Raw genomic sequence first — 55,228 nt, 5'->3', positions numbered from 1 at the left:
CAGTCCGAGTTCGACGAAGAACGCCACGGCGGCCGCGAGGTCGTCGACGACGACGGCGACGTTGTCCAACCGCTGGACCGTTCCCCGTCGAGCGCCCTGCGGTTCGGTGCCGGTCATGGTGATCCCTCCTCCGGGACGCGTGTGCGTGTTCGGCTGACGTCCGGCTCAGCCTCTCGCGCGGCCACCCGTTCGTCCAATGACAATGGTGGTGGGTGGGGGGAGTCGATCGGCCCACCGGTGAGGTTCCGGCAACGACGGGAACCGCACGGGCCGACGGTCGTGCTGATCGGCCTACCCCGCGGCCGTGTGGTCGGCGACGAGGTCCGCGATCCGCTCGGGCAGTCCTGGTGAGAACAGGTTGTGGCCCATGCCCTCGATGACGTGCAGCCGCGCACCGGGCACCTGTGCGGCCAGCGCCTCGGCGTGCGCGGTGGCGAAGATGGGGTCCTCGGTGCCGTGGATCACCAGCGTGGGCGCCGTGATGGTGGACAGCGGTACGAGTCGCTCGGCGGTGAACCGGCGGCCCGCGAGGTCGTGGTTGGCCGCCGCGGCGGGATCGTGGGCCCGCTGGTGCGAGCGTTCGACGAACCGCCGCACCGCGGGCTCGTCGAACGGCAGGACCTCGCCGTTGAGCACCCGCCAGGTCCGCAGTTCCGCGTCGAGGCGCTGTTCCGGGGTCGTGCGGGGCGCTCGCGCGGATTCCGCCAGGTGGTGGAGGAACCGGGGCGTCGGCGGCGGCAGCTCGTCCGGCGAGGCGGGTTGACCGGCCATGGCCCGTGCCCAGGCCGGTCCGGGGTTGTTGCCCATGGGGGAGGTCATGATCGTGGTCAGGGTCCGGACCCGTGCCCCGTGGTGCACCGCCAGCCACTGGCCGATCGCGCCGCCCAGGGAGAGGCCGACCACGTGCGCCCGGTCGATGCCGTGCCCGTCGAGCACGGCCAGCGCGTCGGCGACCATGTCCGCCAGCGTGTACGGGTTCGCGCTGAAGTCGACGCGGTCCGAACGACCGGTGTCGCGGTGGTCGAAGCGGATGACCTGGCGGCCGGCGCGGACGAGGCGCGCGACCAGTTCGTCCGGCCAGCCGATGCCCTGGGTCGAGGTGCCCATGACGAGCAGGACACCGGGATCTCCGCGGTCGCCGAACCGCTCGGTCCACAGCCGCGGACCGCTGGACGTCACGTACTTCTCCTCGCCGCTCACCACGCGTCGAACGATAGGCAGCCGGTGCCGCCGAACTCGCGGCCACCACCTCTGCTCTCCCCGGCACGGCCTGGGACAATGACACGGTCGCCGCGGACGAGCCGGTCGGGCTCGACGCGGGCCCGCCTGCCGGACGACCGCCGCCCGCCGTAACGTGCGTCGCCCCTGGGCCGACAACGAGAGGTGAGCACGTCGGTGCCGGACGACCGGCCGGTCAAGCTGGTGAACGTCGGCACGGGGCAGGTCCTGGAGGCCGGTCCGGGTGGCACGCTGGCCGACACCTGGCGCCGGTCCGCGAACGACGCGTCCCAGCGGTGGCGGTTCAGCCGGGTCGACGGCCGCGAACACCTGTGGGAACTGACGAACGTCGACACCCGTGCGAGCCTGACCGAGGACCTGACGCTGGCCGCCGACGGGGTGACCGGCCGGTGGCGCGTGATCCCGGTGGGGGAGCAGGAGTTCGCCGTCGTCTCGGCCGCGAGCGGTCGAGCGTTGAGCAGCGCCGTCGACGACTCGTCGTACTACCACGACCCCCGGCAGCGCTGGAGGATCACGGCCGGCAACGCCGAACGCCCGACGCGCGCGGTGTTCACGCTGGTGCGCGACGAAGAGGTCTTCCTGCCGATCTGGTTGCGCTACTACAGCCGGTTCTTCGCACCGGGGGACATCCACGTGCTCGACCACGGCGGCGCCGACCGGTTCGCCGACGAGTACGGGTTCACCCGGATCGCGGTCGACCAGCCCGTGTTCGGCGCGGAGTGGCAGCGGGAGACCGTCCAGCGCCACCAGCACGACCTGCTCGACCGCTACGACGTCGTGCTGTTCGCCGACGCCGACGAGATCATCGCTCCGGAGCCCTACACCGGCGACCTGGGCGACTACCTCGACAACGTCGACGAGGACTTCGTGACCTGCCAGGGGTACGAAGTCCTGCACCTCACCGACGGCGAACCGGCGTTCGACCCCGAGCGGCCCGTGCTGGCGCAGCGGACGCACTGGTACCGCAACGAGATGTACTCGAAGTCGCTGATCGCGCGAGCCCCGTCGTTGTGGAACCCCGGATTCCACCAGCGACTCGACCAGCGCACGAACGTCGACCCGCTGCTGCACCTGCTGCACCTGCACCGGATGGACTACGACATCTGCCTGGACCGCCACAAGAACCGCGCGGCCTTCCCCCGCGCGGAGAAGGACCGCGCGCGGGGCTGGGGCTACCAGAACCGGATCACCGACCCGGACGGCTTCCGCGAGTGGTTCTACCAGGACAGCAGCGGCGGAGGCGCCATCCGGCCCGAGGAGATCCCGTCCCGCTGGCGCACCGTCGTCTGAGCACGGCTGGTCGGATGAGCACGGCTGGTCGGACGAGGACGGTGACGGCGTCGCCCGGCGGCACGGGCGGAGGTCACCGGTCAGCCCGTCGACGCGATGGCGTCCTTGATGGCTAGCGCGTCGCCGTCGAGGAGGACCCTCTCGCGCTCCGACGACTCGGCGTTGAGCGTCCAGCCGTCTCCCGCGTAGCGGGGGATGACGTGGAGGTGGAAGTGGAAGACCGTCTGGAAGGCGACCTCGCCGTCGCAGAGGAGCATGTTGATCCCCTCGCAGCCCATGCTCGAACGTCGCAGGGCTCGTGCCATGTCACGACCGACCGACCAGACGTGCGCGCTCGTGGCTCCGTCGAGGTCTTCGAGGCCCGCCGCGTGCTCGCGGGGCACGACGAGGAGGTGGCCGGGCGTGACGGGGTTCAGGTCCATGAAGACGACCACGGTGTCGTCTTCGTGCACCACACTGGCCTCGGCCCGTCGCGCCGCGATGGCGCAGAAGACGCACTCCCGCGCTGCCGGTGTTCCGTTCCGCGTCATGCGCGCAATGGTCCCCGGTGAACGAGACGGGCGCGATCCGGTTGTTGCCTGCCTGGTGTGCGAGCGGCTGGGTACGCTGCCGGCACCATGCGACGGCCTTTGCTGTTCCTCGATGTCGACGGGCCGTTGATCCCGTTCGGCGGAAGTGCGCGGGAGTACCCGGTATCCAGTGGTGTCGAGTCGTCCAACCCGTTGCTCGCTCGGGTCAACCCGGCGCTCGGGCCGCGACTGCTGGCGCTCGGTTGCCACCTCGTCTGGGCCACCACCTGGATGGACGAGGCCAACGAGTGCGTCAGCCCGCTGCTGGGCCTGCCCGCGCTGCCGGTGGTCACGTGGCCGGACTTCCCCGAGGACGGTCACGACGCCAGGACCGGGCTGCACTGGAAGACCAGGGGAATCGTCGTGCGCGCGGCCGGTCTTCCCTTCGTGTGGATCGACGACGAAACCACTGACGTCGACCGGACATGGGTGGCGCACCACCACTCCGGGCCCGCGCTGCTCCACACCGTCAGTCCCGGCGACGGTCTCACGAACGACGACGTCGACACCATCGCCAACTGGCTCGAAGCGAACTGACCGAGCGCGCCTGCACGGAGACCGCGCACCGCCGGGGACGGCCGTCCCCGGCGGTGCTGGGACTCAGCGGCCGCCTAGGGCTGGACGCGTTCGAACCGCACCCTGCTCATGGCTCCGGGGAGGTCGCTGAGCACGTACAGCTCACCGTGCACGTCGGTGTCGATCGCGGACGGCTGGGTGGGGAAGTTGCCGATCGTGGCGGTGTCGTAGCCGCCGCCCGCCTTGGGGCGCACGGCGAACACGCGGGTCGAGCAGTAGTCGCTCGCGACGTAGGTCCCCCGCGCCTCCGGGGTGCGGGAGCCCCGGTACACGACGCCGCCGGTCACCGAGCAGTTGTCGTTGTAGTGGTCGTACTCGAAGACCGGGTCGGTGTACTTCACGCCCGGCCTGCACTGCTGCGGGTCGAACACGGGGGTGCCCTCCCGGCAGGACCAGCCCAGGTTCGCGCCGCCCTGCGACGGGCGGATGTGGTTGATCTCCTCGACCAGGCCCTGGCCGACGTCGCCGATCCACAGCGAGCCGTCGACCGGGTCGATGGAGAACCGCCACGGGTTGCGCAGACCGTAGAGCCAGATCTCCGGTCGGGCGCCCGGCACGCGGACGAACGGGTTGCCGGAGGGCACGCAGTAGAGCTTCGTCCCGCAGGTGCGGTTGACGTCGATCCGCACGATCTTGCCGAGCAGGGTGCCGAGGTCCTGGCCGGACTTGTACGGGTCGTTCGCGTGGCCGCCGTCGCCGGTCGACCAGTAGAGGTAGCCGTCGCGGCCGAACGCCACCTGCCCGCCGTTGTGGTTGCCGTACTCGGCGTGCTCCTGGGTGAGCAGCACCTGCGTCCGGTCAGCGGCGCCGATGGGCACGCGCGCCAGGGTCAGCGCGCCCGCGGGCAGGCTCGTGTAGGCCACGTAGAGGATTCCGGTCCTGGCGAAGTTCGGCGCGGGCGTGATGCCGAGGAGGCCGCGCTCGTTGTCCGAGGTGTCGATGCGGTCGCTCAGGTCGAGCACCGGTTCGGCCGCCAGGCCGGTGTCGGGGTGGTAGGAGCGGACGGTGCCGTCCTTCTCCGCGATCAGCATCCGGCCGTCCGGCAGTCCGGTGATCGCGATCGGACGCCGCAGGCCGGACGCCACCTGCTCGGACACGACGGTCAGTTCGGTCAGCGGCACCGCGGGTGGTGTGCCTGCCGCGGCGGTGCCGCCCACCGCCAACGAGGGCGACAGGAACGCGGACAGGGAGAGAACGAGCAGGCAGGCCAGCAGGGTGGCCGGGCGACAACGCCGTCGCAGCATGGGTGGGCTCCTCGAGCAGGGGTGACGGGCACGTTCTGGGAGCGCTCCCAACGTAGCGCGACTCGCCGGCCGCAGCCAGCCGCCGTCTTGGCTCCGCGGCCGGGGTCCGCCGGCGCGTTCGACTATCGTGGCGGTGCGGACCGCCGGGTCGAGGTCCCTCCCGGCAGCCCGTTCGCGTGTCGGACCGTTCCGCGTGATCCGGGGAGCAAGCTCGTGCCGCAGCGTTTCCACCCGTCGCACCAGGAGCCTCCTCCCGACGCCGCCCGCGGTGCCGAACTCCTCCTGATGGTCGGGCTCCCCGGCGCCGGGAAGACCACCCGTGCCGGGGAACTCGCCGCCGCGCACCGCGCGCTGCGGCTGACCCCGGACGAGTGGATGATCCCCCTGTTCGACGGGTCGCAGCCCGACGGCAAGCGCGACCTGCTCGAAGGACGGCTCATCTCGCTGGCGTTGCAGGCGTTGAGGGTGGGGACCGGCGTCGTGCTCGACTTCGGGCTCTGGGGCCGCGACGAGCGGTCGGCGCTGCGCTGGCTGGCGACGTCGGTCGGAGCGTCCTGCCGAGTGGTCTACCTGCCCGTGGACGAGGACGTCCAACGCGCCCGGATCGCACACCGCCGGGAAACCGCTCCGCACAGCACGTTCCCGATGGCCGACGCCGACGTCGACGCGTGGCGACAGCGGTTCCAGGCCCCGGACGCCGGGGAACTGCGCGGCGACCGACCGGTTCCGGCGCCTCCACCGGGGTGGACCGGTTGGCCGGAGTGGGCCGTCGACCGCTGGCCGTCGCTCGACCTGGCACCCGCGTTCCCACCCCGCCCCCCGTAGCCGCTGCCCGGCGTGGCCGCGGGGCGCTACCCGTCGAGGAGCTGTTCGCGCAGGATGTCCGCGTGTCCGCAGTGCTGGGCCAGCTCGCGCAGCACGTGGAGGTACACCCAGCGCAGCGGGAGCGGGCCGCGGCGGTTGCCGTGGACCAGGTCGTCCAGCGCCAACGACGAGGTCGCGCGGCGGGACGCCTCGCACGCGGCCCGGTGCGCCTCCCGGACGGTGGCGATGGTGTCCTCGTCGTCGAGGACGAACGACTCGTCCGGCGTCGCGGGGATGCCGATCTCGGCGCGCGACCGGCGGGTGACGGCCTCGTCGAACCACACCTTCTCGACGAAGGTCGCGTGCTTCACCAGGCCCAGCAGCGTGGTCCGGGACGCCACCAGCGACCGGCGGGCCTGCTCCTCGGTCAGCCCGTCCAGGCAGCGGTCGAGTGCCTCGCGGTGCTCGTCCAGGAAGGCGTCGAACTGGATGCGGACCTGCTGGTCCACCACGTCTTCGGTGGACGTCGCCGGGTGGGGGGACATGCGCGGAGCATCCCAGACCGGCGCCGGCCGCCCGGACGGCCCCCGACGCGGCGGGCTTTTAGACCGTGGTCGAAACGCGTCACCGACCCGGCTCCCCGGTGGGACAGTTCGCGGACCGCGGTCGATCCGCACCTGCGAGGAGGACGTACGAGCAGGCCGCTCGTACCGCGGTGTGCTGCCGCGGTCGCACAGGTGGGTGCGGTCCGGGCGGAGCTGTCGATCGGCAACGGCCGTCTTTCCAGGGGAGGAAGACCAATGCGCAAGGCATCGATCCTGCTGCCGGCACTGCTGGTGGCGCTGACCGGGATCAGCGGGACCGCGAGCGCGACCGCACCCGAGCAGGACCGGGGAACCGACTACCGCCCGGTGGCCGCGGAGGAGGTGACCGTCCAGGCCTGGTCGTGCGCGGCGGGCGACCTCTGCGTGTGGGACGGCTACGACGGCACGGGCAACAGGTGCAGCTGGACGAACGCGGACAACGACTGGTGGAGCACCCCCGTCGTCTGCTCCTGGGCGGACGACCGACCGGTCAAGTCGATCTACAACCGCGGCACGAGCACCAACTACCTCGGCGTGAACCTCTACTCGGCCGCGAACCACGCGGCCTCCAGCCTCGTGCTGTGCGCCTGGCAGGGCACCCAGTGGGAGGCGAGCGGCACCGGCGTGAGGATGCGGTCGCACCGCTGGACCTCGGGCTCCTGCTGACCGGGGGCGCGGCGGGCGAGCAGCGGGGCTGTCAGACGGGTGTCGACGCGTCCCCCCGGTGGGCGGCGGTCTCCACGTCGTCGGCGACCGCCAGCGCGAGTTCGCAGAACATCGAGTCCGCCCAGGAGAACCACGGCCTGGAGAACGACGTCGGGTCGGAGGGGTCGAAGCTCTCGTGGACGTGGCCGGTGCCCGCGTCGGTGTCGGCGATCAGGTGCAGGAGGCGCTCGCGGTCCGCCGCCGTTCCCGTCAGGCCCTCGACGGCCAGCGCGATCGGCCACACCCACCCCGGCCTCGTGTGCGGGCTGCCGATGCCGCTCGCCACGCTGCCGCTGGAGTAGTACGGGTTGTCGGGGCTCAGGACGAACCCGCGGGTCGCCCGCCACACCTCGGCGTCGAGGAGGTCGGGCGCGTGCAGGGGCAGGGAGAGCAGCGAGGGTGTGTTGGCGTCGTCCATGAGGAGCACGCCGCCGAGCCCGTCGACCTCGTAGGCGTAGACGCGCGTGCCGCCGCGGTCGACGATGCCGTGCGCCTCGACGCCGTCGACGAGTGCGCGCGACAGCGCGCGGGCGTCGGCGGCCAGGTCCGCGTCGCGGTAGACCTCGTCCGCGATGTCGGCGATCGCCAGGAGCGCCTGTGCGGCGAACAGGTTGGCCGGGATGTTGTACCCGTGGGTGCAGGCGTCGTCCGACGGGCGGAACCCGCTCCACGTCATGCCCGTGACGGCGACCGGGGTGCCGCGGCCTCCGCGGGCGAGCGTCTCGGTGGGGATCGTGGTCGTCCGCTCGAAGCGGTACGGGGACTCGTCGTGCCGTTGTTCGCGGCGCAGCTGGCCGACGACCGTGCGCAGGACGCGGTGCGCGCGGGCGTCGAACGGTGCGGTGGAGCCGGTCGTCCGCCACAGCCGGTGGGCGAGGGTGATCGGGTGGGCGAGGCTGTCGACCTCGTACTTCTGCTCCCAGACGTGCGGGTCGCCGCACACGTCGTCCGGCTCGTAGTGGGCTCCTGTCGGCCCGTCGTTGAACGCGTTGGCGTAGGGGTCGTGGTCCAGGCACGCGAACTGCCTGCGCACGACGGCCGTGACGAGCGCGGCGAGCGGCGGGCACTCGGCGAGGAACCGCAGGTAGGGCGTGAGCTGCGTGGTGGAGTCGCGCATCCACATGGCCGGGATGTCGCCGGTGATGACGAAGGCGGTGCCGTCCTCGCCGATCGTGGTGGTGTCGCGCAGGGTGCGCAGCAGCGCGGCCTCGACCAGATCACCGATCCGGTCGCCGGTCGCGGCGCGCACGCGGGCCGCGGCGGCCTCGATGGTCCGGACGATCCACGGGTCGATCACCGTTGCCACGGCGTTGTCCCCTCCTCGTCGGTCACGCGCACGCGCGGCGCGTGGTCGGGTTCGTCGGTGTGCTCGGAACTCCAGACGCCGATCTCCACGGGGACCGCGACCGGCCGTCCGGTCGCCCACGAGCCCAGTTCGTCCAGGCCCAGCTCGAACTCGACGGTCCGCGTGCCGGGCGGGCACGTCGTGCGGCGCACGGCGAGCAGGGTCCGGCGGCGCGGGCGCACGCCGAGTTCGTGCCTGCGGCCGTAGAGCGGCACGGCGACGGGCAGCGGGGTCGTGCCGTTGTTGGTGACGTCCACCGCGACCCGCACGGAGCCGCCGGTGCCGAGCGCGTCGGCGGGGATGCTCCACCCCGCCGCGCGCACCCCGGTCACGACGGAGGGGTGTGCTCCGCTGCCGAAGGGGAGACCGACGGGCCGTTCGTGCCCCAGGTAGCCGCGGGCCGTTTCCAGGCGTTCGTCGTGGGCGACCGGGAAGACGCCGTCGGCGACGGGGAACGAGGCGGGCAGCCTGCCCGAGGCGGTGCCGTCGAACAGCGCGCTGGTGATGGCGGCCCCGCCGCTCGGACCGGGGAACGGGACGACGAGCAGCGCGTCCGCGAGGTCCGCCAGCGCGGTGAGCGCGCGGGGCCTGCCGTCGACGACGACGGCGACGACGGGTCTGCCGCTCGCCCGAGCCGTGCGGGCGAGGTCGAGCTGGGCCTCGGGCAGCGCGATCGAGGCGAGGTCGACGCCCTCCCCGTTGGTCGTGTCGTCGGCGGGGCCCTCGACCGCGCCGTTGTCGGCGAACTCGTCGTCGTAGCTCCGGCGGCTCGTGCCGCCGAGCACGAGCACGCAGACGTCGGCGCGCTGCACCGCCTCCTCGACCGCCGCGAGCGCGTCCGGGCCGAGGCCTCCGCGCACGCGGGAACCGGGGGCGTGCGGCACGCGGTCCGCGCCGATCCGCGCCACGAGCGCCGATCGCACGGTCGACGCGGCGGGGTCGTCCGCGGGCCGGGGCGGTGTGTAGTCGCCGAGCTGCGCGTCCAGGTCGTCGGCGTTGGGGCCGATGAGCGCGACCGTGGCCGCGGGGTCCAGCGGCAGCACGCCGTGGTCGTGCACCAGCACCACGGCCTGCCGGGCGGCTCGGTCGACGAGCGCCACGACGTCCCGAGCGGGCACCCGTTCCACCACCGCGGGCTCGCCGATCAGCCCGACCCGGCGTTTGAGCGCGAGCACGCGGTCGACGGCGCGGTCCAGGTCGCTCTCCCGCACCAGCCCGCGGTCCAGGGCCTCCCCGAGGTGGGTGAACGCCTCGTCCCACAGGCTCAGGTCGACGCCCGCGCGCAGGGCGAGCGCCGCCGCGGCGGCGGGATCGGGGGAGCTGTCGCGGAGGCGGTCGATCGCGGTGCCGTCGGCCATGACGACACCGTCCCACCCCCAGTCGCCGCGGATCGTGTCCGTCAGCAGCGCCCGGTTCGCGCTGCACGGCACACCGTCGACGTCGTTGTAGGCGGCCATGAACCCGGCGACACCGCCGCGCGCCGCGGCGTGGGCGGGGCGCAGGTGGACCTCGCCGAGTTCACGGGCACCGATGGGCGCCCCCGACCCGTTGCGGCCCCCGATGCCCGCGCCCTGCGCCGCGAGGTGCTTGGCGACGACGGCGACGTGCCCCGTGCCGATCGGCTCGGCACCGGTCGAGCCGCCCTGCATGCCGCGCACGGTCGCCGCCACCAGCGCGGCGGCGAGAGCGGGGTCCTCGCCGAAGCACTCCTCCGCGCGCCCCCAGCGGGGATCCCGCAGCACGTCGAGACCCGACACGAGGGCGACGTGCGTCCCCCGTGCCCGCGCCTCGGCGGCGACCACGGCCGCGAGCTCCTCGGTCAGCTCCACGTCCATGCCCGCGCCGAGCGCCAGGTTGACCGGCAGCGTCGTCCCGCCGAGCGCCTGGACGCCGTGCGGGGCCTCCTCGACGAACAGCACGGGCACGCCGTCCCCGTGGCGCGTCACGTGGTCCTGCACGGCCGCGTACGCCTCGGCGCTGCGCTCGGGCGGGACGCCGTTGTGCCAGTGGACGGCCGACCACGGGTCGGCGCGCAGCACCCCGTAGAGGGCGCCGAGGCCGCCGAAGCGGTCGACCTCGCGCCGCAGCACGTCGGTCACGCGGGGTGCGCCGTCGATCCAGCGCAGCGCCTCCCAGCCCTTGAGGCGCTGGTTGACCTGGCCGATCCGGCTCTGGAGGGAGAGCGAGGACGCCGAGAGGTGCGGGGTCATCCCTTGACCGCTCCGGAGATCAGGGCGCGCTGCATCTGGCGCTGGAGGACGGTGTAGACGAGGTACACGGGCAGCAGGGTGAAGAGCGTCCCGGCCATGAGCACCCCGTAGTCGGTGCCCGCGTCGACCTTGAGGGTCGGCAGCGCGACCTGGATCGTGCGCTGCGCGGTGTCGGGGCCGATGAGGATCAGCGGGTAGAGGTAGGCGTTCCAGAACGACAGGAAGTTCAGCAGCAGCACGGTCGCGATGCCGGGGACGCAGATCGGCAGGTAGACCTGCCGCAGCACCTGGAGCGCCGACGCGCCGTCCATCGAGGCCGCCTCCTCCAGCTCGCGGGGGATCGCCCGCATGAACGACGTGAGGATCACGATCGACAGCGGCAGCGCGGTCGCGGGCAGCAGGAACACCACGAACGTGCGGCTGTGGAACAGGCCCAGCGACGCCGCGAGCAGGAACGTCGGGAAGAGCGCCGCGAACGACGGGATGAGGAAGCCGAGCGCGAAGACGTTCTCGACGAAGCGACCGAGCCTGCCGTTCGAGCGTGCGAGCGCGAACGAGGCAGGCAGGGCCAGCAGCAGGGTCAGGACGAGCGCGGCGACGGTCGTGATCACGGAGTTCGCCACCGCGAGGACGAGTTCGGCCTGGTCGATCGCCGTGCCGAAGTTCGAGAGGTCCCACGTGCCGGGCAGCGCCAGCGGTGACTCGAAGATCTGCTCGTTGTCCTTGAACGAGGACACGACGAAGTAGTAGAGCGGCACGACCAGCAGGGCGCAGTAGATCCAGGCGAGCGCCCCGCTGGTGATCGAGCCGACGCGGTCGCGCCGGGGACGGAGGGCGGTCCGGGCCATGGTGGACTCCTTCGGTACTGGTCAGTGGGAGGCGCGGAGCACCCGGCGGATGGCTCCCATGCCCAGCAGCCCGAGCACGAAGAGGATGAGGCCCACCGCCTGGCTGTAGCCCAGGTCGGTTTCGACGAAGGCCTTGCGGTAGACGAGGTACGACAGCGTCGTGGTCGACGTGCCGGGGCCGCCCTGGGTCAGCAGCAGCACGGTCTGGGCCGAGTTGAACAGCATCGACAGGAACTGGAGCATCGTCACGACGCCGATGAAGTCGCGGGCGATGGGCCAGTACATGCCCCACGCGATGCGCCAGTCGCCCGCCCCGTCGATGCGCGCGGCCTGCACGATCTCGGGGGCCACGCCGTCGAGCCGCGCGGCGATGAGCACCGCGGAGTAGCCGATCCCGCTCCAGAGCTCGACGGCGATGATCGCGCCGAGCGCGGTCGAGGGGTTGGCCAGCCAGGCGGTGCCGTCGAGGCCGAACGGGCGCAGCACACCGTTGAGCAGGCCGTCGGGGTTGAGGATGGCGTAGAAGACCATCGCGGTCGCCGGCGCGGAGATGAGCGCGGGGATGAAGAGCAGGTAGCGCATCACCCTGTGGCCGCGCGGTTTCTGCACGACGTAGAACGCGAGCAGGAACGCGAGCACGATCATCACCGGCAGGCCCACGACGATCTGGACCGCCGAGTTCCCCGCCGCGGCCCAGAACTTCTCGTCGGCGAGGACGCGGCCGAAGTTCGACAGGCCCGCGAACCCCGGCTCGACGAGCATCCCCGGCCAGGAGAGGAAGCCGATGACGACCATCGCCACGACCGGGCCGATCATGAAGACCGCGTACCAGACGAGCGCGGGCAGGGCGAAGCCGGGGAAGCGCTCCCGCAACGGGGTGCGCGCCCCGCGCGCGGGCGGCGGGGAGGGCTCGGGGGTGGTCGCGGCGCTGGAGGCCACGTCGGTCAGAGCGGTCACGGTGGATCCCTTCCTGAGGCCTGCCCTCACGCCGTGGCGTAGGCCTTCTCGAAGACGTCGACGATGCGCTCGACGGACACCGGGCCGTAGGCCGTCGCGGTGGCCTGGATCATCGGCTCGAACGCGGACTGGGGGATGATCAGGTCGGGCAGCATGACCGGCGACACCTGCGCCGAGGTGAGCCGCGACGCCTGGGCGACGAGCGGGAAGTCGGTGCTGAGCGTGTCGGTGACGCGGCTCATGTCCCGGCCGGAGCCGAGGATCATCGCGTCGGTGACCTCGTCGCTGTAGAGGTACTGGACGAACGGCTGGACGAGGTCGAGCTTCTTCGCGCCGTTCTCGCTGATCCAGATGCCGTGGCCGTTGTAGCTCCGGATCACGCTGGGGTGGTCGAGCACGCCGCCGCGCGACGGCTTGGGCCAGCCGCCGACGACGACCTCCCGCGCGCGGTCGGCGGGCACCTTGGCCAGCGCCGAGGACATCGCCGGGACGATCGCCGCCTTGCCGGTGTTGAACTGCGTCAGCTCGGAGTCGGAGGTGTAGCCCTGCACGTTGTCGATGAAGACGCCCGCGTCGCGCAGTTCGACGAAGTGCTCGACGCCCGCCAGCGCACCGGCGCTCTCGGAGAGCTTGCCGCTGGCGAACACCCGCTTCGACTCCTCGGCGGTGAGGAAGCCCTGGATGATCTGGAGGAACAGCTTCTGGCCGCTCCAGTCGGAGCCGCCGACCGTCACCGGGCCGATCCCCTTGGCGCGCAACGCCTCCGCGGCGACGATGAGGTCGTCGGAGGTCGTCGGGATCCCGACGCCCGCCTGCTCCAGCAGCCTGGTGTTGAACGAGACGGGCCAGTTCGTGCGGGTGAACGGGAAGGCGCGGACGTTGCCGCTCCCGTCGGTCCACTCGGCGACGGCCTCGGGGATGATCTGCTCGCGCAGCCCCCAGTCGTCGAGCAGCCCGGTGACGGGGATCGTGGCCCCGAGGCCGGTCCACGACAGCGTGCGGCCCTGGAGGTTGACCAGCGCGACGTCGGCCTCCGCGCCCGCGAGCGAACTGGTCTCGAACACGATGGGCAGGTCGGAGCCGTTCTTCAGCAGCGCCACCGTGCGGGAGGTGCGCCGCTCGTAGGCGGCGACGGCGTCGGCGAAGACCCGTGCGCCCGCGACCGCGCCGCTGAGCTGGGTGTGCACCGAGAGGGCGCCCGGTTTGCCCGACGCGGGCGTCAACGCCCCGCACCCCGCGAGCAGTGGTGAGGCGATGCCTGCGCCGAGCGCGGCGCGCAACACGGCTCGCCTGCTGATGCCGTGGGTCACGAGTTCCTCCTCGGGCTGCCTTGTAAAGCGATACACATCAAGTGGCGGGCAAGGTATACCGCTTTACATCGCGCGGTCAATTACCTACTCTCGGCCTGGCCATGACTGAACCCACCACCAAGCGCGTGACGATCGCCGCGGTCGCCCGGCTCGCGGGCGTCTCGCCCTCCGCGGTGTCGCACGTCTTCAACGGGCGACCCAACGTCTCCGAGGCCACGGCGATCCGGATCCGCGCCGCCGCCGACGAGCTCAACTGGCGCCCGAACTTCGCCAGCCGCAAGGTTTCCGGGCAGGGCGGCCGGAGCCTCGGGCTCGTCATCGCGCGGTCGCGCGAGACGTTCGGCCGCGACCCCTTCTTCATGCGGCTGCTCGCCGGGCTGACCGAACCGCTCAGCCGGATCGGGTGGGCGCTGTCGCTGACCCTCGTGCAGGCCGACGAGGAGGAGCAGGTCTACCGGCAGTGGTGGGGCGAGCAGCGCGTCGACGCGTTCCTGCTCGTCGACGTGCGCGACGACGACCCGCGGCTGGCGCTGGTCGAGCAGCTCGGCGCGCCCGCGGCGCTGCTCGGCGCCCCCGTCCCCGGCCCCGTCGTCTCGGTCACCGTGCGCGACGGCTCGGCCTTCGCGGAGGCGGTCGAGCACCTGACCGGACTCGGCCACCGCGCCATCACGAGGGTCACCGACGCCCCCGGCCTCGCCCACACCCGCGCCCGCGACCGCGGCTTCCGCCGTGCCGCACGGGACCGCGGTGTCGTGGCGGGCCTGGCCGTGTGGCACCCGGACGCCGAGGACCCCGTCGCAGACCTGCTCGGCAGGCTCGGCGGGGCGACGGCGATCATCGTCGACAGCGAGACGATCGCCGCCGAGATCGTCGCCCACGCCCCCGAGATCGGCGTGCGGGTGCCCGAACAGCTGTCGGTCATCGCCTGGGAGGACTCCTGGGTGTCGTCGATCGCCCGCCCGCGCCTCACGGCCTTCGACGCCCCCGTCGAGGAGAGCGCCCGCACCGCCGTAGCCCTGCTCGAACGCCTCGTCCGCGGCGAAGCCGTCGAGGCGCAGACCGTCAGCGGACGCCGCCTGCTCGTGCGCGAGTCCACGGCGCCCGCCCCGCACACCCACGACCGCGAGGACCGCTCTTGACCACGACCGCGCCCAGGTTCGGCGTCAACTACACCCCGTCGCAGGACTGGATGTTCCAGTGGATGGCCGTCGATCCCGACGCCGTGCGCGCGGACTTCGAGGCCATCGCCGGGCTCGGCGTCGACCACGTGCGGGTCTTCCCGCTGTGGCCCGTGCTCCAGCCCAACCGCACCCTCGTCCGCCAGCGGGCGCTCGACGACGTCGCCCTCGTGGCCGACGTCGCCGCCGAGTTCGACCTCGACATCGCGGTCGACGTCATCCAGGGCCACATGTCCGGGTTCGACTTCGTGCCCGCCTGGCTCGTCAACTGGCACGACGGCAACATGTTCACCGACCGGCTCGCCGTCGAGGCCCAGGCCGCGCTCGTCGCCGCCGTCTACGACGCGGTGCGGGACCGGCCCAACTTCCTGGGGCTGACGCTCGGCAACGAGCTCAACCAGTTCCAGCCCCCCAACCCCGCGGCGATGCCCGCCACGACCGAGCAGGTGCGGCACTGGCTGACCTCGCTGCTCGACGCGCCGCGCGACCGCGACCCGCGCCACGTCCTGGCCCACAGCGAGAACGACCACCTCTGGTACCGCGACGATCACCCGTTCGTGCCCGTGCACGCCTCCCGCCTCGGCGACCTGACGACCGTGCACTCCTGGATCTTCAACGGGACGGCCGCGCGCTACGGCGCGCTCTCGCCGCAGTCGGTGCGCCACGCGGAGTGGATGGTGGAGCTGTCGAAGGCGTTCGCGACCGACCCCGCGCGGAAGGTGTGGCTCCAGGAGGTCGGCGCGCCGTCGATGAACCTCGCCGAGGCGGAGATGCCCGAGTTCTGCGCGCGCACGGTCGAGGCCGCGCTCACGACGACCGACCTCTTCGCGATCACCTGGTGGTGCTCGCACGACGTCTCGCGCTCGCTCGCGGACTACAAGGACCTGGAGTACTCCCTCGGTCTCCTCGACACCGAGAACCGGGTGAAGCCCCTCGGCCGCCGCTTCGCCGACCTCGTCGCCGAGGCGAAGCGCGGCACGCCACCCCCGCCCCGCACGGTCGGTGTCGTCGTCGACGTCGACGACCACGACCTGCCGCTGTCGCGCGCCGCGCTCGGCCCCGGCGGCCCGGTCTTCGAACGCTGGCACGAGCTGCGCGAGCGGGGCGTGGACGTCGCGGTCGTCACGAGCACCGCGGCGGGCTCCCCGGCGGCGCTGCGCGCGCGGGGCATCCGCGAACTGGACCGCGTCGCGGTGCGCTGAGCCACCACCCCGGCGGTCGGGGCCCGTCGTCCGCGCGTCGGACGGCCGGTGGTCAGGGGGTGCCGCCGAGCGCACCGAGGACGGTGCTGACCAGGAGGTCGGACCTGGCGCCGACCTCCTCGGTCGGGTCGGTCGCCGCGCCCAGCTCCGGCGAGCCGGTGGGCAGCGCGTCCACCTCGTGCAGGAGGGCCAGGTAGACCTGCCTGCACCAGCTCGGGCTGCCCGCGGTGATGGCGCCCGCGGCGTGCAGGCGGGTGAAGAGCAGGTCGAGGCCGTCGAGGACCTCCCGGCTGAGCAGGGGCTTGCGGTTGGCGGGGTCGGCGGCCAGCTCGATGGCGAAGCGGTGGCTGATCTTGAGTTCGAACACCCGCTCCGTCAGGCGGTGCAGGGCGACCACGGGTGGTGCCGTCTCCACCCGTGCCTGCTTCATGCTGAGCAGGTAGCGCTCGTTGAGCTGGTCGGTCATGGCCTCCAGCAGCGCCCTGCGGGACGAGAACCGGCGGTGGACGGTGGCGCGGGCCAGCCCCGCCGCGTCGGCGATCCGCTCCAGCGTCGCGTTCGGGTCGACCGCGAGCACGGCCACGGCGGCCTCCAGGATCCGGGCGGTGCTGCGTTCAGCGTCCGCCCGCACCCGGCGCGGACGAGTTGCCTCGGTCATCCCACCTCCAGTGTCGTGCCCAACCCTACCCAGCAGTTAACTGAGACAGATGTGTCGCAGATATTGACAGGGGTTGGACGCCCATGATGCAGTTGCGGCGTCACGTCACCCAGTGGGACAGGGAATCAGCCATGGATCTGCAACTCGCGGGCAAGCGCGTCCTCGTGACCGGTGCGAGCAAGGGCATCGGCCTCGCGATCGTCCGGGCCTACCTCGCCGAGGGCGCCTCGGTCACCGCCGTCTCCCGGCGGCGCACCGGGGAGCTCGACGCCACCGGCGCCACCTTCGTGTCCGCCGACCTGTCCGTGCCCGACGGTCCGAGGCGCGCGGTCGAGACCGTCCTCGCCGCCGACCCGCGCCTGGACGTCCTGGTCAACAACGCGGGCGGCGGCACCGTGCCCGACGGGGCGCTCGAGGACTCCCTGGACGGCGCGGACGTCGACTGGGCGGCCACGTTCGCCCTGAACCTCGGCGCGGCCGTCGAGACCACCCGCGCCGCGCTGCCCGCCCTGGTCGAGGCCCGCGGCGCCATCGTCAACATCAGCTCCGACACCGCCCGCCGCCCGCTCGGCGTGCCGCTCCACTACGCCGCGGCCAAGGCGGCCCTGAACGCGTTCTCCCGCGGGCTGGCGGAGAAGGTCGCGGGTGTCGGGGTCAGGGTCAACGTCGTCACGCCGTCCGGCACGCGCACGGACCTCATGGAGGGCGCGGACGGGTACGTCGCGCAGGTGGCGGCGCACCTGGGGATCGGCCACGCGGACCTGCTGGCGGCCTTGCCCGCGCAGAGCGGCATGGTGACCGGGAGGCTCATCGAGCCGGACGAGATCGCGCGCGCGGTGCTCCTGCTGTCGTCGCCGACGATGCCCAGTGCGATCGGGTCGAACTGGGCGGTGGACGCGGGCGCCCTGAAGACCGCCTGAGGCGGTTCGCCGCCAAGGAGGCCGTCAGGCGGCCGGATCGGGGAGGGCGGTCGGCTCGACGACGGCCAGGCAGCCGGTGGCCGGTGCCGCGCCGCCGGGCGGGTTCCACGTTCCCAGCACCACCCCGGCGACGTCCGGGCCCGACGGGGGAGGGCCGGGGGTGAGCACGCGGAGCAGCCTCACCCGTGCGACGTCGGGCGTCAGCGGGTCCGAGGTGCGCGCCTCGCCGCGCGCCTCGGCGAACCTCGCGGTGCCCCTGCCGCTCGGGTCGGAGGCACCGCCGGTGCGGACCAGGTGGAGCACGCGGTCGTGCCACAGGGGATCCGCCTGGCCGTCGTAGATCCACCGGCGCCCCAGCACGCCGTGCTCCGCCGTCGCGATCAACGCGTTCTCCCCGATCTCCCGCGCCGGGGCGCCCCGGTAGGTCATCGGGATCTGGTACACGGTCTCCCCGTCGGTGAGGAGGTGCGTTTCGAGGCCGACCTCACCGGCCGGGTCCTCGAAGCGGAAGAAGCCGACCGGCGCCAGCACGGGAACGCCGGAACCCCGGTACCACGGCTGGAGCGCCACCCACGGCGGCAGGAAGTCGCTGAACCGCGGCGTCATCGTCGCACCGCCCTGGATCTTCGCCACGGCCCGCCACGCTACCCCGGCACGACGTGCGCGCGGCCGTGGACCGGTGTCGCTCCACCGTCCGCCCCGCGGGGCGTCACGGCTCCAGCGCGGCCAGTTCACCGCGCAGGCGGTCCGCGTCGGCCACGCCCAGCGCGTCGTACAGGTCGAGCGCCCTCAGCCAGTGCCTGCGGGCGGTGTCGAGGCGGTCGGTGGCCCGGGCCACGCGGCCCAGGCCGTGCAGGGCGTTCGCCTCCTCCAGGCGGTCGCCGCGTTCGCGGGCGAGCGCGAGGGCGTCGTGGTGCGCGTCGCGGGCTCCGGGGTGGTCGCCGGTGGCGCACCTGGCTCGGCCCAGCCGGTTCAGCACCTCGGTGCGCAGGGTGGGCTGGGACAGTTCGGCGGTGATCTCCAGCGCCTCGGCGTAGCGGGGGAGGGCGGCGGCGTGGTCGCCGCAGGCCGCCAGCGCCGACCCGAGCCCCTTGAGGGCGAACGCCTCGCCCAGCCTGCTGCCCAGCGCGCGGTACGCGGTGAGGGCCTCCTCCAGCAGGGGCGTGGCCCGGTCGGGTTCGCCGCGCAGGTTGAGCGCGACGCCGGTGTTGGTCAGGGCGTGGGCCTCGCCCAGCGCGTCCCCCGCCTCGCGGAACGCCTCCAGCGCCTCGCGGTGGTTGGCCAGGGCACCGTCCACGTCCCCGCGTCGTTGCAGGACCACACCCAGGTTGAGCAGCGCCATCGCGGCGCGGTGCGGGTCGCCCAGCTCCCGGTTGAGCGCGATGGCCTCCTGGTAGGAGGCGGTGGCCTCGTCGAACCGGCTCAGCGCGTCGAGCATGACCCCGATGCTGCTCAGCGCCGCCGCGGTGCCGGGGCCGTCGCCCAGCTCCCGGCGGAGGGCGGCGCAGCGGCGGAGCCACTCCAACGCCTGCACGCGCTCGCCGAGCTCGCCCGCGGCGATGCTCATGTCGCGCAGCGCGGTGGCCTCGGCGGCGACGTCACCCGCGCCGCGCGCCGCGTCGAGCGCCGCGCGGTGCATCCGCAGCGCTTCCGGCCACTGGGCGGTGGTGTCGAGGTGCCGGGCGGCGAGCGCCGCCAGCCGGGCCGCCACGTCTCCGGCCCCGGTGGCGGCGGCCAGTTCCACGACGGCGACGAGGTTGTCGGCCTCCGCGGTGAGCCAGGCCCGCGCGGCGTCGGCGTCGGCGAGCCAGTGCGGCGGCGGACCGGTGTCCTCCTGGCGGTGGGCCGGGTAGGCGAGGCCGAACGCCGCCGCCGTCGTCGACAGGTAGTGGTCGAGCAGCCGGGCGGTGGCGGGCTCGACGACGTCCGGGGTCGCGGCCTCCGCGAGTTCGCGTCCGTAGTCGCGGAGCAGGTCGTGCCGGTCGTAGCGGTGGTTCCCGCCGTCCTGCACCAGGTTGGCCCGCACGAGCAGGTCCAGCGTCCTGGCGGTCTCGGCGGGCGGGCGGCCGACCAGCGCCGCCGCCGACGGCACGTCGAAGTCCCGGCCGGGGTGGCGGCCGAGCAGCAGGAACAGCGTGGCCGCGTCGGCGGGCAGCCGCCGGTAGGACCAGGAGAACACCGCCCGGACCATGCTGCGCGGGTCGCCGCTGCTGTCGAGCAGGTCCAGCCGGGTCCGCTCGTCGGCGAGCCCGTCCACGACGTCGCGCAGCGTCGTCGCGCGGGCCAGTTCCGCCGCGACGCGCAGCGCCAGCGGCAGCCGCGCGCACCGCTCCACCAGGTCGGCCGCCGCGTCGCTCTCCCAGCGCACGCGTTCGCCCAGCAGCGCGCGCAGCAGGTCCACCGACTCGGCGGTGGACAGCACGTCCAGGTCCAGCCGCTCCGCCCCGTCCAGCACGGACAGCCCGGCGAGCGAGTCCCGGCTGGTGACCACGGCGAAGCACGACCGCGTCGCGGGCAGCAGGTGGCGGACCTGCTCGACGCTGCCCGCGTTGTCCAGCAGCAGCAACACCCTGCGGTCGGCCAGTTCGCTGCGCAGCCTGCTCGCCCGTTCCTCCAGCGTCGGCGGTACGTCGGTGGCGCCCAGCGCCCGCAGCAGGACCGCGGCCGCCTCCGCCGGGGTCAGCGGCGCGTGCGCGTCGTAGCCGCGCAGGTTCAGGTGGAGCTGCCCGTCGGGGAACCGGTCGGCGACCCGGTGCGCCCAGTGCACCGCGAGCGCCGTCTTCCCGACGCCCGGCGTGCCCGCGATGGCCGACACGACCGCCGTCCGGCCCGCCCTCCGGTCGTCGAGCAGCCGGTCGAGCGCGTCCAGGCACGCGACGCGGCCGGTGAACGCGGGGACGTCCGGGGGCAGCTGCCGGGGCGCCGGGCGCGGATCGGTGGGAACGGCGCGGCGCGACTCGTGCTCGTGCACGGCCACGCGCTCCCAGGCGTCGGCCCACGCGGCCTGCTCGGCGGGCGTGGCGTCGAGGGCGATCACGATCCGGTCCACGACCTCGGCGGGCGGCAGCGCGAGACCGGTCAGGTAGGTGTGGACGGTCGAGCGCGGCACCGCGACCCGGCGCGCCAGTTCGGTGAGCGCCACCCTGGTCCGCCCGGTGCCGCGTGCGGCGACGCCCCTCAGCAGGTCCAGTTCGCGCGCGAGGTCCGCGCGTGTTCGGACGCGCCCCGGATCGCCCCTCACTGTCCCCCCTCCGCGCCGGCCGGTGACCGGGCGCGGTCCAGGGTAGCCGGCGGTCCGGCGCAGGGCGTCCAGTTCCGTCCAGACCTTTCCAGGATCGCCCGTTCGGCGGCGCGGGGACCGCTGTACTCGGCTCCGAACTCGAACGACGGAGGAGGAGGGACCGATGGCGAGAATCGTGAAGGTGCTGCTCGGCGTGGTCTTGGTGCTGGGTGGGGTGTTGGGGACGGCGTCGGCGGCGTCCGCCGCGCCGGGGGACTGCTCGTCGGCGGGGTGGGTGCTGCGGTCGGGGCAGGTCACCAACACCTCGACCGGTGCGCGCGTCGGCGTCGTCGCGACCTACGCGAACTCCTGCGACCAGTACTGGGCGCAGGTCAAGCTGGACAAGGCCCTCGGTGAGGGGCAGTGGGCGAACGCGTTCGTCGACGTGTACGTGGACGGGGTGCTCGCGGGCAGGCTGACCTGCGCCAGCGCCGACGGCGGGAACGCCGAGGTGTCCAAGGGGCAGACCAGCTGCTACACCGGGTACTTCACGACGTACTCCTACGGCGTCACGTTCCAGTCGCACGCCTACGCCTACAACTACCCGTCGCGGCTGTTCGCCTCGGGCATCACCGCCCAGCGGTGCAGCAGGCTGATGTGCGACAACTGATCCGGTGACGGTGCCGGTCACGCACGGGGGGTCGTGACCGGCACCACCGGCCGCGCCGGGGGTCAGGCCTGCGGGCTGGTCAGGTGCCTCACCGCGGCCAGGGTCTGGCCGATGGTGGTCGGGAGGTCGGGGTCGCCGTTGCGGTCGAGCCAGCGGGTCACCGCCACCCGGAACGCGGTCACGGCGATCTCGGCCGCCAGCCTGGCGGTCAGGTCGTCGACGCCGCGGTCGCGGAAGCCCTTCTCCAAGGCCTCCGACATCAGCGAGTACTTGCGCAGCTCGCGTTCGCGCAGGGCGGGTTCGGCGTCGATCGCGGCCCGCCTGCGCAGCAGGTGGTCGAGACCGCGGCCCTGGAAGACCTCGGCCGCGGCGGGGGCCAGGCCCTCGGTGATCAGGTCCATCGGGCCGAGCGACGGTGGCGCCTCGGCCAGGAGGCGGGCCACCTGTTCGGGCACCAGGTGCTCGCCCGCGAACAGCACCTCGCGCTTGTCGGCGAAGTGCCGGAAGAACGTGCGGGTCGTGAGCCCGGCCCGTGCCGTGATCTGCGGGACGGTCGTCTCGGTGAAGCCCTGGTCCAGGAAGAGGTCGAGCGCGGCCCGTTCGAGCCGTTCCCGTGCGCCTGGCTGCCATCGACCCATGCGCCGCAGTCTAGTGATGACACGTCGTGTCGTGCTGTGCCATAGTCATGACATGACGTGTCATGACTGGTGGAGGCGACGATGACGGGTGGGATCTGGGTGCTCGGTGCGACCGGACGGGTCGGCCGGGAGGTGGTGGAGCGCCTGCACCGGGCCGGTGCCGAGGTGGTGGTGGCGGGCCGCGACCGGGAGCGGCTGGCACGGGTGGACCCGGACGCGCGGGCGGTCGCCGGCTCGCTCGACGAGGTCTGCGCGCGGCTGGCCACCGAGGCGCCCGACGTCGTGGTCAACACGGTGGGCCCGTTCGCGGTCACGGGTCCGCGGGTCGCGCGCGCCTGTCCACCGGGCACCCACTACGTCGACGTCTCCGACGAGCTGAGCGCGTTCGAGCTGCTCGACGGCATGGACCGGGAGGCGGCGGCGACCGGTCGCACGCTGGTCCCCGGAGCGGGCTTCGGAGTGCTCGGGACCGAGGGGATCCTGCTGCACCTGCTGGCGGGCGAGGACAAGCCCTCACGGGTGCGCGTCGACGCCATCGCGTCGGTCGCGGTCGAACCCGGCGCCCTCGGCGACGCCCTGGCCGCCACGATCGTGCACTCGCTGCGCGACGGTGGCCGCGAGGTGCGGCGGGGCCGGGTGGTGCGCGCCAGGGCGGGCGGTGCCGCCGAGCGGGTCACCACCCCCGACGGCGACGTGGTCACCACGGCTTCCCTGGGCGGCGGCGAACTCTTCGCGGCCTGGCGGGCCAGCGGCGCCCCGTCGGTGATCGGCGCCTCCGCCCTCGTCCCGGCCAACCCGGTCCTCCGGGCGGCCGTGCCCGCGATCGGCGGCGTGCTGCGCCTGCCGGGCGTGGCGGGCTTCGCCACCCGGCGGCTCGCCCGCGTCACGACGACCACGGCCAGGGAACGCCCGCGTCGATCGTCGTGGGGCCGGGCCAGGGTCGAGTGGCCGTCGGGTCGGGTGCGGGAGGGCTGGCTGCGCACCGGCGAGGCCATGGCGTTCACCGTGGACGCCGTCACCGAGGTGGCCCTGCGCCTGGCCAAGGGCGAGGGCCGCCCCGGCGCGTTCACCCCGGCCAGGCTCCTGGGTCCCGAGGTGGCGCGGGCCGCGGGCGGCGAGTTCGTCGTCACGGACTCGACCGGCACCTGAGCACCCGGCCGTCGGTGACGATCTCCGCCGTGCCGTGGGACGACGGCGGTCAGCGGGACAGGGCCGCCGCCAACTCCTCCTCGCTGAACGTGCCGGACAGCACCGGCGGCCGTCGCGGTGTGACCGGTGCCGACGGGGTCGCCAGTCTGCGCAGGTCGATGGGGCGCTCGGTCGTGCTGCCCGCGCGGACCCTCGCCGCCACGGACAGGTGGGGGTACGTGCGGTGCAGGTCGGCCAGCGCGGCGCGCACGCGGTCGGCGGCGGCCCTGGTGGTGTGCTCGGTGGCTCCGGGCAGGACGAGGAGGAACTCCTCCCCGTTGAGCCTGGCCGCCCGGTCGATCGGCCGCAGGTCGGCGCTCAGGACGTCGGCGACGTTGTTCTCCGTGTGGACGGCGGCGCTGGCGCCGTGGGACGCCTCGATGGTCCGCAGGCCGGGCACCTCGATGATCACGATCCCCAGCCTGACCGTGTCGGACACCTCGGTGCCGAGCCAGGCGTTCAGGGAGTCCACCGTGTGCAGACCGGTCCACGGGTCTCGCGCGTCGCGCCGCTCGCCCGCCGCCCGTGCGGCCGCGGACTCCGCCCTGTCCCTCGACCGGACGAGCCGCGAGCTGAGGTGGTGCAGAGCGGCTTCCGAGCGCCGCTCCACCTCGCCGGAGGGGGGTTCGACGATGCTGTCCAGAACGGACTCGAAGCGCCTGCGCACGTGCGGCGGCAGGCGGTCGCCCAAGGCGTCGCGCAGCCGGACGGCCTCCGCGTAGGCCTCCTCCCGCCGGAAGCCCCAGCGCCCGCGGAACAGGCGGCCGGCTTCGAGCGAGGTGCCGTTGAAGTCGAGCTCCTCCAGGTCCGTCGCCACGACGCAGGCGCCGAAGGTCGACGACAGCACGACCACGGACCACTCGAGCGCCAGGTCCTCGTCCCGGCGCAGCAGCACCGGGGTGATGCCCGCGGGGAGGTCGGGACGTGTGTCCGACACCATGCCGACGATCGTCACCGGGGCCAGTGCGGCGATCCTGCGGTAGACCTCCGCCTCCCGCTCGAAGTAGGGCAGCCGCTGGAACATGGCGATCACGATCGCGGATTCGTCCCGGTGCCCGGCCAGCGCCGCCCGCTCGACGGCGTGCGACGCGACCACGAGCGTCCGCTTGGTGAGCAGACCCGCCCTGGCGTTGGTGTTCGGCCCAGCCACTCGTCCGCTCCTGACGTCAACCCCGGAGCTTCGAAACTAGGACCTCCGGTCCAGCAGCCCAACTACACGAACGGGTGATCAGCATCCGGGCGGCACCTCGCCGACGGGTTGCTCCACGAGGCGGGAATCACTGGTCCACTACTTCACTAGTGAAAGGTGTTACCTTGGCGCCAGTCGACGACCGAAGGGAGAGGGGCGTGAACGTGCGAAGCCGGCCTGAGCGGGCGCTTCCGGTCAACGCTCGTGGTGTGGGCAAGCGGTACCGCCGGGGGTGGGCGCTGCGAGAGACGTCGCTGGTGGTCCCGGAGAACCGGATCGTGGCCCTCGTCGGCCCGAACGGCGCGGGCAAGAGCACCCTGATGGGGCTGATCACCGGGCTGCTGCGACCGACGACCGGTGGGATCACCGTCTTCGGGGACCGCCCGGCGGGCAGGGGACTGCACCCCGCGGTCTCCTACCTGGCCCAGCAGAAGCCGCTGTACCAGGAGCTCACCGTGTCCGAGACGCTGCGGTTCGGGGCGCACACCAACCCGACCTGGGACCAGCCGTACGCCGAGCACCTGATCGAGCAGGCCGCGGTGCCGATGAGCGCGAAGGTGGGCACGCTGTCCGGTGGCCAGCGCACCCGCGTCGCCCTGGCGCTCGCCCTCGGCAAGCGCCCCGGCCTGCTGCTGCTCGACGAGCCGCTGGCCGACCTCGACCCGCTGGCCCGCGAGACCGTGCTCCGCACGCTGGTCGCCGAGGCGAGGGCGCAGCGCTTCACCGTGGTGCTGTCCTCGCACGTGCTGGCTGAGCTGGAAGGCGTGTGCGACCACCTCGTCCTGCTGCACCGGGGGCGGGTCCTGCTCGCGGGCGACGTCAACCGGCTCAGCGCGGACGGCACCCCGCTCGGCGAACTGGCCCTGGACCACATGCGCAGGGCGGCACTGGAGGAAGCGGCATGATCTGGGTCTCCTGGCGGCGGCAGCGCCCGCAGCTGATCACCCTGCTCGCGGTGCTGGTCGTCGGCGCGGGCGCCGTCGTCCTGCTGCGGTCGAGCATGATCGACGCCATCAACTCGTTGGGGCTGGCCGATTGTGTCGCGCGGACGGGGCCTGCGTGCCTGGACGGCGAGCGGACGGCCGCCTTCCAGGGAGCGTGGAACACCAGGCTCAACCTGGGACAGGCCGCGATCCTCTGCCTCCCCGTCCTGATCGGCGTCTTCCTCGGAGCCCCCCTGTTCGCCAGGGAACTGGAGCAGGGCACCCACGTCCTCGCCTTCACGCAGTCGGTGAGCCGTACCCGGTGGATGCTCGGCAAGCTCGTCATCGCGCTGGTGCCCGCGCTGGTGCTGCTGGTCGCGATGCAGCACCTGGTCTCCTGGTGGCTGTCCGCGGCCGGGCTGCTCGGCCCGCGCAACAGCGGGTCGTTCTACTTCCTCAACTTCGGGATCGAGCACGTCTCACCCGTCGCCTACGCGCTGTTCGCCTTCGCGCTCGGCGCCTTCCTCGGCGTGGTGTCCCGCCGCACCCTGGTGGCGATGACCGCCGGGCTCGCCGTGTTCGTCGTCGTGCGCTTCGCGCTGTCGGACGTGGTCAATCGCCTCGTTCCCACCCAACGGCTGGAGGTCGGGCCCGGCTCGACCCTGGACGTGTACCGCGACGGCAGCCTGGTGATCGCGAAGGGCTGGCTCGACACCGCGGGGCGACCGGTTCCCGGCGAGCGGGCCACCGCGCTGGTCCAGGCCTGCAAGTCGGCACCGGACGGAGCGCGGAACACGCAGGAGGGGTTCCTCGCGTGCCTGCCGCAGTCCGGTCTGGCCGAGCAGTTCGCGGTCTTCATCCCGGAGAGCCAGGCGTGGCAGGTGCACCTGGTCGACGCGTCGATCTTCGGTGGACTGGCGGTCCTGCTGCTGGTGGGCACCGGCTGGGCGCTGCGACGTCAGAGCTGAGCGTCGTGGGGCCCCTGAGCGGCGGGAGCACCTATGCTGGCCGATGTGATCGAGTTCCGGATCGACCGGCGCTCCGGGGTCTCCACCTACATGCAGATCATCCAGCAGGTCAAACAGGCCATGCGACTGGGGCTGCTGAACCCCGGTGACCGGCTGCCCTCAGCGCGTGAGGTGGTGGAGGCGACCGCCGTCAACCCCAACACCGTGCTCAAGGCCTACCGCGAACTGGAACGGGAAGGGCTCGTGGGAGCCCGCCGCGGCCTGGGCACCTTCGTGACCACGTCGCTGTCCTCCGAGGCCACCACCGGCGACGACGCGCCGCTCCGGCAGGAGTTGGCGGGCTGGATGGGCCGTGCCCGGCAGGGCGGCCTCGTCGTCGAGGACGTCGACGCCCTGTACTCCGCGGTCCGAGACGAGCACTACCCCGCCGAGGAACGATCATGAATCCCCTGACCGCCACCGCCGTGGGCAAGCGCTACCGCAGCCGATGGGCGGTCCGCGACTGCACGTTCGCCGTTCCCGAGGGCAAGGTCGTCGCCCTGGTCGGCCCGAACGGCGCGGGCAAGAGCACCCTGCTGGGCATGGCCGCGGGTCTCGTCCGCCCGACGACCGGTGACCTGAGCGCCTTCGACACCCCGGTCCGGGGCCGGATCCACCCCGACGTCTCGTTCCTGGGGCAGGACCGCTCGCTCTACCGCGACCTCACGGTGCGCGAGCTGACGCGGGCCGTCGGGTCCATGAACGCCCGCTGGTCCGCCGACCGGGTCCACGAGGTGCTCGGGCTGCTGGTGGGCGTGGACCACGACGCGAAGGTCGGCACCCTGTCCGGGGGCACGCAGACCCAGGTGGCCATCGCGATGGCACTGGGGAGGCTGCCCCGGCTGCTGCTCCTGGACGAGCCGCTGTCCGACCTGGACCCGTTGGCGCGCGACGAGACGCTGCGGATCATCATGACCGAGGTCGCCGACCGGGGGACCACGGTCGTGATGTCCTCGCACCTGCTCAGCGACCTGCGCGAGGTGTGCGACCACATCCTGCTGATCGACGAGGGCAGGGTCCAGGTCAGCGGCGGCATCGAGGAAGTCCTGGCGGAGCACCGGATCCTGGTCGGCCCGGCCGCGGAGGAGTCCGCTGTGGACGGAACGCTGATCAGCGCGACCCGCACCGCCCGCCAGTCCACCCTCCTGCTGCGGGGAGCCGAACCGGCACCGGCGGGCTGGGCGAGCACCGAACCCGACCTGGAGTCCCTGGTGATGGGATATCTGCGCGCGTCACGGGCCCGCCGCGGGTAGGCGTGCGCGCCGACACGCACGAAAAACCACTGGGCGACGACCGCGGGCGCAAATCTGTACAGCCAAGGAAAACGGTCGTAAAGTGAGATTTGTGGTGCACACCGACGGCAATCAGCGCAAACCCAACCCGAGGGGTGCGGGCGGTGCCCTGCGCGAGGAGATCGTCCAGGCCGCCGTCCGCCTGGTGCGGGGGCGCGACGGCCTCGCGGGCATCACCCTGCGCAGCGTCGCCCGTGAAGCGCGCATCACCGCACCCTCGATCTACGGCCACTTCGGCAACCTGGACGCCATCCTGGACGCGGTCGTCGACCGCGCCTTCGACGACCTGACCGCGACGCTGGAGACCGCGCGGGCCGCGCACGCCGCCCCGGTGCCGCGGCTGCGGGCGCTCTGCCGGGCGTACGCCTCGTTCGCGGTGGCCGAACCCCGGCTGTACGCGCTGCTGTTCGACCGGGACCAGGTGCCGTCGCTGCGGGCGGCGGAATCGAAGTCGGTGGACACCATGCCCGGCGCGCGCGCCTTCGCGATGCTCCGCGACGCCGTCCGCGCCTGCGTCGCGGCGGGCGACTCCACCAGCGCCGACCCGCTGCGCGACGCCGTGCTGCTGTGGACGGCGCTGCACGGCTACGTGAGCCTGCTGCGCTCCGCGGCCGATTTCCCGTGGCCGTCCAGGGAGGACGTGCTCGACCAGCTCGCGGATCGCCTCGCCCTCGTCCGCTGAGACGGCGGCTACCGGCGGCTCGCTGAGCCGAGCTCGCGCGCGACGTCGGCGGCGAAGAGCCCCGTCTCCTCCGTGGTGTGCGCGCGGATCGCGGGGCCGAGCGCGGACAGGGTGCCGAGCGCGCGCGGCAGCGGGTTCATCGTCAGCTCGACGGTGCAGCGGAAGTCCGACGTCTCCTCGTCCCGCGCGGTCACCCACATCGTCCAGCGGACCTGGACGGTCGCCGGGACGAGGTGGAACAGGTGCACGCGGCTGCGCTCCGACAGCATCTCCACGCGCGACGGCGTCGCGGCGACCTCCCGGTAGTGCTGGACGATCAGGTGCCCGCCGATGGCCTCGACGTTGACCATGCCGCGCACGCCGTCCTGGACGAACGTCCCCGCCGCGCGGTGGCCCCGCGAGCAGGCCTGGTAGTCGGCGTCGGTCAGCGTGAACAGCCAGTGCTCGAGGTCGACCCGGTCGACCGGGGCGTTCAGGACCGCGTGCCCGGTGTGCTTCATTTCCTTTCCCTCGTCCCGCGGAATGGTGGATCCGCCATCACCAAACGACTGTTAAGCGAACGGTAGCGTCAAGCCAAACAGTTGTAAAGCGACGATGGGCGACGTGGGACGCGGGCAGACCGCGCAGTCGGGATCTCCTCAGCGGCACCGCGGCCGTAGCGCCCCCGGTGTTCCGGTCACCGCGCGCGGTAGCCCCGCGAGCGTCAGTGCGCTCGCGCGTGGCTCTCGTCCAGCGGGAGGCCGCGCTGCCGCCCCTCGACGATCGCCAGGAACCGGGAGCACGTCAGGGGATCGTCCGCCGGGCACCGCCTGCCGTGGTCGAGCGCGGTGCGGGCGACGTCGACGCGCCTGCGCTGCTCGGCCAGTTCGGCCAGCTTGTGGTCGATCAGGGCCCGGCGGTCCCGCCGCTCGCCACCGAGGAAGCGCCCGATCTCCGCGAGGGAGAACCCGATCTCGCGGAAGAAGAGGACCACGCCGACGTCGTTGACGGCCGACGCGGCGTAGCGCCGCCTGCCCGCCGCCCGCGCCACGGGCCGCACGAGGCCGAGTTCGTCGTAGTAGCGCAGCGCGCTCGTCGGCACGCCGGTGCGTTCGGACAGCTCGCCGATGGACAGCGTCGGCGTGGCCGAGGTGCTTTCGCTGGCGGACATTGACTTCAAGCGTACTCGAAGTGCTTGGCTCGGCCCATGACGATCGGGGAGAGGGTGTTGGACCGCGTCCTGCGGTGGTGGGGTTCTCGCGGCGGGGTGGCGCAGTTCCACCGGCCGACCGGAGCCGCGGGTCACGTCGCGGGCTGGATCATGGGCAGGCGCTCGTCGAACGTGGCGCGCAACCACTGGGCCGTGCGGCTGCTCGCCGTCGGGCCGACCGAGCGCGTCGTCGAACTCGGCTGCGGTCCGGGCGTGGCCCTCGCGGCCCTCGCCGCCAGGGCGTCCGGGGGACTGGTCGTCGGCGTCGACCACTCGGAGGTGATGATCCGCCAGGCCCGCCGCCGCACCAGGGCCGCCGTCAGGGCGGGGCGGGTGCGCCTGGTGCACGCGCCGGTCGAGGGCCTGTCGACCGTCGACGGGCCGTTCGACGCCGCGCTCGCGGTCAACACGGTCGGCATGTGGCCGGACCCGGTCGTCCGGCTGCGCGAACTCGCCCGGCTGCTGCGGCCGGGCGGGCGCGTCGCGCTGGTGTCGCAGCCCCGCGGCGCCGGGGCCACCGCCGCCACGTCGGCGACGGCCGCCACCGAGTTGACGGGCCTGCTCGCCGACGCCGGGTTCGAGCGGCTCCGGACCGAGGTGCTCGACCTCGACCCGCCCGCGGTGTGCGTCCTCGGGCACGTCGCGCCGTGAGATCCACTGTGGACGGTTATTCACCCTGGGGGAAAACACCTTGACCCGCGCCCCGCCGCTGCGGCTCCATCGTCGTCTGGCCGAACTCCGCGGTCGTGCGCTCCGCGTCCGGCCGCCGCCTCCTGACTGGAAACCGGAGTCCCGCAATGCCCTTGCGCAAGAAGGTCCTGCTCCTCCTGGCCTGCGTCCTGACGCTGCTCACCACGGCGGTCGCCGGCGCGCAGGCCGCGGCCGCACCGACCGCGCTGCCCGCGGGCCAGTTCACCCTGCGGTCCGACTACCACCAGTTCGACACCCTGAACAGCGCGCTCGTGTCGAAGCTCGGTGTCGCGTCGGTCCACGCGGTCATGGCGAACGCCAACCACGACCGGTCGGCCATCACGGACTCGCTGGGCGTCGCGGGCTACGTGGGCGGTTTCACGTTCGACTCCGGCGACAACGGCGACTGCGCGAACTACCCGCAGGGCATCACCACGAGCCGGGACGCCGTGGGCACCGCCAACAGCGGCAACTACGACGGCCACCAGCTCGTGCTGGTCAGCTGGTACACCAAGGACGGCTGCGGGGGCAAGCAGTCCCGCAGCCGGATCACGCTGGTCGACTGGGACGCCACCTACCCCAACAAGTACCGCAAGATCCTGCTCGTGGAACCCACCGGCACCGCCGAGGCGCCGGACTTCAAGGACATCCCCGTGCACGCGGGCGGCGTGTCCTGGTACGGCGACCACCTCTACGTCGCCGACACGGGCCGCGGCATGCGCGTGTTCGACATGAGGAAGATCCTCAAGACCGACACGGGCGGTACCGCGAGCCAGATCGGCAGGCAGTCCGACACCACCTACTACGCCCACAACTACGCCTACGTCCTCCCGCAGGTCGGCACGGTCACCGCCGCCACCACGTCCGACGCCTCGCTCAGGTGGTCGACGATCTCCCTGGACCGTCCCACCGCGTCGATCGTCGTGACCGAGTACACCTGCCAGGCCGACTGCGCGGACTACCCGAACCGCCCCCCGCGCGCGGTCCGCTTCCCGTTCGCCCCCGGAGCCACCACCTTCGCCGCCACGACCACGGCCACCGAGGCGCTCCGGCTGCCCTGGTACAAGCTGAACGGCGTCGCCTCGCACAACTCGCGCTGGTGGTTCGCCTCGTCGGGGGCCAAGAAGCTGTACTACTGGGCGCCCGCCACCGGTCCGGCCACGCACAACTGGGTGGGCGGCGCGGAGAGCATCAGCTACTGGGAGGACGCCACCCAGCCCGACCTGCTCTGGTCCCTCCAGGAGACCGTCGGCCACCGCAACGTGTTCACCGTCGAGCAGGCCACCTACGGCTCCTGACCCCCGTAATGGACACGTCACAACCCGCCGGGGATGAACGACCCCCGTCCGAACGTTCTCCTGGGTGAACACCGAGCAGAGGAGTATCACCGTGACGGAGAAGGCTGTTCTCGCGGGCGGCTGCTTCTGGGGCATGCAGGACCTGTTCCGCCGCCACCCCGGCGTCGTCGACACCCGCGTCGGCTACACCGGCGACCCCAGCACGCCCAACGCGACGTACCGCCGCCACGGCAACCACGCCGAGGCCATCGAGATCGTGTTCGACCCCGAGCAGCTGAGCTACCGGCAGATCCTGGAGTTCTTCTTCCAGATCCACGACCCGTCGACCCGCAACCGCCAGGGCAACGACATCGGTGCGGGCTACCGCTCGGCGATCTTCTACGAGACCGATGAGCAGAAGCGGGTGGCCGAGGCGACCATCGCCGACGTCGACGCCTCCGGCAAGTGGCCGGGCAGCGTCGTCACCGAGGTGGTCGAGGCGAGCGCGTTCTGGGAGGCCGAGCCGGAGCACCAGGACTACCTGGAGCGCTACCCGAACGGCTACACCTGCCACTACGTGCGGCCGGAGTGGCAGCTCGGCGAGCGCTGACCGGGAGCCGCACACGGGTCGAGGGCCGTCCACCGGACGGCCCTCGACCCGTGTCGGGGTATCGCGGGCGTATCGGAAACCGGATACGCCCCCGCAACGGCCCCCCGCCTTCACTGGTGCGATGACCCGAGGTGCACCGTCCCGCCGCACGATCGTGATCGTGCTCGTCGTCCTGGCGACCGCCTGCTCGGCCTACCTGGCGTTCTCCGTGCGGCGGATGCTCTTCATGGCCGCTCCGGCGTGCGTGTCCGGGCAGTGGCGCGGCTGCTTCGGCACGGAGAACGGCGTCGTGCTGATGACGCTGGTCACCCTGCCGGTGGCCGTGCTGGTGGCGTGGGCACTGGCACGTCGGCGGCGGGCCGCCGGGGTCGCGTCGGCGTGGCGCACGTCGGTGGCCGAGGTGGGCTTGGTCCACGGGACGGTGCCGTTCGTGTGGATCACGCTGATGCCGGGGGAGGGGGCGGGCGTCGTGCCCGGTCGGGTGAGCCTGGTCCCGCTGCGGGACCTGGCCACGATGGGGGTGCTGGGCACCGTCGGCAACCTGCTGGTGTTCGCGGCGCTGGGGTTCTTCGCCCCGATGCGGTTCGCGGCGGTGGCGACCGTGCCGCGGGTCCTGCTGCTCGGGGCGGGCTGTTCGCTCCTGGTCGAGACCGCGCAGTACGTCCTCCAACTCGACCGGGTGTCGTCGCTGGACGACGTCCTGGTCAACGCGACGGGCGCCGTGCTGGCCGGGCTGGCGTCGCGCGGGTGGTGGCGCACGAGGGACGGGGTGCCGTCGGACCTGCCCGGCCCCGCGCCCGCGCGGACGGGCTGAGCCGGGTGCCCGTCACGCGCTGCGGGCGACCCGGATTTCGGATCGTGGTCCGCACGCCCGCGCCGGGCTCCCGGAGCACGACCCGCTCAGCGTGCTCGGCGGCTGGAACGCCCGCACCGAGGCCGATCGGCGCCGTTGACGGCGAGACCGCGGCTACCCCTGTTCGGCCGCCTCGATCACCGCGAGGTCGCGCACCGCGTAGCGGTGGTGCTCGGCCTCCTCCTTGAGCACGACCTTGAGGCAGCGGCGCACGACGTACTCCTGGTCGGGGTACGGGTCCGCCGGTTTCCGCCCGCACACCCGGTCGAGTTCGGTGGTGGTGAGCGCGTCGACCACGCGCCGGACCACGGCCATGCGGGCCAGCCGCGGCGCGAGCACCTCGTCGAGCGTCGGCGCGGCGTCGAGGGTGAGTCCCAGCGCGGTCGACTCCTCGGGCGGCATACCGCCCGAGGGGAAGCCCAGCGGGTGGTAGGGCGCGTCCTCTTCGAGGACGGCGTTGCCGAGCCAGGCGTCGGAGGCGAACAGCAGGTGCCGGTGGGTCTCGACGAACGACCACTCGCCATCGACCCGCTCGTGCAGCCGGGCGTCGGGGAGCAGCCGCGCCCGGTCGAGCGTCGCGCTCCACCGGGCCTCGACGGCGGCCCAGGCCGCCCGGTAGTCCTCGACGGAGGAGGCGTCCCGCGCCAGCACCCGCGCGGGGTGCAGGCGGTCGAGCTCACCCTCGACGTAGGCGGTCACGTCGACGTCGTTGACGACGAGGCGCTCGAAGTCGCCGCCGACGTGGACCTCGCCGCCGTAGCAGTCGACGATCTTCAGGCCGGTGACCTCGCAGTCGCGGATCTCCAGGCCTGCGAGGTCGGACAGGTGGATGCGAGCACCGCGGAACCGGTCGCTCTTGGTGTACTCGGGAACCATCGCAGCAGTCTGGCCCACGCGCCCCGCCCGTGTCCGGCGCTCGGGGAACACCAGCGCGGTCGGCCTCAGCCGCGGTCGCGGTCGATGCGGGCGAGCACCTTGTCGGAGACCCGGTGCAGGGTCCGCAGCTCATCCGGGTCGAGGACGTCGATGAACACGTCCAGCACCCGGCCGACGTGTCCGGGCGCCGAGTCGGCCAGGTGGGCGAAACCGGCGTCGGTCAGGATCGCCTGCGTGTAGCGGCCGTTGAGCGGGTCGGGTTCGCGGCGCACGAAACCCCGGTTCTCCAGGCGGGTGACCAGGTGCGACAGGCGGGACAGCTCCGAGCCCGCGAGGTCCGCGAGGTCGCTCATCCGCAGGCGGCGCTCGGGCTGCTCCGACAGGTGCGCCAGCACGTAGTACTCGAGGAAGCTGAGCTTCGAGTCCTGCTGGAGCTGCACCCCCAGCACGGCGGGCAGCGTCTGGAGGAGCCTCATGAACCCGCGCCACGCCGCCAGCTGGTCGCCCGCGAGCCAGCGCGGCTCGGGCACGTCGGACTCCCCTGAAGCGGACATGCGCGCAGTGTACTGAGAGCCCACTATGACTTGAATCTTCATGTCAGCATGGATTAGCGTGACACTTGAAAATTCACGTGTCACCTCCGATCGGCAGGAGCCCCCTGGTGAAGCTGTACGCACTCGAAGAGCACATGGTCACCGCCGACGTGGTCGAGGCGTGGCGGCGGCAGGACCCCGGGCTCTCGGAGCCGATGATGAGGTGGGCCCTCACCGATGAGGTCACGCGCGCGCTGCTCGACGTCGACGACGGACGCGTCGCCGCCATGGACGACGCCGGGATCGACACGGCCGTGTTGTCCCTGTCGACACCGGGCCTCCAGAACCTGCGCGCCGCGGAGGCGACCGCCCTCCAGGGGCCCACGAACGACGCCATCGCCGCCGCCGTGCGCCGCAACCCCGGCCGCCTCCAGGGGTTCGCGGCCCTCGCCACCCCCGCACCGCGCGCCGCCGCCGACGAACTGCGCCGCGCGGTCACCGAACTCGGGCTCAACGGGGCACTGGTGAACGCCCGCTCCGGGGACCGTTCCCTGGACGCGCCCGAGTTCTGGGACGTCTACGAGGCCGCCGAGGACCTGCGCGCACCCCTCTACCTGCACCCGCGCGCCCCGCTCCCGGCCGTCGACCGCGCCTACTACCGCGGTTTCGGGGAGCCGGTGGACGGCATGCTGGCCACCGGGGCGTTCGGCTGGCACTACGACGCCGGGCTGACCGTCCTGCGGATGATCGTCTCCGGTGTGTTCGACCGGTTCCCCGACCTCCAGGTCATCCTGGGCCACTGGGGCGAGGTCGTGCTGTTCTACCTCGACCGCGTCGCGGTCCTGGACGGGCTCGCGGGTCTGCGGCGCCCGATCGCGGAGTACTTCCGCTCCAACGTCCTCATCACCCCCGGCGGCATCTCCAGCCACCGGTACCTGCGCTGGACGCTGGAGACGGTCGGGGTCGAGCGGGTCGTGTACGCCTCCGACTACCCGTTCAACAGGGAGCGCGGAGGGTCCGCGCGGCGCTTCCTGGACACGGCACCGATCAGCGACGACGACCGCGAGCGCATCGCCTCCCGCAACTGGGAAGCGCTCGTCGCGGGCATCCGCCGCTGACCGGTCCCGACGCGTCCCCACGTCCGTCCACTCGACACCGCCACCGCACCGAGAAGGAGCCACCGCGCGTGAGCCAGTCCGAAAACCGCCTGCGGGTCGTGTTCGCCGACCTGCGCCGCGCCGTCGACGACGTCATCCTCAAGCACCAGGTCACCCTCGACGAACTGCTCGCCGCCACCGCGTGGCTGGGGCGGGTCGCCGACGCGGGCCAGTTGTCGTCGGCGAGCATCCTGTTCCACAAGACCGTCGTGAAGGCGACCGAGGGCGTCCCGTACGCCCACCCGGAGAAGGACGGCGCGAGCCACTGGGAGATGGAGGGCCCGGCGCGCATCCCCGGTTCCCCGCTCCTGCGCAGCCCCGCCGTGCTCCCCATGCGCCCCGACGAACCCGGTGAACCCCTCGTCGTGTCCGGAACCGTGCGCTCCACCACGGGCGACCCGCTTCCCGGCGCCGTCCTCGACGTCTGGCAGATCGACGCCGACGACGTCTACTCCGGCGTCGACAGCACCGCCTTCGCGCCGCTGGACATCCCCAACGACTCCACCGGCATCCCCACCCACAACCTGCGGGGGAGGGTCGTCGCCGACGCCGGAGGGCGCTACGAGTTCAGCACCGTCGTGCCCGGCACCGAGACCTTCGGCCTGCCGCCGGACGGCCCGCTCTCCGAACTGCTGGACGCGCTGCGCCTCGACGGCCTCCGCCCGCTGCACATCCACTCGGTCGTCTCCGCCGACGGGTGCCTGCCGCTGACCACCCAGATCTACTTCGACGGCGACCCGCTCGTCGTGAGCACCGTCGAGGGCGCCATCCCGGCCGACGCGGTCAAGTCGACCACCACCCACGACGACCCGGCCGACTACCGCGCCCGCGGACTCGACCGGCCGTACCGCGCGCTCACCTACGACTACGTCCTGCGGCCCGCGCGCACGCCGTGATCGGTGGGAGTCCGGTTCACGACCGGTTCCCCGGACGGAGGTCGCGGCCCGGTGACCCCGCGCCTGCCGTCCGGCTCCGGCGCGCCGCGTCCCCGCGCGCGGAAGGGGGGGCGCGCCAACACGGGCCCGCGCCGGTCAGGCCCGTGACAGCTCCTCGCCCGGCGCGCGGCGGCCCGCCTCCCAGGCGGCCTCGATCATGTGGAAGACCTCGTCCACCGCGGCCCGCGGGTCGGCGGCCTCGCGGGCCACCGAGTAGGCGGCGGTCACGAACCTGGCGACGGCCCGGCAGGCCGTCGCGTTCCCGCCCAGGTCGGGATCGGCGGTCATGGCCGCCGCCAGCGACTCGGCCTGCCGCAGCATCATCGACTGCTCGTACTCCCGCAGGGCGGGGGATTCGTCGATCAGGTGCCAGGTCGGGGCCGCGCCGTCGCCCGTGCAGTGCCGCACCAGGGCGTGGACCTCGCGGCGCAGCGCGGGGACGAGCGGCTCGCCCGGCGCCCGGTCGGTGACCGCCCGCGTGAGGCGCTGCTGGAACTCGTCCCCCCGCTCGAACACCAGGGCCTCCTTGGAGGCGAAGTGGGAGAAGAGCGTGGTGACGGCGACGTCGGCCTCGGCGGCCACGTCCCGGATGCCCACCGCCTCGTACCCGCGTTCCAGGAACAGCCGCAGGGCGGTGTCGGCGATCTTCTGGCGGGTCGCGGCCTTCTTGCGCTCCCGGCGCCCCGTCGGCACGGTCATCCGCGGAGGCTACCAAATCCAAAACCGTACCCGTTCCAAAAAGCTAACCGTTAGTGTTATGTTGGTCGGCATGAGGAGAGTGAGCTTCACCGAGTACGGCGGTCCGGACGTCCTGCGGCTCGTCGACGCCGAGGAGCCCCACGCGGGCCCCGGCGAGGTGCGCGTCGCGGTGCGGGCGGCGGGCGTGAACCCCGTCGACTGGAGGATCCGCGAAGGCCAGTTCCAGCAGGTCCGGCCCCTCTCCCTGCCCTCGGGGATCGGGCAGGACGCCGCCGGGGTGGTCGACGAGGTCGGCGACGGCGTCGCCGGGGTCGAGGTCGGTGACCCCGTGTTCGGCGAGGGCGTGAACACCTACGCCGAGTACGCCGTGCTGTCGGCGTGGGCGCGGATGCCCGACGGGCTCCCGTTCGACGAGGCGGCCGGGTACCCGTCCGTGGTGGAGACCGCGCTGCGAGTCCTGCGCGAGGTCGGGGTGCGGCCGGGGCGGACGCTGCTGGTGAGCGGCGCGGCCGGGGGAGTCGGATCGGCGGTGCTCCAGATCGCCCGCGACCGCGGCATCGCGGTGATCGGCACGGCCGGGCCCGCCAACCAGGACTACCTGCGCGGCCTGGGCGCGGTCGCCACGACGTACGGCGAGGGCTGGGTGGAGCGGGTGCGGCGGCTCGGTCCCGTGGACGCGGCGCTGGACCTGGCCGGGTCCGGTGTGCTCCGCGAACTGGTCGAGCTGACGGGGGACCCGCGCAAGGTGATCACCATCGCCGACCTCGACGAGCAGGGGACCGGCGTCCGGTTCTCCGGTGCGGCCGGGAGCATGTCGGACGCGCTCGCGGAGGCCGTCGACCTCATCGCGCGGGGACGGCTGCACATCCCGGTCGACAGGTCCTACCCGCTCGCCGACGCCGCCGCCGCGCACGTCGACAGCCAGGCGGGGCACACGCGTGGACGGCGGGTCCTGGTCGTCTGAGCCCGCCGCCCCCTGCGACGCGGGGGCGTTCTGCCACGGCGTCCCGACCACGAGGACGCCCGCCACTCCCGCACGACCGGCGGTTCCGGTGCCCACGAGCCACCCCGGCGCGCGCGATCCAGGCGGTGACCGTGCTGGAGCCGCCCGGACCGCCGCGGGCGCCGGGCCGGTCGCCGAGCGCCATCCCCCTGGCGGTGGGCGTGCTGCTCCTCGTCGTCGCCTGGCACCGGACCCGCCCGGTGACCGGGTGGCGACGGTGCTCGGGGGTCTGAGGCACCTCCCCCTCGGCCTGCCGATCGTCGTGACCGGCAGGCCGAGGGGGAGGTCACCTCACGATCAGGTCCTCCGTGATCCACGTGGTGATCGAGGCGTGCTCGGGCCGCCAGCCGAGTTGCCGGGCGCGGGTGCCGCGGACACGGCTGTTCGACCCCAGGGCGAACCGGGCCAGACCCTCGCCCCACGCGCGCGCCGCGTCCTCCAGCGGCCACGGCTCGACCGGCCCGAGCCCGAGCCGCCGCGCGATGGCGGCACCGATCTCGGCGAACGAGGCCTCGCCGTTCTCCACGAAGTAGAAGCCGCTCGCGTTCGGATCGCCCAGCGCGAGCGAGTACAGCGCCGCCACGTCGTCGACGTGGACGGTCGACCAGGTGTTCGCGCCGACGCCCACCACGCGGACGACGCCGCTGCCGCGGGCCTGCTCGACCAGCGGCACCAGCAGGACGGTGTCGGGGCGCGGTGGACGACCGGTGCCGTAGACGAGCGAGTTGCACAGCACGACCGTGCGCACACCGGTGCTGGCCGCGGCCACGACGTCGGTGTCGATCGCGAAGCGGGCCCGGCGGACCGGGTGCGCGTCGGCGACCACCTCCCCCGCGTCGTCGAACACGGTGGGGGACAAGGCTTCCCCCTTGGCGTCGTCACCGACGACGCTGGTCCCGCTGGTGTGCAGCAACGGCCCGCCGGACCCGCGCAGGCCGCGCAGCAGCGCCTCGACCGCGCCGCGGTGGTCGCTGGCGGCCGCGTTGACCACGCCGTCCGCGCGCTCCGCCTCGGCGGTGAGCAGGTCGGCGTCGTCCAGGTCGCCGATCACCGGCGTGATCCCGGCCCGCGCGACCAGGTGCGCGTCGGCCGGGTCGCGGAGGAGACCGCGCACCGCGTGCCCGTCGGCGACGAGGCGGGCGCCGATGACGCCTCCGAGGAAACCGGTCGCGCCGGTCAGGAAGATGTCCATGGTGTCCTTCTGGGGTGTGCACGGCTCGACGGGTCGGCGGACGGTAGCCGGGGAGGGCGGGGGTGGGGCGAGAGAATTTGCCGTTCCGGCAGCAGTGACGGGAACCTCCTCGGCCGCACGTGCCGCACGACACCGTGGAGAGAAGTGGCACGCGGCCGCAGTTCTGCGGAAATACCTGCGTGTTTATCGAAAATGATCTTTGAGATACTCGCGCCATGTCGCCGCGCGAAGGTTCGCCTTCATCGTCCGCCGTGTCGAATTCGATCTCGGGTGACGTTCAGGGGAACGTGGTCAACGCGGGTACGATCTTGGGCGGAGTGCGCTACGAGCTGGCCAACGACCAGGCCGAGGTCACGCTCCCCCACAGGGCGGGAGCGGTTCCTCCGCGGGCCATGTCGTTCCAGCGACGAAGTGCGACTTCGTCTCGGCTCGGTGGAGCCGACACCACGGTGCTGGTCGGATTGGGAGGCGTCGGCAAGACGCAACTCGCCGTTGACTTCGCCGAACGCCTGTGGGAATCCGGGGAACTCGACCTGCTGGTGTGGGTCACCGCGAGTTCGCGGGAATCCGTGGTGGCCGAGTACGCACACCTCGCGTCCGCCCTCTTCGGGGATGACCGGTCGGATCCCGAACGTGGCGCGCGGCGCCTGCTGACGTGGCTGGCCACCACGTCGTGCCGCTGGTTGGTCGTTCTCGACGACATCCGCACACCGTCGGACGTGAATGGTCTGTGGCCGCCGGGGGCGGGTGGCCGGGTCGTGGCCACGACCCGCCGTCGTGACACCGCCGTGCGCGGTGTCGGGCGCGATCTCGTCGATGTCGGCGTTTTCGCCCCGGAGGAGTCCTACGCGTACCTGCGCACGGCGTTCAGCGATTCCCGGCACCTGTTGGCATCGTTCGTCGAACTCGCCGACGACCTCGGACACCTGCCGCTGGCACTGGCGCAGGCGTCGGCGTACGCGTTGGACAGGCAGTTGTCCTGCGAGGCGTACCGGGCTCGATTCGCCGATCGCAGACGTAGGCTGGCGTCGTTGTTCCCGGAGGTCGGTTCCTTGCCCGACGAACACCGGACGACGGTCGCCACCACCTGGTCGTTGTCCGTCGAACTGGCCGACCAGTTGACCCCCGCCGGTCTCGGCCGCCCGCTGCTCGCCGTGGCCAGCCTGCTGGACCCCAACGGAATCCCGGCGGAGGTCTTCACCACGACCGCTGTCCTGGACCTGCTCGTCAGGGCCACCGGCCGATCGGTCGACGTCGATGACAGCACTGATGGCCTGCACTGCCTGCACCGCTTGAGTTTGATCACGTTCGACTCCACATCGGTTCACACCGTGCGGGTGCACTCCTTGGTGCAACGGGCAACTCGTGACGACCTCCAACCCGGAGCGCTCAAGGGTCTTACCCATGTCGCTGCGCGCGCCCTGAACGCGGTGTGGCCGTCCGTGGAGCGTGACCAGGGTTTCGTGGAGGTTCTGCGCGTCAACGCCGATGCGCTGGAGGTGAACACCGATGGCGTGGTGTGGGACTGCCATTGTCGAAACCTGTTGTTCCGGGCGGCGATCAGTCGTGGGGAATCCGGTGCTGTGGCCGCGGCGAGGGACCAGTTCACCCGGTTCGTGAACGTTGCCCGCGCGCGCTTGGGCGAGGAGCACCCGTACACCCTCCACGCCCGTGACCACTGTGCCCGTTGGACCGGCGAAGCAGGAGGTCCCCGAGAAGCGCTGGCCCAGTTCGAGGCCCTCATCAGTGATTGTCGTCGAGTGTTGGGCGCCGATCATCCGGACACCTTGGAGGTCTACAACAACCTCGCGTACTGGCGCGCGCACAGCGGGGACGTCGAGCACGCGCTGCGGGAATTTCGCGACCTCGTGCAGATCTACACGCAGGTGTTGGGGCCGGAGCACCCCAGCACGTTGACCGCCAGGAGCAACGTTGCTCGTTGGACGGGGGAAGCAGGTGATCCCGCGGCGGCCGTGTCGTGTTTCGAAGTCCTGCTCCCAGATCTCCGCCGCGTTCTCGGTGACGACAACGTGCTCACCATGACGACCTCTCACAACCTCGCGCACTGGCGCGGCGGGAACGGTGACGTCGAGGGTGCCGTCGCAGGACTGGAACGCGTTCTGTCGAGCAGGAGCAAGGTGCTGGGAGATGATCATCCCCACACGTTGTCCACGAGGAACAACCTGGCTTACTGGCGCGCGATCGCTGGCGACACGGCACGGGCCGTGACGGAGTTCAGGGCGGTCCTCGCCGATCGGAAGCGCGTACTGGGGAACGAACACCCTGAAACCCTGGCAACTCTGAGGGAGTGCGCGTACTGGTGGGACAGGGCTGGCCTCTTCGCTGACGCGGCAGCCGCGTACAAGGACCTGTTGATCGGGGCGCGGCAGACGTGGAACGTGGACGACCACTCGGTGCTCACCCTTCACCGGAACATCATCACCTGCCTTCGTGACGCTGGTGACACGTCGGGGATGGTGGAAGGGCTGAAGGCCATGGCGGTCGAATTCGAACGCGTCTACGGGCCCGGTGAGGCCGAGGCCGCTGGCTTCGCGGAGCACATCGCCGCGCTGAGCGGCGCCGGAACCACAGCTGAGTGATCAACGCCGCTGTGTCGAGCAGCGCCACCGCACCGCGGAGGCAACCAGAAGCGGCGATGCGCCCCCGTGCCGGCCTTCCCGCGGCACCGTCGTGCGAAGGCCGGCACGAGGGGAGTGCGAACTCGACTGACGGTCAACCGGTCCACCGCCCGCGCAGCCCGTCCGCGTCGCACAGGGCCGTCTTGTGCGCGAACCGCCCGTCGCGCACCTGGTGGACGGCGAACTCCCCGTCAGATCTGGTTCAGGCCGCCGTCGACGTAGAGGTTGGCGCCGTAGACGAAGCTGCTCCGCGGCGAGGCGAGGAAGAGCACGGCGTCGGCGATCTCGTCCGGGTCGGCGACCCGCCCGGCGGGCAGGCCCGCCGCGACACCGGCCATCATCTCCTCGGCGCGCTCGCCGAAGGCCTCGTCCCACAGCGGGGTCTTCACCGGGCCCGGCGAGACCGCGTTGACCCGGACGCCCCGGCCGCCCAGCTCGGCGGCCCAGGCTCGCGCGTAGGCCCGCACGGCCGCCTTCGACGCGCCGTAGGCGCTCATGCCCGCCGCACCGCCCGCGCCCGCCGTGGAACCGGTCAGGATCACCGCGGCACCGGCGTTGAGCAGCGGGAGGGCCTTCCGCACGGTGAGGAAGGTGCCCTTCACGTTGACGTCGAAGATCGAGTCGTGGACCTCCTCGCTCAGCTCCTCCAACGTCGCGACCGGGTTGATGCCCGCGTTGGCGAACAGCACGTCGACACCCCGCCCGCGCTCCCGCACCCGCTCGTACAGGCGGTCCACGTCGGCCGCGACGCTCACGTCGCCGGGTACCGCGGTGGCGTCGCCGATGGCGGCGACGGCCTTGTCCAGCTCGGCCTCGCGACGGCCGGTGACGAACACGTGCGCACCCTCGGCGGCGAGCCGCTTCGCCGTCGCCAGACCGATCCCGGTGCTGCCGCCCGTCACCACCGCCGTCTTGCCCTCGAACTGCCCCATGTCCTCGTCGCCTCTTCGGTGCTCGAACCAGTGGATCACGTCCCCACCAGCGAACGCCGCGCGCCGGGACCGGACCAGTGCCCCGGCGGACCGGGGTGGTGACAGGTCCCCCCAGGGCGCCTCGCGGGCGGGTTACCGTGGTCCGGTGACCGACAAGCCGAACCACCTGGGCGAGTACCTCCGCGCCCGCAGGCAGCTCGTCACGCCCGAGCAGGTGGGCCTCACCGACCTCGGTGGTCGGCGGGTGCCCGGCTTGCGGCGCGAGGAGGTCGCCATGCTCGCGGGCATCAGCGTCGACTACTACCTGCGCCTGGAACGGGGTCGCGACCGCAACCCGTCCGTGCAGGTCCTCGACTCCATCGCCCGCGTCCTCCTGCTCGACGACGAGCACCTGGCCCACCTGCTGGCCCTCGGCGCGGACCGGCCCCGGCGGACGCGCCGCACGCCGCGGGTGGAGGTGGTGCCCACCGGTACCGCCGTGCTCCTGTCGACCCTGCCGCACCCCGCGTTCGTGGAGGGGCGCTACTTCGACGTCCTGGCCGTCAACGCCCTGGCGACCGCGCTGTCCCCGCGCCTGTCGGTCGGGAGCAACCAGCTGCTCGACGTGTTCCTCGACCCGGCCGAGCGGTGCCTGCACGAGGACTGGGAGGGGATCACGGGCTGCTACGTCGCCAGCCTCCGCCACTCCGCGGGCACCGACACCGACGACCAGCGCTTCGTCGAGGTCATCGGCGAGCTCACCGCCGCCAGCCCGCGCTTCCGCGCCCTGTGGGACCGCCACGACGTGCGCGACCAGCGCGGTGCCCCGATCCCGTTCGACCACCCGCGGGTGGGGCGGATGCGCCTGCACCGCGAGAGGCTCGCGATCAGCGGGACCGACGGCCTCACCCTCGTCGTCTACCACGCCGAAGCGGGTTCCTCGGACGCCGAGAAGCTGGCGCTGCTGGGCTCGTCCGCGCTCGCGCCGGCGGGCGGCGGCTCGCGGACCCCGTGCCGCACGGGGTGATCCCGGCGGTGCGCCCGCCCGTCGGCCGGAAACCCGGTGGCGGACCCGCGACGGGCGCTGCTACCTTCCCGGCGGCCGTGCGAGAGATCGAGGAGGTGGTACCCGTGACCGTTGTACCGACGTGGGTGCTCCCCTCCGGGGTCACGGCCGGGCGCTAGGTCGTCCGGGAGCGCCGCTCACGAGCACTCCCGAAAGGCACGACCCACATGCGATTCACGTCCGAACAGCGCCTCGACGACGGCGTCCTCGAACGCGCGTTCACCCTCGGCGAGGTCCCCGGCGTCCTGTGGACGGCCGGCTCCGCACCGGCCCCGCTGATCCTGCTCGGCCATCCCGGCGGCCTGCGCGGGATGTACCCCAGGCTGGCGGCCAGGGCCCGGCAGTGCGCGGCGGAGGGCTTCGCCGCGGCCACCATCGAACTGCCCTGGGCCGGGGAGCGGCCCCCGTCCGCCGCCGCCGACCAGGCCCGCGCCGACCTGCGCCGGGCGCTGGAGGCCGGCGAGCCGGTCGACGACGGGACCGTTGACCGGCTCGTCCTCCCCCTGGTCGAGCAGGCGGTCCCGGAGTGGCGGGCCCTCCTGGACGCCCTGCTCCCGCTGCCCGAGATCAGCGGCCCGGTCGGGTACTCCGGAGGGGTGATCTCCATCGGGGTCCGGCTGGCGGTGGTCGAGCCGCGCGTCCGCGCGGCCGTCCTGTTCGCCGGGAGCTTCGTGCCCCGCGCGGTGTTCGACGAGGCCCGGCAGGTCACCGTGCCGCTGCTGGTCCTGCTCCAGTGGGACGACGAGGGCAACGACCGGCGGATGGCCCTGGACCTGTTCGACGCGCTCGGGTCGGCGGAGAAGACGTTGCACGCCAACACGGGCGGGCACACCGGCGTCCCCGCGTTCGAGGGGGAGTCCGTGAACCGGTTCTTCGCCCGACACCTGAGGCCGGACCACCGCGGCGGCGGGCGGTAGGACGCGGTTGGCCGGGGTGCCGTCGTCGAGGACGCGTCCCGGCCCTCCGGGCACGGCCCACCCCCAGTGTCTGGGGAGGAAGAACGGGTGCCGGTCGAACGCGGCACCGGAACCGCGGAATTGCGGCGCGGTCGCGAAAGGGGAATCAGGGCAGGGTCACGCACGCCCTGTTGAGGATGACGTCGATGGTGTTGTAGGGGCCGCACGCGAGACCGAGGTGGAGGTCGGGGCCGCTCGGGTTGATCGGGTTGTAGATGTACGGGGCCGAGGTGATCCACCCGCAGTAGCCGCCACCGGCCAGGTCGGCGGTGCGGTTGTCGGCGCTGGTGGTCGCGGTGCCCGACGCGTCGAACCCGCCGACCTGGAAGGTGTCGGACAGGGTGAACGCGGTGCCGGTGAGGTCGATCCTGCCGACACCGCTGGCACCGCCGTCGCAGGACATGGCGACCGCGTAGGGCATGGAGGTGACGACGGAGGCCCCCTGGGACAGCGAGCCGGTGGAGGTGGCGAACGTGAGGTCGTTGATGTCGACGGTCAGGGTCGCCGGGTCGAGGCGCACGCGGGTGAACGTGGTGCGCACGCTCGTGCCCGGTGCCGCGCCGCCCGCGGTGTACTGCGAGAAGTTGGCGGCGCCGAGCGTGACGTACTCCCTCGGGTCGCCCGCCATGTCGTGGCAGTACACCGGCACGAGGTGGGTGCCGGTGTTGAGCAGGTAGTTGCCGTCGCCCGCGATCGGCAGCAGGGCGCGGACGGCGGCGCAGTCGGGAGGAGGGATGGTCAGCGCCTGCCGCGCCGAGGCCGGGGCCGGGGCGAGGACCGCCAGTGTCACCGCGGCAGCCACCGCGACGATTCTCCGAATCATGGTATTCCTTTCCCATGTGGATTCCGTACGGAATTAAAACCCAATGGGAGTAGGTGGTCGATAGGCTGCGGGAGTGACGTGCGGACGCGAATAACGGCGTGATTCGTGATATTCACCGGCATTCGCGTTGTTAGTTCGCCACGATCGAGTGCATTCCTCTGGAAGCGCTTGCCCGGCTCGCCGCGGAGCCGGGCGGGCCCGGCTCACCCGCGCGGCGTGTGCAGCTTGTCCACGCCGATGACCAGCACGACGCGCTGCTGCGTCCGGCCGCCGTACCACGGGTAGGGGCGCCCCAGGTACTTGTGGGCCAGCTTGTCGATGTGCTCCTCGGCGCCCTCGGTCGTGGCCGACAGGACGCGGCCCCGGACCGCCCAGTAGCGCGACGGCGACTCCGGGTCCGCGATGGCCACGGCGACCCGCGAGTCGCGCGCCACGTTGCGCGTCTTCTGGTGGGTGCTCACCGTGTTGATGACGATGTTCTCCCCGTCGGTGTCCACCCAGGTCTCGGTGATCTGGGGCGAGCCGTCCGGCATGAGGGTCGTGAGGAAGCACAGCGCCGGGGCGTGCAGGACGTCGAGCAGGTCATTCGGCAGTGTCACGGTGGACGACCTCCTGGTCGGGTTGTGCTGGCGGGACGCCGTAGAGGCGGTCGATGACGTGCTCGTCCGGCGGTGTGCCGGGCAGTTCGGCGTGGCGGAGCCCGGCCAGCGCCACGGTCAGGGAACGGCGCCACAGGGTGGGGTCGACCTCCCTGGCGGCGTCCATCACCGCGCCTACCATCAGGTGCACGGCGACGAGGTCGCCCGGAACCACCCCGGCGGGCAGCTGACCGGCGCTGACGGCCCGGTCGACCAGCCCCGCCACGAGCGGGGTGATCCTGGCCCGGCCCCGCACCACGAGGTGCGACGCCTGGTTCCCGCTGCGCAGCAGCTCGCCCAGGCCCCGGTTGTCGGCCTCCAGTTCGAACTGCCGCGTCAGGAACCACGTGAGCCCCTCCCACGCGTCCTCGGCCCGGCTCGCCCGCTCGGCGAGGCCGACCACGGCGTCGACGTGCTCGGTGAACAGGGCGTCCACCAGGTCCGTCCGCTCGGGGAACCGGCGGTACACGGTGCCCGTGCCGGTGCCCGCCTCGTGGGCGATCTTCTCGTAGGACACCCCCAGTCCGTCACGGGCCATCAGGGCGAGGGCCGTCCGCAGCAGCAGTTGCCGGTTGCGCTCCGCGTCGCGGCGCAGTGGCCGTTCCTCCATGCGCCGAACGTAGCAACTGGAAACCAGGTTCTCAAGTTGAAATGAGATTCCACTTCTGAGCTACGCTGCCGTCACCGCATCCCGAGGAGGCTCCGTGTCCAGTCAGCTCACGACCGTCGAACCGTTCCGCGTCGAGGTCGCCGACGGGGAACTCGACGACCTGGCCCGTCGACTGGCCGACACCCGCTGGCCCGACCGGGAGACCGGCGCGGACCAGGGTCCCGAGCTGGACCGGCTGCGCGCGCTGTGCGAGCACTGGGCCACCGGCTACGACTGGCGGCGCTGCGAGCGGGAGATCAACGACCTCGGCTCGTTCCGCACCGTCCTGGACGGACTGGGCGTCCACCTCCTGCACGCCCGCTCGCCCGAGCCGTCGGCCATCCCCCTCCTGCTCTGCCACGGCTGGCCCGGCTCCGTGCTGGAGTTCCGGCGCCTGGTGGGCCCGTTGACCGACCCGGTCGCGCACGGCGGGCGGGCGGAGGACGCGTTCCACGTCGTCGTCCCGTCCATGCCGGGCTTCGGCTTCTCCGACAAGCCGACCACGACGGGCTGGGGGCCGTCGCGGATCGCCGACGCGTGGATCGAGCTGATGGGCCGCCTCGGCTACGACGAGTGGGTGGCGCAGGGCGGTGACTGGGGGTCCGCCGTCGTGGAGGCGATCAGCCGCAGGGCGCCCTCGGGACTGCTCGGCGCGCACGTCAACCTGCCGATGGTGTTCCCCACCGCGCAGGAGGTGGCCGACGCGACACCGGACGAGCAGCGCATGATCGAGCGGGCGCGGCACTACCGGTCCTCTCAGGACGGTTACGCGAGGCAGCAGTCCACCCGGCCCCAGACGATCGGCTACTCCCTCGCCGACTCGCCCGCCGGTCTGGCCGCGTGGATCTACACGCTCTTCCAGGACGTCACGGACAACGACGGCGACCCCGAACTGGTCGTCGACCGCGACGAGATCCTCGACGAGGTGATGATGTACTGGCTGCCCAACGCGGGTGCCTCGTCGGCGCGGCTGTACTGGGAAGCGCTCCGGGAACCGGGGCCGTCCTCGGAGCCCAACCCGACCCCCACCGGTTTCAGCGTCTTCCCCGGCGAGGCCGTCCAGGCGTCGCGGCGGTGGGTCGAGCGGCGCTACACCGACGTCCTGCACTACCGCGCGCTCGACCAGGGCGGGCACTTCGCCGCCCTCGAACAGCCCGCCGTGCTGGTCGAGGAGATCCGGACGACCTTCCGCTCCCTGCGCTGACACCGGCTCGGCCGCGGGCGCGAGGTCCGGACGAGGTTCGCGCACGGGCCGGGTGCGACCTCGTCGGTGTTCGGTTCGAAGCCAGGCGGAGAGGGCGTCCCACGAGGCTCGGACGTCCGTCCTGATAGGACTGCTCCCGAGCGGTGGCATCGGCGTCCCGGCCGCGGCGACCCTCACGGCCGAGGCCGCGGCGGCGGCCCTGGACCAGTCGGTCGCGGCCTGCGTGCTCGGCAGGAGCGACCGGGACCGCTGCGAGCCGCACGACCTGCTCCGCGAGTTCGGGCGGGAGATCGAGGCGCTCCTCGCGGAGCCCGCTTGCTAGCGTCGGCGGCTGTCGGGGTGTCGGTGCGGGCGGGGTCGGTGAGCGGTGGATCTTCTGGAGGACGCGCTGCGGGTCTCGGGCGCGCGGGGGTCGCTCGGCGTGCGGCTCGACGCCGGTGGCGAGTGGGGCGTGTGGCTGAGCACCTTCCCCGGAGCCGCGCTGCACGCCGTGTCGGCCGGGACGGCGTGGCTCGACGTCCCCGGTGAGCAGCCGCGGCGGCTGGACGCGGGGGACGTCGTCCTCCTGCCTCCCGGCACGGCGCACGGCCTGTCGAGCGGGCCGGGCGTCAGGATGGGCCCGTGCGATGCGGACGCCGCGATCGAGGCCCGGTCGAGCGGTGGCGTCCTGCGGCTGGGCTCCTCGCCGGTCCAGACCCGGCTGCTCACCCTGCACTACGAGCAGGACCCCGAGGTGAGCACGCTGCTGCTGACCGCGCTCGACGCCCCGACGCACCTGCCCGCCAGGACGAACGCCTCCCTCGACGGGGCCATCCGGCTGCTGGACGAGGAGCTGGCCCAGCTGCGGATCGGGACCACGGCGGCCGTGAACAGCATCATCGACCTGCTGCTCGTGCGGTTCGTGCGCGCCTGGTGGGAGAGCCACCCCGTCGAGCGGTCGAGTTCGTGGCTGGGCGCTGTGCTCGACCCGGTCGTGCGCGACGCGCTGACGCACATCCACGAGCACCCGGAGCGGCCGTGGACCACCGCGACGCTGGCCGCGGCGGTCCGCGTGTCCAGGGCGACGCTGTCGCGGCGCTTCCCGGCCGCGCTGGGGCAGACGCCGGGCGCGTACCTGACCCGCTGGCGGATGGACCTGGCCGCGCTCCGGCTGCGGGACACCGACGAGCCGATCGACGTGATGGCGGGCGCGGTCGGGTACGCCACGCCGCAGGCGTTCAGCCGGGCCTTCCGGCGGGCGCGGGGGTTCGCGCCCGGTGAGTACCGCCGCACCGTCCGCGAGCGGTAGCCGCCTGCGGAGAGGCGGACGGGCACACACCTGACGCTCCCGGACGTGGTCGGCGCGGACGCGGTGATCGAGGCTCGACCTCACCTGTCGTTCCGCTGATGAGGAGATCACCGTGCGAGCACTGGTCGTCGAACACGGCGACGGTGGACCTGTCCGGTTCGCCGACGTCGACGAGCCCCGACCCGCCGTCAACGAGGCGCTGGTGGAGGTCCGGCACATCGGGCTGAACCTCGGCGAGCTGAAGCACGTCGACCAGTGGGCCGCCGGAGCCGTCCACGGTCACGACGCGGCCGGCGTCGTCGTCCGGGCCGCGGCCGACGGTTCCGGTCCGCCGGAGGGCACCCGCGTCGCGGTGGGGATGGCACCGCACGCGTGGGCCGAACGGGTCGCGGTCAGCCCCGCCAGGCTCGGCGTGGTGCCCGCCGGGGTGGAGCTGAGCGACGCCGCCGCGCTGGGCGTCGCCGGGGTGACCGCGCTGCGCGTCCTGCGAACCCGGTCGCTGCTGGCCCGCCGGGTGCTGATCACCGGCGCGAGCGGGGGAGTGGGGCACTTCGCCGTGCAACTGGCCGCGCTCGCCGGTGCGCGCGTGACGGCGGTGGTCGGTGGCCCCGGACGAGCGGTCGGTCTGGCCGAACTCGGCGCGTCGGAGGCGGTGTCCGATCTGTCCACCGTGGAGGGGCGGTTCGACCTCGTGCTCGACACGGTCGGAGGGCCGCTGCTCGCCGGTGCGTGGGACCTGTTGGCGGAGGGCGGCGCGATCCACCTCGTGGGCACCAGTTCGGGGCTCGACACCACGTTCCCGGCGGGCTCCCTGTTCGGGTTCGGCGCGCCGCGGACGATCAACACCTTCGGGGACACGACGTCCCCGGTCGCGGAGGAGTTGACGGACCTGCTCGGCCTGCTGGCCGGGGGCAGGCTGTCGGCCGGGGTCGGGACGAGGGGCGACTGGGAGGACGTCGGCGCCGCCGTCCGCGCGCTGTTCGGCCGCGAGGTGCGCGGCAAGGTCGTCCTCGACCTGTGACCCCGCGCGGTCGGAGCGGGGGTGTCCACGACCTGGTCGCCCGACACCCTCGCGACCGACCGCGTCTCGCTCAGGTGCGCGCAGGGGGACGCGTGACGTCGACCGAGGAGAGGTCGCTGTTCCCCTTGATGAGCGAGATCACCCGTTCGAGGAATTCATTGCGGGTGACCAGGTCGTCCCGGTCGGTGTCGACGGCGTTGAAGTTGGCGTCCGCGTCGGCGTCCGAGATCCCCAGGGTGGAATTGATGGTCCCCCACTCGGCGCGACTGATCTTGCTGTCGTTGTCGGCGTCCGCGGAGTCGAACAGGGCCAGGTGGAGAGCGACGGTGGATTCGAACACCGCGTTGTAGTCGGCTCCGGCGATGAACTCGTCCTTGGTCACGACGCCGTCGGAGTCGCGGTCCAGGATGGACAGCGAGTCCCACAGGGCGGCGACCTTGTCCTTGGCCCTGCCACCCGCCCTGGCCCCGAAGGTCTCCAGGTCGGACCGGTCGATCCCACCGCTGCGATTGCCGTCGAGAAGAGTGAACAGTCGTGTCAAGCTGTCCTGCGACATGGTGCACCTTTTCTTCACTGAGCAAGCCGACGTCGACGCTGCGAAGGCTGGAGTGAATGACGGCAGCGGCGTGCCGGCTTCGGCTATCCGGTCGCTTTTGCATTCCGCGCAAGTCGTGGAAATACCACGGTGCTGAAGCTAACACGTGGTTCAACTAGTGAAACTAGCCCTTTAGAGGGAAGTGCCTGCCAGTCGTGCCGGCAAGGAATTGTGCTAGTCTGGACGTGGTGTCGCGCGGCTTAGCATGGTGCGGATGTCCCTGGTCCGCATTTATCGGGGCACTAGGCTGAATTCGAATACCGGGAATTTCCCAGTAGGCATTCGGATGATCGGGCACCACTGGCCGCTATTGGCGTGATCAGCATTCACAATGGGTGGGCGCACGTGGCGCGGCCGAGGTGCTGGTGCGCGCGGGCATCCGGGACGGGCTCGCGAATTGGGCCCCGAACGGGCGGCGGCTGGGACTTTCGACTCACGACCCCCGTGGTGCCGCGCCCTACCTTCGGCGGGAAGTCCCGGTTCCCGCGGGTGGAGGAGGAAGCTGTGCCAGGTAAGCGGAAGAGGGTCGGAACCGCCATCGCCGCCGCGGCGGTGGCGGTGGTGGGGCTGGTGCTGGTGCCGAACGGCGGGACGGCGGCGGTGTCGCACTCCGGGCACCAGCACGGCGCCGTGACGATGGCGGCGGGCACGTGGATGCCGGTCGATCAGGCGAAGTGGAACGCGCAACTGGCCGCCTTCCAGGCGATGACGCCCAGGCCCGTGCCGCCCAACCCCAATCGGAACCCCGAGTTCAACGCCACGTGCGCCTACAGCCACTCCGCGCCGGACGACCCGATCGTGTTCCCCGGCCAGCCGGGCGCGTCGCACCTGCACTCGTTCATCGGCAACAGCGGCACCAACGCGCGCACCACGTTCGACGACCTGATGCGCTTCACCGCGTCGAGCTGCCAGCCGGTGCAGGACCACTCGGCGTACTGGGTGCCCACGCTGTTCGAGCGTGAGCAGCCGGTGCAGCCCAAGCAGGTGGTGGTCTACTACGGATCGCTGCTCAGCGACAAGTCGAAGACCGTCCCGATGCCGCAGGGACTGCGGATGGTCGTGGGGGACGCGGCGCGCCAGGTGCCGACCCCGGTCGGCGCGGTCAACCAGTTCTACTGCGCGGGTGGCCCGCTGGAGGGGAGGAGCCGCAGCCGGGACGGCAACTGGCCGGTGTGCGACGGCGGCACGCTGCACTTCACCCTGCGCTTCCCCGACTGCTGGGACGGCAAGCACCTGGACAGCCCCGACCACAAGAGCCACGTCGCGTGGGGTCGGGGTGGTCAGTGCACCGCGCAGTTCCCGGTGCCCATCCCGGCGGTCACGTTCTCCATCTCCTACGCGACCAGCGGCAGTGCGGACGGTTTCCGGCTGGCGTCGGGAATGGCGTCGTCCATGCACGGCGACGGGTTCTTCGCCTGGGACGAGGACGCGCTGGGACACCGGGTGAAGGACTGCGTCGTCCAGGTGGTGCAGTGCAACACCGCGGGCGGGTACTGACCCCCCGCGTCAGCTCAGCACGATCTCGTTGACGTCCGGCGCCGAGCCGGTGTCGTTGAAGAACCTGATCCAGCTGTCCCCGGCGGGCACGAACACCTCGACCGACGTGGTCGCCGGGATCAGCAGGCTCGCCGCGCCGGTGAGCCGCCTGCTCTGCGCGGTGCCGTCGTTCACCGCGACCATGAGCGTCCGCGGTTCCTCCGTCTCGTAGACGATCGTCAGGGTGCGGGTGCCCGCCGCGGGCACCCCGGCGACGCGGACGGCGAGGACGTTCGGACCGCCGATGTAGCCGACCCGGCTGCCACCGCGGCAGCTCGCGCACTCGATGACGCGGGCGCCGCTGCGGAGGTTGGCCGGGTCGGCCGCGTGCACGGTGATGCTCGGGAACGCGGCGGGCCGCGAGGACGTCGCCCCGACGGGTGGTGGGGGAGCGGCCTCCGACGGCGTGACGACGGGTGGGGGGACCACGACCCTGGTGATGACGACGGACGAGGTGACGGTGGACGGGGGCGTGGCGGCGGACGGGGGAGCGGCGGAGGGGGGAGCGGCGGCCTGCGGTGGCGACGTCGTCGGCGCGGGCGGCGGGGACGGCACGACCAGCGGCGGCACGAGCACCGCCGTCGCCGCGACCCCGACGGCGAGCACCGTCCACCCCAGACGCCGCAGCACCACCCGGCCGTCCCCGCCGCTCTTCCGGTCCACCCGCTACCGCCTGCTCGTCCAGCGCAGGACGGCCTCGGTGCGGTTGCCCACCCGCAGTTTGGTGAACGCGTGGTGCAGGTGGTTCTTCACCGTCTTCTCGGTGAGCACCAGCCTGCGGGCGATGGCCGCGTTGGACAGCCCCTCCGCCACCAGTCCCAGGACGTCCTCCTCGCGCCTCGTCAGCCCCCACCGGATCCGGTGCTGCCGCTGCCGCTCCAGCTGGTCGTGCCGCGCCCGTTCCCGGTCGGCCTGCTCGCGCACGGCCGCCACGGCGACGGCCGCCGCCGGAGCGGACAGCCAGCTCTGGCCGCGCGCGACCGCGAGCACGGCCCGGAGCAGCTCGTCGGGGTCGAACTCGCCGTGCACCAGGTAACCGCGCGCGCCACCGCGCAGCATCCCGCCCACCAGGTCGGGGTCCGCGTCGCTGGTCAGCACGAGCACCGAGGTGCACCGGCGCAGCTCACCGAGCACCGACAGCCCGTCCGCGACGGGCATCCGGTGGTCCAACAGGGTCACGGCGGGGCGCAGCCGTCGCGCGCTGGCCACCGCCTGCCGCCCGTCCCCGGCCTCGGCCACGACCCGCGTGGACCCGGTGCCGTCGAGGAAGCCGCGCAGCGCGGCTCGCACGATCGGGTTGTCGTCCACGACCAGGACGTCGATCACGACGCCAGCCGAACCGGACCGTCGACGGGCACCGACACCTCGACCGTCGTGCCGCGACCGGGCCTCGACGTCACGTCCAGCGCGCCGCCCGCGTGGCGAGCGCGTTCCGCCATGCCCACGATGCCGTAGTGGTTCCCGGCGGTGAGGGCGGAGAGGTCGCCGGGCACGCGGAAGCCGTCGCCGTCGTCGTGCACGCGCAGGCGGAGCCGGTCGGTGTGGGTGAGGGTGACCGTGATCCGCTCGGGGCGGCCGTGCCGCACGGCGTTGCGCAGGGCCTCGTCGAGGATGCGGCTCAGCTCGTAGCGCACGTCGGCCGGTGGGTCGACCGGTGCGGCGGTGAGGTGCACCGCGACCCCGGACGACTCGCCGCGGTGCTCGCAGATCCGCCGCAGCGTGGCGGCGAAGTCCTGGTCGGGGGCGTCCAGCCGGAGCCCGGTCAGCAGCTCCCGCGCCTCACGGGCTGCCGCGACGGCTCCCCTGGACACCGTGCTCGCGAGCTGCTCGGCGAGTTCGGGGTGCCTGCGCAGCGAGGTCGGCAGCGCGAGAGCGGCGAACGAGACGCCGCGCAGGGTCTTGCTGACCGAGTCGTGCAGTTCGCGCGCGAGGCGGGCGCGTTCCGAGGCGGCGGCCGAGCGCTGGGCCGAGGCGACGACGTCCACGGAGAGGTCGACGTACCGCCCGAGCGCGCCGGTGGCGACCGCGGCGGCGATCCCGGCGAGGACGTCCACCGGCGGGAAGGCCAGCGCGAACACGGCGAGGTGCGGGTTCGGGGGGCCGGTGAGCAGCAGGTGACCGGCCACGGCGTAGCCGAGCGCGGCGTGCGGCACCCAGAGCACCAGCCCGCGCACGCCGAGCACCACCCCGCCGAGCGCGCACGCCCCTGCCGCGAAGCAGAAGAAGGGCACGCCGCCGCGGGAGGCGACCAGGACCCCCAGCACCACGACCGAGTCCACCAGGACCACGGGAACCGGGTGCCGCACCACCTCGGGGCGGCGGGCGAGGACCACGAGCCCCGCGGCCGTGCTGACCAGCACCACGACGAGCACGGCGAGCGCCGTCCGCGGATCGGGGAGCACCCGCAGCCCGACGCCCGCGGCCGTCAGGGTGAGCGCGG

General features: G+C 72.8%; 59 protein-coding genes (2 of these 59 only partly in view). 30 read left to right on the top strand and 29 right to left on the bottom strand.

What is annotated here, in order from left to right; translation table 11 throughout:
• Both VFZ92_RS22395 and VFZ92_RS22390 read right to left on the bottom strand, forming a co-directional pair.
• On the bottom strand, positions 1–117 hold the beginning of the coding sequence (locus VFZ92_RS22395; protein WP_330877966.1) for a VOC family protein. 354 nt of this gene lie to the left of the window's left edge; the window shows 117 of its 471 coding nt (coding positions 1–117); its start codon is at positions 115–117; its stop codon lies beyond the left edge, outside the window.
• Positions 118–291: 174 nt separating this feature from the next.
• A complete protein-coding gene (locus VFZ92_RS22390; protein ID WP_330877965.1) occupies positions 292–1,203 on the bottom strand; it encodes an alpha/beta hydrolase in 912 nt (303 codons plus the stop codon).
• Positions 1,204–1,383: 180 nt separating this feature from the next.
• On the opposite strand from VFZ92_RS22390, the gene VFZ92_RS22385 reads away from it, so the two are divergent.
• Positions 1,384–2,529: a hypothetical protein gene (locus VFZ92_RS22385; RefSeq protein WP_330877964.1), complete on the top strand. Its 1,146-nt coding sequence runs from the start codon at positions 1,384–1,386 to the stop codon at positions 2,527–2,529.
• A gap of 80 nt (positions 2,530–2,609) precedes the next feature.
• Here VFZ92_RS22385 and VFZ92_RS22380 read toward each other — a convergent pair whose 3' ends face one another.
• Positions 2,610–3,059 (bottom strand): HIT family protein, encoded by a 450-nt coding sequence (locus VFZ92_RS22380; RefSeq protein ID WP_330877963.1) that lies wholly within the window; start codon positions 3,057–3,059, stop codon positions 2,610–2,612.
• An 87-nt stretch (positions 3,060–3,146) separates the two neighbouring features.
• On the opposite strand from VFZ92_RS22380, the gene VFZ92_RS22375 reads away from it, so the two are divergent.
• Positions 3,147–3,635: an HAD domain-containing protein gene (locus VFZ92_RS22375; RefSeq protein ID WP_330877962.1), complete on the top strand. Its 489-nt coding sequence runs from the start codon at positions 3,147–3,149 to the stop codon at positions 3,633–3,635.
• A 74-nt stretch (positions 3,636–3,709) separates the two neighbouring features.
• Here the strand turns inward: VFZ92_RS22375 and VFZ92_RS22370 are convergent, their stop codons facing one another.
• Positions 3,710–4,918, bottom strand: a complete 1,209-nt coding sequence (locus tag VFZ92_RS22370; RefSeq protein ID WP_330877961.1) for a PQQ-dependent sugar dehydrogenase — start codon at positions 4,916–4,918, stop codon at positions 3,710–3,712.
• Positions 4,919–5,131: 213 nt separating this feature from the next.
• On the opposite strand from VFZ92_RS22370, the gene VFZ92_RS22365 reads away from it, so the two are divergent.
• Complete coding sequence (locus VFZ92_RS22365) at positions 5,132–5,743, top strand: ATP-binding protein (RefSeq protein WP_330877960.1); 612 nt, start codon at positions 5,132–5,134, stop codon at positions 5,741–5,743.
• 26 nt (positions 5,744–5,769) lie between these two features.
• Here VFZ92_RS22365 and VFZ92_RS22360 read toward each other — a convergent pair whose 3' ends face one another.
• Complete coding sequence (locus VFZ92_RS22360) at positions 5,770–6,267, bottom strand: DinB family protein (protein ID WP_330877959.1); 498 nt, start codon at positions 6,265–6,267, stop codon at positions 5,770–5,772.
• Positions 6,268–6,522: 255 nt separating this feature from the next.
• On the opposite strand from VFZ92_RS22360, the gene VFZ92_RS22355 reads away from it, so the two are divergent.
• Entirely contained in the window at positions 6,523–6,972 is a 450-nt protein-coding gene (locus VFZ92_RS22355; protein WP_330877958.1) for a peptidase inhibitor family I36 protein, read from the top strand.
• Between the two features lie 31 nt (positions 6,973–7,003).
• On the opposite strand, the gene VFZ92_RS22350 is transcribed toward VFZ92_RS22355, so the two are convergent.
• Genes VFZ92_RS22350 through VFZ92_RS22330 form a run of 5 tightly spaced genes read right to left on the bottom strand, consistent with a single transcriptional unit; the run spans position 7,004 to position 13,681 of the window.
• Positions 7,004–8,317, bottom strand: a complete 1,314-nt coding sequence (locus VFZ92_RS22350) for a glycoside hydrolase family 125 protein (RefSeq protein WP_330877957.1) — start codon at positions 8,315–8,317, stop codon at positions 7,004–7,006.
• On the bottom strand, positions 8,305–10,566 hold the full coding sequence (locus tag VFZ92_RS22345; protein WP_330877956.1) for a glycoside hydrolase family 3 protein: 2,262 nt from the start codon (positions 10,564–10,566) through the stop codon (positions 8,305–8,307). Before VFZ92_RS22345 ends, VFZ92_RS22350 begins: the two co-directional genes overlap by 13 nt.
• Positions 10,563–11,414 (bottom strand): carbohydrate ABC transporter permease, encoded by an 852-nt coding sequence (locus tag VFZ92_RS22340; RefSeq protein WP_330877955.1) that lies wholly within the window; start codon positions 11,412–11,414, stop codon positions 10,563–10,565. The genes VFZ92_RS22345 and VFZ92_RS22340 overlap by 4 nt, the downstream gene beginning before the upstream one ends.
• 21 nt (positions 11,415–11,435) lie before the next feature.
• Complete coding sequence (locus tag VFZ92_RS22335; RefSeq protein ID WP_330877954.1) at positions 11,436–12,371, bottom strand: sugar ABC transporter permease; 936 nt, start codon at positions 12,369–12,371, stop codon at positions 11,436–11,438.
• Positions 12,372–12,397: 26 nt separating this feature from the next.
• Positions 12,398–13,681: an ABC transporter substrate-binding protein gene (locus VFZ92_RS22330; protein ID WP_330877953.1), complete on the bottom strand. Its 1,284-nt coding sequence runs from the start codon at positions 13,679–13,681 to the stop codon at positions 12,398–12,400.
• Positions 13,682–13,782: 101 nt separating this feature from the next.
• On the opposite strand from VFZ92_RS22330, the gene VFZ92_RS22325 reads away from it, so the two are divergent.
• On the top strand, positions 13,783–14,820 hold the full coding sequence (locus VFZ92_RS22325; protein ID WP_330877952.1) for a LacI family DNA-binding transcriptional regulator: 1,038 nt from the start codon (positions 13,783–13,785) through the stop codon (positions 14,818–14,820).
• On the top strand, positions 14,817–16,061 hold the full coding sequence (locus tag VFZ92_RS22320) for a glycosyl hydrolase (RefSeq protein WP_330877951.1): 1,245 nt from the start codon (positions 14,817–14,819) through the stop codon (positions 16,059–16,061). Before VFZ92_RS22325 ends, VFZ92_RS22320 begins: the two co-directional genes overlap by 4 nt.
• Before the next feature lie 52 nt (positions 16,062–16,113).
• On the opposite strand, the gene VFZ92_RS22315 is transcribed toward VFZ92_RS22320, so the two are convergent.
• Positions 16,114–16,719, bottom strand: a complete 606-nt coding sequence (locus VFZ92_RS22315) for a helix-turn-helix domain-containing protein (RefSeq protein ID WP_330877950.1) — start codon at positions 16,717–16,719, stop codon at positions 16,114–16,116.
• Between the two features lie 131 nt (positions 16,720–16,850).
• On the opposite strand from VFZ92_RS22315, the gene VFZ92_RS22310 reads away from it, so the two are divergent.
• Positions 16,851–17,639, top strand: a complete 789-nt coding sequence (locus VFZ92_RS22310) for an SDR family NAD(P)-dependent oxidoreductase (RefSeq protein WP_330877949.1) — start codon at positions 16,851–16,853, stop codon at positions 17,637–17,639.
• Positions 17,640–17,663: 24 nt separating this feature from the next.
• Here the strand turns inward: VFZ92_RS22310 and VFZ92_RS22305 are convergent, their stop codons facing one another.
• Together VFZ92_RS22305 and VFZ92_RS22300 are read right to left on the bottom strand one after the other, a co-directional pair.
• On the bottom strand, positions 17,664–18,272 hold the full coding sequence (locus VFZ92_RS22305) for a maltokinase N-terminal cap-like domain-containing protein (RefSeq protein ID WP_330877948.1): 609 nt from the start codon (positions 18,270–18,272) through the stop codon (positions 17,664–17,666).
• Between the two features lie 76 nt (positions 18,273–18,348).
• A complete protein-coding gene (locus tag VFZ92_RS22300; protein WP_330877947.1) occupies positions 18,349–20,880 on the bottom strand; it encodes an ATP-binding protein in 2,532 nt (843 codons plus the stop codon).
• Positions 20,881–21,043: 163 nt separating this feature from the next.
• Between VFZ92_RS22300 and VFZ92_RS22295 the strand changes: the two genes are divergently transcribed.
• Positions 21,044–21,529, top strand: a complete 486-nt coding sequence (locus VFZ92_RS22295) for a hypothetical protein (RefSeq protein ID WP_330877946.1) — start codon at positions 21,044–21,046, stop codon at positions 21,527–21,529.
• Positions 21,530–21,591: 62 nt separating this feature from the next.
• On the opposite strand, the gene VFZ92_RS22290 is transcribed toward VFZ92_RS22295, so the two are convergent.
• The gene (locus VFZ92_RS22290) at positions 21,592–22,167 is read right to left on the bottom strand and encodes a helix-turn-helix domain-containing protein (protein WP_330877945.1); all 576 of its coding nucleotides are present in this window, start codon (positions 22,165–22,167) and stop codon (positions 21,592–21,594) included.
• Positions 22,168–22,248: 81 nt separating this feature from the next.
• On the opposite strand from VFZ92_RS22290, the gene VFZ92_RS22285 reads away from it, so the two are divergent.
• Positions 22,249–23,316, top strand: coding sequence for a saccharopine dehydrogenase NADP-binding domain-containing protein (locus VFZ92_RS22285; protein ID WP_330877944.1), 1,068 nt, complete (start codon positions 22,249–22,251; stop codon positions 23,314–23,316).
• A 49-nt stretch (positions 23,317–23,365) separates the two neighbouring features.
• Here VFZ92_RS22285 and VFZ92_RS22280 read toward each other — a convergent pair whose 3' ends face one another.
• Positions 23,366–24,505 (bottom strand): DICT sensory domain-containing protein, encoded by a 1,140-nt coding sequence (locus tag VFZ92_RS22280; RefSeq protein WP_330877943.1) that lies wholly within the window; start codon positions 24,503–24,505, stop codon positions 23,366–23,368.
• Positions 24,506–24,702: 197 nt separating this feature from the next.
• On the opposite strand from VFZ92_RS22280, the gene VFZ92_RS22275 reads away from it, so the two are divergent.
• The 5 genes from VFZ92_RS22275 to VFZ92_RS22255 all read left to right on the top strand — a co-directional run bounded on the left by VFZ92_RS22275 (position 24,703) and on the right by VFZ92_RS22255 (position 28,448).
• Positions 24,703–25,449: an ABC transporter ATP-binding protein gene (locus VFZ92_RS22275; protein WP_330877942.1), complete on the top strand. Its 747-nt coding sequence runs from the start codon at positions 24,703–24,705 to the stop codon at positions 25,447–25,449.
• Entirely contained in the window at positions 25,446–26,435 is a 990-nt protein-coding gene (locus VFZ92_RS22270; RefSeq protein WP_330877941.1) for an ABC transporter permease, read from the top strand. Before VFZ92_RS22275 ends, VFZ92_RS22270 begins: the two co-directional genes overlap by 4 nt.
• Before the next feature lie 45 nt (positions 26,436–26,480).
• Positions 26,481–26,879 (top strand): GntR family transcriptional regulator, encoded by a 399-nt coding sequence (locus VFZ92_RS22265; RefSeq protein ID WP_414719972.1) that lies wholly within the window; start codon positions 26,481–26,483, stop codon positions 26,877–26,879.
• Positions 26,876–27,727 carry an ABC transporter ATP-binding protein gene (locus tag VFZ92_RS22260; RefSeq protein WP_330877939.1) on the top strand — a complete coding sequence of 284 codons (852 nt, stop codon included), beginning with the start codon at positions 26,876–26,878 and terminating at the stop codon, positions 27,725–27,727. Before VFZ92_RS22265 ends, VFZ92_RS22260 begins: the two co-directional genes overlap by 4 nt.
• Before the next feature lie 91 nt (positions 27,728–27,818).
• Positions 27,819–28,448 (top strand): TetR/AcrR family transcriptional regulator, encoded by a 630-nt coding sequence (locus tag VFZ92_RS22255; protein ID WP_330877938.1) that lies wholly within the window; start codon positions 27,819–27,821, stop codon positions 28,446–28,448.
• An 8-nt stretch (positions 28,449–28,456) separates the two neighbouring features.
• On the opposite strand, the gene VFZ92_RS22250 is transcribed toward VFZ92_RS22255, so the two are convergent.
• Together VFZ92_RS22250 and VFZ92_RS22245 are read right to left on the bottom strand one after the other, a co-directional pair.
• Entirely contained in the window at positions 28,457–28,948 is a 492-nt protein-coding gene (locus tag VFZ92_RS22250; RefSeq protein ID WP_330877937.1) for a hypothetical protein, read from the bottom strand.
• 203 nt (positions 28,949–29,151) lie between these two features.
• Positions 29,152–29,598 carry a MerR family transcriptional regulator gene (locus tag VFZ92_RS22245; protein ID WP_330877936.1) on the bottom strand — a complete coding sequence of 149 codons (447 nt, stop codon included), beginning with the start codon at positions 29,596–29,598 and terminating at the stop codon, positions 29,152–29,154.
• A gap of 36 nt (positions 29,599–29,634) precedes the next feature.
• On the opposite strand from VFZ92_RS22245, the gene VFZ92_RS22240 reads away from it, so the two are divergent.
• The 4 genes from VFZ92_RS22240 (at position 29,635) to VFZ92_RS22225 (ending at position 33,028) form a co-directional block, all read left to right on the top strand.
• Positions 29,635–30,288 carry a class I SAM-dependent methyltransferase gene (locus VFZ92_RS22240; protein ID WP_330877935.1) on the top strand — a complete coding sequence of 218 codons (654 nt, stop codon included), beginning with the start codon at positions 29,635–29,637 and terminating at the stop codon, positions 30,286–30,288.
• A gap of 146 nt (positions 30,289–30,434) precedes the next feature.
• Positions 30,435–31,625, top strand: a complete 1,191-nt coding sequence (locus VFZ92_RS22235) for a hypothetical protein (protein ID WP_330877934.1) — start codon at positions 30,435–30,437, stop codon at positions 31,623–31,625.
• Positions 31,626–31,716: 91 nt separating this feature from the next.
• Complete coding sequence (gene msrA / locus VFZ92_RS22230; RefSeq protein WP_330877933.1) at positions 31,717–32,214, top strand: peptide-methionine (S)-S-oxide reductase MsrA; 498 nt, start codon at positions 31,717–31,719, stop codon at positions 32,212–32,214.
• A 121-nt stretch (positions 32,215–32,335) separates the two neighbouring features.
• The gene (locus VFZ92_RS22225) at positions 32,336–33,028 is read left to right on the top strand and encodes a VanZ family protein (RefSeq protein ID WP_330877932.1); all 693 of its coding nucleotides are present in this window, start codon (positions 32,336–32,338) and stop codon (positions 33,026–33,028) included.
• Positions 33,029–33,181: 153 nt separating this feature from the next.
• Here the strand turns inward: VFZ92_RS22225 and VFZ92_RS22220 are convergent, their stop codons facing one another.
• A complete protein-coding gene (locus tag VFZ92_RS22220; RefSeq protein ID WP_330877931.1) occupies positions 33,182–33,943 on the bottom strand; it encodes a DinB family protein in 762 nt (253 codons plus the stop codon).
• A 65-nt stretch (positions 33,944–34,008) separates the two neighbouring features.
• The gene (locus VFZ92_RS22215) at positions 34,009–34,497 is read right to left on the bottom strand and encodes a MarR family winged helix-turn-helix transcriptional regulator (RefSeq protein WP_330877930.1); all 489 of its coding nucleotides are present in this window, start codon (positions 34,495–34,497) and stop codon (positions 34,009–34,011) included.
• A gap of 107 nt (positions 34,498–34,604) precedes the next feature.
• On the opposite strand from VFZ92_RS22215, the gene VFZ92_RS22210 reads away from it, so the two are divergent.
• Both VFZ92_RS22210 and VFZ92_RS22205 read left to right on the top strand, forming a co-directional pair.
• Positions 34,605–35,594 (top strand): amidohydrolase family protein, encoded by a 990-nt coding sequence (locus VFZ92_RS22210; RefSeq protein WP_330877929.1) that lies wholly within the window; start codon positions 34,605–34,607, stop codon positions 35,592–35,594.
• 68 nt (positions 35,595–35,662) lie between these two features.
• Complete coding sequence (locus tag VFZ92_RS22205) at positions 35,663–36,529, top strand: catechol 1,2-dioxygenase (RefSeq protein ID WP_330877928.1); 867 nt, start codon at positions 35,663–35,665, stop codon at positions 36,527–36,529.
• 135 nt (positions 36,530–36,664) lie between these two features.
• Here the strand turns inward: VFZ92_RS22205 and VFZ92_RS22200 are convergent, their stop codons facing one another.
• On the bottom strand, positions 36,665–37,267 hold the full coding sequence (locus VFZ92_RS22200; protein WP_330877927.1) for a helix-turn-helix domain-containing protein: 603 nt from the start codon (positions 37,265–37,267) through the stop codon (positions 36,665–36,667).
• 70 nt (positions 37,268–37,337) lie between these two features.
• Between VFZ92_RS22200 and VFZ92_RS22195 the strand changes: the two genes are divergently transcribed.
• Both VFZ92_RS22195 and VFZ92_RS22190 read left to right on the top strand, forming a co-directional pair.
• Positions 37,338–38,231, top strand: a complete 894-nt coding sequence (locus VFZ92_RS22195; RefSeq protein ID WP_330877926.1) for an NADP-dependent oxidoreductase — start codon at positions 37,338–37,340, stop codon at positions 38,229–38,231.
• Positions 38,232–38,356: 125 nt separating this feature from the next.
• Positions 38,357–38,503, top strand: coding sequence for a hypothetical protein (locus tag VFZ92_RS22190; RefSeq protein ID WP_330877925.1), 147 nt, complete (start codon positions 38,357–38,359; stop codon positions 38,501–38,503).
• Between the two features lie 53 nt (positions 38,504–38,556).
• Here VFZ92_RS22190 and VFZ92_RS22185 read toward each other — a convergent pair whose 3' ends face one another.
• Entirely contained in the window at positions 38,557–39,462 is a 906-nt protein-coding gene (locus VFZ92_RS22185; protein ID WP_330877924.1) for an NAD-dependent epimerase/dehydratase family protein, read from the bottom strand.
• Positions 39,463–39,677: 215 nt separating this feature from the next.
• Here VFZ92_RS22185 and VFZ92_RS22180 point away from each other — a divergent pair, with 215 nt between their 5' ends.
• Positions 39,678–42,062 carry a tetratricopeptide repeat protein gene (locus VFZ92_RS22180; RefSeq protein WP_330877923.1) on the top strand — a complete coding sequence of 795 codons (2,385 nt, stop codon included), beginning with the start codon at positions 39,678–39,680 and terminating at the stop codon, positions 42,060–42,062.
• A gap of 230 nt (positions 42,063–42,292) precedes the next feature.
• Here the strand turns inward: VFZ92_RS22180 and VFZ92_RS22175 are convergent, their stop codons facing one another.
• The gene (locus VFZ92_RS22175; RefSeq protein ID WP_330877922.1) at positions 42,293–43,072 is read right to left on the bottom strand and encodes a glucose 1-dehydrogenase; all 780 of its coding nucleotides are present in this window, start codon (positions 43,070–43,072) and stop codon (positions 42,293–42,295) included.
• A 106-nt stretch (positions 43,073–43,178) separates the two neighbouring features.
• Here VFZ92_RS22175 and VFZ92_RS22170 point away from each other — a divergent pair, with 106 nt between their 5' ends.
• Both VFZ92_RS22170 and VFZ92_RS22165 read left to right on the top strand, forming a co-directional pair.
• The gene (locus VFZ92_RS22170; RefSeq protein ID WP_330877921.1) at positions 43,179–44,039 is read left to right on the top strand and encodes a helix-turn-helix transcriptional regulator; all 861 of its coding nucleotides are present in this window, start codon (positions 43,179–43,181) and stop codon (positions 44,037–44,039) included.
• Between the two features lie 206 nt (positions 44,040–44,245).
• Entirely contained in the window at positions 44,246–44,995 is a 750-nt protein-coding gene (locus tag VFZ92_RS22165; protein WP_330877920.1) for an alpha/beta hydrolase, read from the top strand.
• Between the two features lie 145 nt (positions 44,996–45,140).
• Here the strand turns inward: VFZ92_RS22165 and VFZ92_RS22160 are convergent, their stop codons facing one another.
• From VFZ92_RS22160 to VFZ92_RS22150, 3 genes are all read right to left on the bottom strand, one after another.
• Positions 45,141–45,836 (bottom strand): GON domain-containing protein, encoded by a 696-nt coding sequence (locus VFZ92_RS22160; RefSeq protein WP_330877919.1) that lies wholly within the window; start codon positions 45,834–45,836, stop codon positions 45,141–45,143.
• Between the two features lie 224 nt (positions 45,837–46,060).
• Positions 46,061–46,456 carry a PPOX class F420-dependent oxidoreductase gene (locus tag VFZ92_RS22155; protein WP_330877918.1) on the bottom strand — a complete coding sequence of 132 codons (396 nt, stop codon included), beginning with the start codon at positions 46,454–46,456 and terminating at the stop codon, positions 46,061–46,063.
• On the bottom strand, positions 46,440–47,105 hold the full coding sequence (locus tag VFZ92_RS22150) for a TetR/AcrR family transcriptional regulator (protein ID WP_330877917.1): 666 nt from the start codon (positions 47,103–47,105) through the stop codon (positions 46,440–46,442). The genes VFZ92_RS22155 and VFZ92_RS22150 overlap by 17 nt, the downstream gene beginning before the upstream one ends.
• Before the next feature lie 94 nt (positions 47,106–47,199).
• Between VFZ92_RS22150 and VFZ92_RS22145 the strand changes: the two genes are divergently transcribed.
• The 4 genes from VFZ92_RS22145 (at position 47,200) to VFZ92_RS22130 (ending at position 50,657) form a co-directional block, all read left to right on the top strand.
• A complete protein-coding gene (locus VFZ92_RS22145; RefSeq protein ID WP_330877916.1) occupies positions 47,200–48,348 on the top strand; it encodes an epoxide hydrolase in 1,149 nt (382 codons plus the stop codon).
• A gap of 52 nt (positions 48,349–48,400) precedes the next feature.
• Positions 48,401–48,670, top strand: coding sequence for a hypothetical protein (locus VFZ92_RS22140; protein WP_330877915.1), 270 nt, complete (start codon positions 48,401–48,403; stop codon positions 48,668–48,670).
• A gap of 45 nt (positions 48,671–48,715) precedes the next feature.
• Positions 48,716–49,636, top strand: a complete 921-nt coding sequence (locus VFZ92_RS22135; protein ID WP_330877914.1) for an AraC family transcriptional regulator — start codon at positions 48,716–48,718, stop codon at positions 49,634–49,636.
• A 112-nt stretch (positions 49,637–49,748) separates the two neighbouring features.
• Positions 49,749–50,657: a zinc-binding dehydrogenase gene (locus VFZ92_RS22130; RefSeq protein WP_330877913.1), complete on the top strand. Its 909-nt coding sequence runs from the start codon at positions 49,749–49,751 to the stop codon at positions 50,655–50,657.
• Between the two features lie 70 nt (positions 50,658–50,727).
• Here VFZ92_RS22130 and VFZ92_RS22125 read toward each other — a convergent pair whose 3' ends face one another.
• Positions 50,728–51,213, bottom strand: a complete 486-nt coding sequence (locus tag VFZ92_RS22125; RefSeq protein WP_330877912.1) for an EF-hand domain-containing protein — start codon at positions 51,211–51,213, stop codon at positions 50,728–50,730.
• Positions 51,214–51,756: 543 nt separating this feature from the next.
• Here VFZ92_RS22125 and VFZ92_RS22120 point away from each other — a divergent pair.
• Complete coding sequence (locus VFZ92_RS22120) at positions 51,757–52,749, top strand: DUF1996 domain-containing protein (protein WP_330877911.1); 993 nt, start codon at positions 51,757–51,759, stop codon at positions 52,747–52,749.
• Between the two features lie 9 nt (positions 52,750–52,758).
• On the opposite strand, the gene VFZ92_RS22115 is transcribed toward VFZ92_RS22120, so the two are convergent.
• The 3 genes in view from VFZ92_RS22115 to VFZ92_RS22105 are tightly spaced (at most 3 nt apart) and all read right to left on the bottom strand, a layout consistent with a single transcriptional unit that may run on beyond the window.
• Positions 52,759–53,451, bottom strand: a complete 693-nt coding sequence (locus VFZ92_RS22115; RefSeq protein ID WP_330877910.1) for a hypothetical protein — start codon at positions 53,449–53,451, stop codon at positions 52,759–52,761.
• Positions 53,452–53,454: 3 nt separating this feature from the next.
• Positions 53,455–54,114 (bottom strand): response regulator transcription factor, encoded by a 660-nt coding sequence (locus VFZ92_RS22110; protein WP_330877909.1) that lies wholly within the window; start codon positions 54,112–54,114, stop codon positions 53,455–53,457.
• A protein-coding gene (locus VFZ92_RS22105; RefSeq protein ID WP_330877908.1) for a sensor histidine kinase crosses the window boundary here: on the bottom strand, positions 54,111–55,228 show its 3' portion. It continues 67 nt past the right edge of the window; the window shows 1,118 of its 1,185 coding nt (coding positions 68–1,185); its start codon lies beyond the right edge, outside the window; the stop codon is at positions 54,111–54,113. Before VFZ92_RS22105 ends, VFZ92_RS22110 begins: the two co-directional genes overlap by 4 nt.

This window comes from Umezawaea sp., assembly GCF_036375055.1.
Taxonomy (GTDB): Bacteria; Actinomycetota; Actinomycetes; order Mycobacteriales; family Pseudonocardiaceae; genus Umezawaea.
The sequence above is the reverse complement of the archived record's forward strand: the minus strand, read 5'-3'. Positions and strand labels throughout refer to the sequence as shown.

Coding starts and splice junctions, on each gene's coding strand:
- VFZ92_RS22260 (WP_330877939.1), top strand. CDS start 26,876: ATGAATCCCCTGACCGCCACCGCCGTGGGCAAGCGCTACCGCAGCCGA.
- VFZ92_RS22345 (WP_330877956.1), bottom strand. CDS start 10,566: ATGACCCCGCACCTCTCGGCGTCCTCGCTCTCCCTCCAGAGCCGGATC.
- VFZ92_RS22285 (WP_330877944.1), top strand. CDS start 22,249: ATGACGGGTGGGATCTGGGTGCTCGGTGCGACCGGACGGGTCGGCCGG.
- VFZ92_RS22215 (WP_330877930.1), bottom strand. CDS start 34,497: ATGTCCGCTTCAGGGGAGTCCGACGTGCCCGAGCCGCGCTGGCTCGCG.
- VFZ92_RS22150 (WP_330877917.1), bottom strand. CDS start 47,105: ATGGAGGAACGGCCACTGCGCCGCGACGCGGAGCGCAACCGGCAACTG.
- VFZ92_RS22315 (WP_330877950.1), bottom strand. CDS start 16,719: ATGACCGAGGCAACTCGTCCGCGCCGGGTGCGGGCGGACGCTGAACGC.
- VFZ92_RS22195 (WP_330877926.1), top strand. CDS start 37,338: ATGAGGAGAGTGAGCTTCACCGAGTACGGCGGTCCGGACGTCCTGCGG.
- VFZ92_RS22200 (WP_330877927.1), bottom strand. CDS start 37,267: ATGACCGTGCCGACGGGGCGCCGGGAGCGCAAGAAGGCCGCGACCCGC.
- VFZ92_RS22125 (WP_330877912.1), bottom strand. CDS start 51,213: ATGTCGCAGGACAGCTTGACACGACTGTTCACTCTTCTCGACGGCAAT.
- VFZ92_RS22235 (WP_330877934.1), top strand. CDS start 30,435: ATGCCCTTGCGCAAGAAGGTCCTGCTCCTCCTGGCCTGCGTCCTGACG.
- VFZ92_RS22380 (WP_330877963.1), bottom strand. CDS start 3,059: ATGACGCGGAACGGAACACCGGCAGCGCGGGAGTGCGTCTTCTGCGCC.
- VFZ92_RS22360 (WP_330877959.1), bottom strand. CDS start 6,267: ATGTCCCCCCACCCGGCGACGTCCACCGAAGACGTGGTGGACCAGCAG.
- VFZ92_RS22185 (WP_330877924.1), bottom strand. CDS start 39,462: ATGGACATCTTCCTGACCGGCGCGACCGGTTTCCTCGGAGGCGTCATC.
- VFZ92_RS22310 (WP_330877949.1), top strand. CDS start 16,851: ATGGATCTGCAACTCGCGGGCAAGCGCGTCCTCGTGACCGGTGCGAGC.
- VFZ92_RS22295 (WP_330877946.1), top strand. CDS start 21,044: ATGGCGAGAATCGTGAAGGTGCTGCTCGGCGTGGTCTTGGTGCTGGGT.
- VFZ92_RS22250 (WP_330877937.1), bottom strand. CDS start 28,948: ATGAAGCACACCGGGCACGCGGTCCTGAACGCCCCGGTCGACCGGGTC.
- VFZ92_RS22165 (WP_330877920.1), top strand. CDS start 44,246: ATGCGATTCACGTCCGAACAGCGCCTCGACGACGGCGTCCTCGAACGC.
- VFZ92_RS22340 (WP_330877955.1), bottom strand. CDS start 11,414: ATGGCCCGGACCGCCCTCCGTCCCCGGCGCGACCGCGTCGGCTCGATC.
- VFZ92_RS22180 (WP_330877923.1), top strand. CDS start 39,678: ATGTCGCCGCGCGAAGGTTCGCCTTCATCGTCCGCCGTGTCGAATTCG.
- VFZ92_RS22240 (WP_330877935.1), top strand. CDS start 29,635: ATGACGATCGGGGAGAGGGTGTTGGACCGCGTCCTGCGGTGGTGGGGT.
- VFZ92_RS22375 (WP_330877962.1), top strand. CDS start 3,147: ATGCGACGGCCTTTGCTGTTCCTCGATGTCGACGGGCCGTTGATCCCG.
- VFZ92_RS22245 (WP_330877936.1), bottom strand. CDS start 29,598: ATGTCCGCCAGCGAAAGCACCTCGGCCACGCCGACGCTGTCCATCGGC.
- VFZ92_RS22270 (WP_330877941.1), top strand. CDS start 25,446: ATGATCTGGGTCTCCTGGCGGCGGCAGCGCCCGCAGCTGATCACCCTG.
- VFZ92_RS22220 (WP_330877931.1), bottom strand. CDS start 33,943: ATGGTTCCCGAGTACACCAAGAGCGACCGGTTCCGCGGTGCTCGCATC.
- VFZ92_RS22370 (WP_330877961.1), bottom strand. CDS start 4,918: ATGCTGCGACGGCGTTGTCGCCCGGCCACCCTGCTGGCCTGCCTGCTC.
- VFZ92_RS22290 (WP_330877945.1), bottom strand. CDS start 22,167: ATGGGTCGATGGCAGCCAGGCGCACGGGAACGGCTCGAACGGGCCGCG.
- VFZ92_RS22325 (WP_330877952.1), top strand. CDS start 13,783: ATGACTGAACCCACCACCAAGCGCGTGACGATCGCCGCGGTCGCCCGG.
- VFZ92_RS22225 (WP_330877932.1), top strand. CDS start 32,336: ATGACCCGAGGTGCACCGTCCCGCCGCACGATCGTGATCGTGCTCGTC.
- VFZ92_RS22355 (WP_330877958.1), top strand. CDS start 6,523: ATGCGCAAGGCATCGATCCTGCTGCCGGCACTGCTGGTGGCGCTGACC.